Source organism: Paenibacillus tritici (assembly GCF_018207515.1).
GTDB lineage: Bacteria > Bacillota > Bacilli > Paenibacillales > Paenibacillaceae > Paenibacillus_AQ > Paenibacillus_AQ tritici.
In genome coordinates, this window is record NZ_CP073365.1 from 5,299,913 (window position 1) to 5,357,583 (window position 57,671).

Here is a 57,671-nt window from a genome sequence, read left to right on the forward strand (position 1 = left end):
CACACCGGTCGGGCCGGTCGGGCCGGTTATACCCGCCACTCCGGTTATACCCGTTGGACCCGTTATACCCGCCACTCCGGTTATACCAGTCACGCCAGTTACACCTGCCCAGCCACTGACACCAGCCCGGCCGCTCACTCCCGCCAGACCTGTTACACCTGCCCGGCCCGTCACACCTGACCGGCCCGTCACACCTGCCTGACCCTGGACACCTGCCAGGCCGCGTACACCCGTCAGTCCCTTCACACCCGTAGGACCTGTCACACCTGTCGGTCCGCTCAAGCCTGCCCGGCCTGTCGGACCTGTAAGCCCCCTACCACCTGCCCGGCCCGTTACACCTGTCATCCCAGTCACACCTGCCGGACCATTCACACCTGCCCGGCCGCGTACACCCGTTGAACCCGCCAGACCAGTGGGTCCCTGCGCTCCGGTAAGCCCACTAGCGCCGCCCGGACCGGTTACACCCCTTGGCCCCGTCATACCTGCCGGGCCGCTAATACCTGTTAGCCCCCTTGGACCCGTAGGTCCCGGCGCTCCGGTGAGTCCTGTAGCGCCCCCCGGACCTGTGATACCTGAGTTCCCTCTCACTCCTCTAGGTCCTGTAGCCCCTGTACCCGTCGGACCCGTCGGGCCTCTTTCGCCAATTTCTATCCATAGCGACCAGGTAATCCCCGAATCCTGACTGTTGCGGTAGTACAAATGCGGGTTGGATATATAGAGCTGCTGGACAAAGTTACCAACCCGTGACACATAAAGAGTCCATACGGATGGGTGCTCCACCAGCGGACTGTCCGGCGGTGAAGGGCCTGCGGGATTATCTGAACTATACACGCCCGGCTGATTGTAATGCGTCAGACGATTGCCCGATGGCTCATCATTGAACGGGAGAACCCCGATCTCTGCGCTCAGAATGACATCGCCGGTCTGACCATTTACACTTAGAACACCACTCGCCGCCCCGGTAGGTCCTGCTGGTCCTGTAGGTCCAACCAAGGAGGGAACGCCCGAGGCCGTTCTCAGCTTGGAATCAAGTATGATTTCCTGGTGGAAGATTGTATCAAGCATCGCCTGACTACTGCTGTTGACATCTAAGACTTGTTCAAGCGTCGCAGGTGTGGCTCCCGGAAGGGTCCCTAGGACAAACTGAATTTTCTCACCTTCAGCGTTGATGATATGAGCAAGCCCTAGCTCTTCCATCGCAATGGATGAAAACAACAAGTTCAATACATCATCCCGCGACAATGTGATGGTTGGTGAGATATTGGGAAGATTAGGATTCGACATGTTAATGCCCCCTTACATTTGAAATCGCAGACGGAAATATCCCTTTATTCATGCGATCCTGATTATATTTAAAAATGCACCTGTCCGGTTGACATTACTTCCTCCTACTACTAATTGGGCTGTTCCTGTATTTTTCAACGTAAGTTGAGAATTTGCAGCAAGCTGAACAACAAACTCGCCGAACATCTGAAAATATCCTGTAGTAATCTGTTGATGAAATTCACCAGTTGGAATAGGGGTTCCATTAACTGCAACCGTCATCTCCTTCTTGGCTCCGTGATCCTCATTTAGAACCGCCAGAAAGGTAATGCGGTAAATCCCCGCCAAGTCCACTGTAATCGTGTTACTCCCGTTAAAATGAACATTGGATGAAATTCCATTAGTAGTATTAAAAGGAACGTTCCCCCCGATAGCAACGAATGTATTAGTCGCTTTATTCAAGGTAACGTTACAATAAGCAGGAATAGGTCTTAATGCGGGGCCAGTCAAGCCGATGTGGCCAGTTGCACCGGTTGGACCGTTACGACCTCTGAAGCCAGTTGCACCGATTACACCGGTGGCTCCAGTGTGACCCGCGTCTCCCGTCGAGCCGGTGATCCCCGTCGGGCCGGTGGCTCCGGTTGGGCCAGTGGCTCCAGCCAGGCCGGTCGGGCCGATGATCACCCCCGTAGGGCCGGTTGCACCGGTAGGGCCGGTAGCACCTGTCGGACCAGTGGGACCGGTCAGGCCCGTGGCTCCCGCCCGGCCGGTTAACCCTGTCGCGCCAGTCGCACCCGTGGGGCCCGTCATACCCGCCCCGCCGGTGACTCCTGCCAGGCCGGTCACTCCTGCCCGGCCGGTGACTCCTGCCAGGCCGGTTACACCGGTTGGACCCATCACCCCTGTCGGACCTGTCACACCTCTCAGGCTCACGCCAGTCGGGCCTCTCAACCCTGTCGGTCCGGTGGCTCCGGTTGGACCCGTAGCACCAGTCACCCCGGTCTGACCAGTCACACCCGTGGCTCCTGTCCGACCTGTCGGGCCTGTCACTCCTGCCCGACCTGTCGGACCAGTGGTCCCTGGTGAACCGATTAGCCCGGTGGCTCCCGTCGGACCGGTCAGGCCCTTCGCTCCCGTCGCACCCTTAGCACCTGTTAGGCCGGTGACTCCCGTCGGACCAGTGCTGCCTGTCACTCCCGCCCCGCCGGTCGCCCCCGCCGCGCCCGTGGCTCCGGTCGGTCCTGTTAGCCCTGTCAGGCCGGTCGCGCCCGTAGAACCGGTCTGGCCGACCGGGCCAGTCGCACCCGTCGGGCCGGTCACTCCCATCGGGCCGGTCGGGCCCGTTGGACCAGTCGCTCCCGCCCGACCGGTTAGACCCGTTGCACCCGTTACACCCTTCACACCTATCGCACCCGTCGGACCCGTTGCACCCGTTGGACCCGTAGCACCGGTCACTCCGGTCGAACCTGTAAGACCCGTTGCACCCCTCACACCTGTCGAACCTGTAAGGCCGATCGCCCCCTTAGAACCGGTAACCCCAATTGGGCCAGTCCCACCCGCCCTACCCATTACACCTGCGCCGGTTGGACCAGTAGGTCCTCGCTCACCAATGGGTACCCACGGAGTCCAGTTTAAGCCAGCATTCTGGCTGCTGCGATAGTATATAGCCGGATTGGAAATATAGATCTGCTGAACATAATCACCTACTCGGGATACATAAATCGTCCACACTGACGGATGGTCCACTATCGGACCGTCCGGCGGACCCGTGATCCCGGCGGCGCTGCCTGAGCTGTAGACACCGGGTTCAATGTAATTCCCAAGAATACTGGTCGGCGCCTCAACGTTGTCGATCGGGAAGATGCCATCTTCTGCAGTCAGAATCACTTCCCCCTCCTCTCCGTTGATACTGAGAACACCGCCGGGTTCTCCTCTGGGCCCTGTCGGTCCGATGGGACCGCTTACCACAGGTATGTTAGAAGCGGTCTTGAGCCTGGAATCTAGTATCATCTCTTGGCGAAAGATGGTGTCCAGCATAGCTTGGGTGCTGCTATTGACCTCCAGGACCTGTGCGAGGGTAGCAGGGGGACCGCTGATCCCCGGAAGCGTACCCAGAGCGAACTGTATTTTCTCGCCTTCAGCGTTAATAATATGGGCTAGTCCAAGCTCCTCCATGGCAATGGAGGAGAATAGCAGATTGACAACATCATCCCTTGATAAGGTGATCGTGGGAGTGATGCCCGGAATATTGGGATTCGACAATATATTTCCCTCCTTATGCTAGAGTTAATCTATCTTATTAATATCAAGCTCAAAGTGCGTGTAGTAGATGCCCTGTCGGGTAAAACAATTCAGCTAATTGACTAATAAAAGTTTTAATTAATTGGATTGCTAACCACATGTAATTCCGCAGCAAGAAGGCCCGCGATCATTCGCGGGCCTTGCTTGTTTGGTTATCCCGGCAGCCTAGTCTGCCAGGATAACCTCTGGATCACCCTATCGCTACCGCACACGCTGGCGCAATGGATTGCCTTTCTTCATCTTATACTCGCGCTGAACCGTCTGGCCCCCGCCCTCAGAATCCTCCTTGCTTGGCGTCACCGCGAAGAAGGACAGCAGTCCGCCGACTGCGCCTACACCCGCCATGGTGCCAAACAGGGTCCAATGCCCGCGGTTCATCAGCAGGGACACCACCGGCGGCCCCAGCGCAACGCCGATGAACCGCATGCTGCTATATAAGGAGGTAATGGTTCCCCGGCTTTCTTCCTCGATCCCCTCGGTAATCAGCGCATCCATACATGGCAGGACCACTCCAATTCCAATCCCGCTTAAGCTCAGAAACCCTACCATGAAATAGATATTGTCGCTTAAAGCCGTAATCAACATGGCAGCCGTCACGATAACCATACCGCCGAAGCCGATCCATTTCATCAAAGGCTTGTTCTTGCCGATGACCTTACCGCTCCCATAGGACGCCAGACACAGCAGCGCCAGCGGAATGGCCAGCACGAAGCCTTTGTAGGCTCCATGCAGATTATACTTCGCTTCTAATGTCTCGGATAAGTAGAATAACACCCCGAAGGTTGCAAACATGCAGATTCCGCCAATCGCGAAGATAGCGTACAGCCAGCGGCCCCGCTCATGCAGCGTTTCTTTGATGCCGGACAGGAATTGCTTCAGACTCTTGGGCTCTGCCTTGTCCTCCGTCTTCGGCTTATGCACGAGAAAGATAACCAGTGCGCAGGAAATCAGGCACAGCACCGGAATGGCAATGAAGGGAGCATACCATAGTAAGGTCCCCAGATAAGCACCCAGAATCGGGCTTAATACTTTACCGAATGTGTTCGAGGTCTCAATGATCCCGAGACCCTTGCTCACCTCTTTCTCATCCTTGAACAGATCGCCGACGAACGGAATGACAATGGGGAAGGCGCCCGCCGCACCAATCCCCTGGATGAAACGTCCTCCAAGGATGATCCAATACGCGCTGATTCCGGTGGAGAACCAGGCGGCTGCCACACATACCGCTCCGCCCACAGCTGCCAGGATCAGGCTGGGCAGAATTACTTTTTTTCGCCCATAGCGGTCTGATAAATATCCGGCCACGGGAATCATCAGAATGGCGATCAGGCCATAGACCGTGATGAGCATACTGACTTGAAAGGCAGTGATCCCCAGCTCCTTGGAGATCTGCGGCAGGATCGGCAACAGCATTGAATTGCCCAGTGTCATAATTAGCGGGATGGAAGCAAGTGCGATTAATGCCCCTTTTGACCCTTTCATTGGACGAACCACCTTCTTGTATAGTTGCATCCTGCTTATTGTGGTTCTAACGCCCGGATTTATACAGATTGTCAAGAAATGTCGGCAGCATAAAGGACAAGCGGTTAAGGGTATGCTATTGCTTGTTCAAAATTCAGCATAAAAGGAGCCTGATTATGACTGGGATTCTAGGCGGTAACCCGAAGGAAGAACCGATGCATTATGGAGAGATCTATGCGGTATGGCAAGCCTCAATGGCTGCCAAGGGAGCAATATCGTGTTACCGGGCTTATATGTATCATGCCGGTGACAGTGATCTGAAGAAAATCATTGCTGCGATGATTGATCAGGCGGAGCTGGAGATCAGTGAGTGCGACACGCTGCTGTCCGAGCAGGGGCTCGCGTCTGCGCCAGTCATGCCGAACCGGCCTGAGGCAAAGCTGGAGGATATCCCTATCGGTGCACGGTTTACAGATCCTGAAATAGCGGCTATGCTTGCAGCGAATCTGGCTGCCGGACTTGTGGCTTGCAGCCAGGCGATGGGACAATCCATCCGTGAGGATATCGGAGCTTTGTTCGCCAAGTATCATCTGACCAAGGCGGCCCTCGGTGTGAAGAACCTGCATTTGCTGAAGAAAAAAGGCTGGCTGATCCCTCCTCCGCTGCTGGTGAAACGGCCGGAGCCTGTTAAAGCCTAAGTCTGCACCCCTGCACCTTTATTCGGTTTGCAGCAGACATCACGCAACACAAAGGACCGTCCATTATGAGGGCGGTCCTTTTGATTTATCCGCATTTATCCGTATGGATCAGCGAATCTCTCCCCTGGAAGCAATCAGCTTCTGATACCAGTAGAAGCTGAGCTTCCGCACACGGCGGAGCTCCTTCAGATCGAACTCTTCGCGGTCCACATAGATGAAGCCGTACCTTTTACTGGAGCCCTGATGCGTGCTGACCAGATCAATGGCTGACCACGGACAGAAGCCGAACACCTCTACCCCGTCTGTAAGCGCGAGCTGGATCTGCTCGATATGCTTGCGGAAGAAGTCAATCCGGTATTCATCATTTACCGTTCCATCAGCTTCAAGCTTGTCGAACGCACCCAACCCGTTCTCCGTAACAATCAGCGGCAGATGATAACGGGAATAGATCTGGCGGAGCGTGGTTCTGAAGCCTACAGGATCAATCTCCCAGCCGAACTCTGTGGTCTGCAGATTAGGGTTCACAGATCCCCGGTAGGCTCCCGGTTCTCCGACGATTTCGTGTTGATCGCCTGTGTGAGAGTAATCATTGCCGTCATTTTTGCTCTCGCCTACCGTCTGGGAGGTGTAATAATTGAAGGCAATGAAATCAGGATGACCTTGGCGGAGGATCTCCATATCCCCTTCCTCAATGACAGGCTGATAACCTTTCTCCACCAGATAACTCCAGGCGATATGATTATAACGTCCATAGACCGCCATATCTAAATACAGCCAGTTGCGGATGGCGGCATAATTATCTGCGGCCAGCATATCCTCCGGTTTGGAGCTGGCCGGGTAGATGACACCGATGTTAGGGGCGGGACCAATTTTGGCGTCCGGGAGCATCTGATGACATAACACCATCGCTTTCGCCTGGGCCAGGAGCATGTGGTGATTCTGCTGGTACAGCTCTTTTTGCGGGTCGGTCATGTTCTCATTCAAGGTTCCAATGGACCCCGGATGCAGAATAAGCATATTCTGTTCATTGATGGTCAGCCACCATCTCACGCGGTCCCCGTAATTCTCATACAGCGTATTGGCATATTGTTCAAAAGCATCAATAGTAGCCCGGTTCGACCAGCCTCCCCGCTCTTCCAGCGCATATGGCAGATCAAAGTGGTACATGGTTACGATGGGTTCAATGCCATACTTAAGCAGCTCGTCGATCAGCAGGCTGTAGAATTCAAGACCCTTCGGATTGACCGCTCCGTCCCCTTGCGGATAGATCCGGCTCCAGGCGATGGAGAAGCGGTAAGCCTTGAAGCCCATCTCCGCCATCAGAGCTACGTCCTCTTTATACATATGGTAGTGGTCACTGGCAACCTTGAAGTCTGTCACCCCTTCCACATGGTTGGCCAGATCAATTACGGAAGGACCTTTGCCGTCTTCATCCCAGGCTCCCTCCAGCTGATAGGCCGAAGTAGAGCCTCCCCACAAGAAATCCTCCGGAAAAGCGTGAAGTTGTTTGTGCAGCATATATTTTACCTCCTCAGTATTGTTTAATCCACCAGGGTCAAAATAACATCGTTCTTCTCGACCTGCTTCTGGCTGGTCTCAAAGATCTCGACCTCTTTGGGAGTCAGCGTTACAATGACCGGTGTAATCGTCTGATAACCGGCTGCCTTAATCTGCTCCAGGTCGAATCGGATGAGCAGATCTCCCTGGGACACCAGGTCTCCTTCCTTGACCATAGGCGTGAAGTGTCTGCCTTTCAGGCCGACGGTATTAATTCCGATATGAATCAACAGTTCAGTTCCTGCTGCCGAGGTAATGCCGATTGCATGACCTGTCGGGAAGATGGAAGTTACCGTCCCGTCCACAGGAGCAACCACTTCTCCGATGACTGGATCAATTGCAAGCCCTCTGCCCATCGCGCCGGAAGAGAAGGCCTCATCAGGAACACTGCTTAGCGGGAAGGCAGCACCGGACAGCGGACTGAAAATATGCTCTTTCCTAAGGTCTGCCACCAGCGCTGAAGGCTTATCCGGCAGTACGGGGTCAACTATGGGTTGGGGCACCGCTTCCGGAGCGGAACCTTCATTCTTTGTTTTGCTCTCATAACCGAACAGCAAGGTCATCAGCAGGCCTGTACCCAGGGAGACCACCATGGAGATAATGAAGATGGACATCGGCTGCTCCACAGGAATGGAGAAGATATTATGGAACACATAAGCCGTATACAGGACGCCGAAATGACCGTTGATGGCTCCCCCCAGCGCCCCGGCAATAATAACGATCGGGATCACCCGCTTATAGCGGAGGATCAGGCCGTATACGATAGGCTCGCTGACTCCGGCCAGCAGTCCGGTGATTCCCGAAGAAGCGGCGATACTCCGCAGGGATCGGTCTTTCTTGGCCTTCAGGAAGATCCCAAAAGCTACACCAATCTGGGCAAACACCGCAGCCGATGCCATCGCTTCAATCGGGTCACCGCCACTCGCTATATTCTGCAGGGTGATCGGAGTGAAGCCCCAGTGAAGTCCAAGAACGACCATGAACGTCATTCCCCCGCCCAGCACAATGCCTGACAGTATACCGCTGACGCCAATCAGCCAAGTCACGCCGGAAGCGATCCAGTCCCCGACACTGGTACCGAATGGACCGAAGGCCATGACAGACAGCGGAACCATAATCATAAGGGAGAGCATCGGAACCATGAAGATCTGCAGATCCTTGAGGATGATCTTCTTCAGCAGCTTGTCCAGCAGTGCATAGATGCTAATGGCAATGAAGATAGGGAATACACTGGAGGCATAGCTGACCATGACGACCGGAATACCTAAGAATGAGCGTGCGGCATCCCCTTCGAGCATCCCCGTAAAGTTCGGTTCCATCAGCGCCGCACCTATGGCTCCCGCGACATAAGGATTCGCTTTTAATTTGATGCCCAGCGTGATCCCCAGGAATATTGGCAGGAAATAGAATACAGCATTACCCGCAGCGGACAAGATTAAGTAAGCATCGCTTGAATCGGACATCCAGCCTAGCAGCGTAAGCACGGTCAGCAGCGCTTTGAGCATCCCTGATCCTGCCATGACGGGAATCAGCGGAGAGAAGCTCCCGGAGATGATCTCGAACACCTTGGATACGGCAGAGGTCTTCTGGCCGGAATTCTTATCGTCTGTGGAGGTGCTGGACAGGAAGCTGGTGTTCTTGACAATCTCGGCATATACATTCGCGACATTGCTGCCGACGACAACCTGGAATTGCCCCCCGCTCTCCACCACCGTAATTACACCTTCATGTTTCTCCAGCGCTTCCCTGTGCGCCTTCTTGTTATCCTTGAGGCTGAATCTCAGCCGGGTGGCACAATGGACAAGATCGTTGATATTCTCTTCCCCGCCAACAAGCCGGATGATGTCTTCGGACATTTTTTGGTTATCCATGCTGATTCTCCTTTGCTTTACAGCCAAAAAATGGGCATAAAAAAAACCTAAACGAAGATTGTGAGATCACACAAGGGTGATCCACATCTCGTTTAGGTATCGCCTGCTTTGGCAGTAACAATCCTTAGATTTAAGTTGTGACTCCAATATAGCGGAATAAGTAATCGTTTGCAAGCACTTTTACCTTTCCTTTTTCTTACATCTGATTCATATCCCGTGTAGTTACCCGCTGAATATGGATCGTAAGATAGACCTTCTCGTCAATCGACATGGCATTGCCATATTCCTGCTCCAGGTACTCATTGATCTTGCGGGTACATTCAAAAGCCTTGGGAAATTTCTCCTTAATCTGATCGTACAGGAAGTTGTCGCCGGAAGCTGAACGCTCCTGTTCCCCGCTGATCATCCGCTGGAGAAAATACTGGAGATGGGTAAGGAACCTGGAGTAGTTGAACGAATTCTCATTCAGCTTCACCTGATATTCATCCGTCAGAATGCTGAAGATCTCGCTCATCGCCTTGGTAACCTCTACCGTACGCTGCATCTCCTGTCCACCCTGACGGGCATTGACGAAATGCATCGCAATAAAGCTGGCTTCATCCTGATCCATATCGAGCCCGAAATGCTTGTGGATCAGACTTAGAGCATGTACTCCGATAGAGAACTCCTTGGGATAGAATTTCTTGATCTGCCAGAACAAGGCATTCTTCAGATTCATCGACTTCCTGTAGCGGGCAATGGCGAAATGAATATGATCAATTAACGTGATATAAATATTGTCATTGAAGATGTCGCCCATTTCTGCTTTGGCATAGCCGATAATTTCATCGGCCAGTGAGAAATACTCAGCAGAAGTCTCTCCAATCAAATCAATTAATTTACGCGGGACTTTATCTGGCTTAAGCATGAACGTTTTCTCTATTCTGTCCTCTTCCACCCGTTGACCAGCCTTCTTCTTGTAGCCTAACCCGTTCCCAATGACAACATATTCATGTCCGACCTGGTCCTCCGCGCGAATCACGTTGTTATTGAAAATTTGCCGGATAATCATGCCTTCACCTCTATCTGTAGACTCCCTGAAAATATATCCTAAGATAACACAGCAGTGTGAACAAAGACAAGTGGAGACGGCTGCAGGAAGAGGCCCGCGAATCTCCCGCGGGCCTGCTTCTGGTTGTCCTATTCCTGCCTTCAGATGAATAAGATATCTAAAAAGGAGGAGGACAACATTAACATATTCCTAAGCTATATGGTTCTGGGGTTATCCCTGTCGGCACCGATCGGCCCCATTAATGCGGCACAGCTGGACAAGGGTCTGCGCGGAGGCTTCATGCACGCCTGGGTGGTCGGCCTGGGGGCCATTGCCGCCGATGTTATCTACATGCTGCTGGTCTATCTGGGCATGATTCATCTCCTGGACGCTCCATTCGTCAAAGCCTTCCTGTGGCTGTTCGGCTTCTTCGTCCTGGTCTATACCGGGGTGGAGAGCATTAAGCATTCAGGCGAGCTGTCGGCCGCAGACATGAGGGGCAGTGAGGCCTCCCTGTCCAAATCCTTCACGGCCGGATTCCTCATGTCCCTGTTCAACCCCCTGTCCATCCTGTTCTGGCTGGGAATCTACGGCTCTATCTTAGCCAAGGCGGTCAATGATTATCCGATGCAGCAGTTATTGGTCTACAGCGGCGCCATCGTCCTCGGGATTCTGCTCTGGGATGTGACCATGGCCGCAGCCTCCAGCATTTTCCGCAGATTCCTGACAACCCGGGTACTGCGGGCCGTCTCCGTGTGCTCCGGCCTGTCGCTGGTCGGCTTCGGCTTCTATTTCGGCATCCAGGCTGCCCGGCTGCTGTTCTTCCATTAGATCTTGTTCTTCCGCAGCCGGATGCCCTTAATCCGGAAGCCGGGACCCCCGTGCAGAGAATGATATTGTCCCTCCTCAACATCCTGCTGGTCTTCCTTAGCCGAAGCAGCACTCTTGTTGCGGAAATGCTGTACAATCCAGTCCCCCAGCGCAATCAGCGATACAATCAGCAGACTGATATAGAAGCCCGGACGGCTGAGTGCATGAAATAATGTGCCTGATACAGCAGCCAGAATCAACACCAGCCCCGTCCAGCGCTTCACTGCTCCAAGAAGACTCGGCTTAAGCAGCTTGCCCGCAGAGAGCAGGATGAACGACCAGTTATAGAGGATCATCAGTCCGGCAGCGGTGGTGATATATTCATACACCTTCCCCGGCAGCAACAAGGACATGACAATGGCACCCGTCAGACCGGCGGCAATCAGGCACAAGGCGAAGAACGGATACTTCTCCTTCCATTTCTTCGAGAACACCTTAGGCGCATCCCCCTCCTGCGCAAGAGTAAGCATCATCGAGGTGATTGCATACAGTGAGGCGGTCATCGTAGAGAAACCGGCAATGATCAGTACTCCGTTGAACAGATGAGGCACGAAGGCCAGATGGTCGCTGCGGAGAGCAATTACGAACGGACTCTCCTTCGGATTAAAAGCGCTCAGCGGCACCATAATCACCGCAAGTCCAATCGACAGGATGTACACTGATGCCAGTCCCACCAGCATCACCTTCCCCGCCTTCGGCGCCTCCTCCGGGTTCTTAAGCCTGTAGGACATAATCCCCAGCACCTCTATACCGCCATAGGCATAAAAAGCGAAAATAAACGCAGACCACAGCCCGATGCCTCCCTCTGGAAAGAGCGCCTTATAGCCCAAGGGCACCTTAGGGGTAAAAGTACCGCCCCCAATCCAACCCGCCAGGAGCGCGGCAGCTATACCGAGGAACATAAGAATAGCCGCCACCTTGATGATGGCGAGCAGATTCTCTACCCGGTCGAAGCCTTTATTGCCGAAGAACACAATCAGCAGGCTCACCACCGCGAATCCGGCAGCGAACACCCACATCGGTATAGCCGGGAACCAAAAACGCGAGAAAATGGATAACGCGGTTAGCTGGCTGCCCATAATCAGCAGCTCCGAGAACCAATATAACCAGCCGCTGCCGAAGCCGGCCCAGCTGCCGAAGGCTTTTTGAGCATAGGAACGGAAGGAGCCCTGCTCAGGATGCTCCGCCGTCATCCGGGCCAGCGCATCGAATACAACGTAAGTTCCTATTGCCGCAAGCAGGTAGACGAGCAGCACCGCCGGACCCCCGATTGAGATCGCCAGACCCGAGCCGAGAAAATACCCGGTCCCGATCGTCCCCGCAATGCCGAGCAAGCTCAGCTGCCACCACTTTAACTTCTTGTCTTCTTCAGTTGTACCGGAAGCTTGATTCATGAATTCCGTCCTCACCGTCTTCAGAATTGGAGATTTCTCTCCAATTGTAGAGTTCCCGGTCCGTGCGGATTCATGAATTTTATTTTATTGATTATGGACTTGGAGCGGTGTTGAAGGTCCATTTCGTCTCATACGGAAAGTTGCTATAATCAATTTTTTTCACGATTAGACGTGCTCCGCTGCTTGTTGAATAGTTCTCGGGTGCCAATCGTTAATCCCCCTGAGCTCTCAATTCCGTACGGATGCAGCCCCCAATGCTGGGTAGGGGATCCATTATTGCATTCCGCGAGAACGAGGGGCGCTCCATCCGGAGGAGAGGAGCCGGCATCCAGACAATGCGTCTGGGTGTGCAGCGTCTCGTCTGAGGCAAATACAAAGACCTGATTGCTTGCGTTGGTGCAAGCATACTGGATCAGCTGCGCTCCTACCTCGCTGCTGCCGTTCATAACATCCGCGCACAGCCCGTTCGCCTGATTGATCAGCTGACCGCCCGGAGAGTTCCCAATGCCGTACTCCTGAACAACCTGATTCCCTTTTACCATAATCTTGCTGGTTCCCGGACAATCGGAGCTAACAGTCAAACCGAGATAGGGTGCTGTTTTAACTTTGCCGTTATAGATGGTGGTGGGTGCATAAATGGAAATTCTCGAATGAGGTTCATCGCCGCAACGGGTGTTCGTGTTGTTCCAGTCAAAATATTCTGTAAAAAGCTTAGTTCCAGTTCCTGATATTTCCAGACCCGGAGCAATCTGCACTTGACCGAGATCAAACGAAGTGCCAGCCGTAACATCTCTAACCACTACCCCATAATAACTGGGGGACCGTTCCTTCAGATGAAACTGATAGGTGTGGCCTGTAAAGACCGCAAATCTCGCTTTAGCGAAGACTTTGCGGTTTTTTCAATACATAACTCAAATATCAATCCTCGGAGCCCTCGTATTTCCGGGCACTTATTTCATTTCTATGGGCTACTTTACCCCCCGAATGATTAGCCCACACATATACTGAACCATCCATCATTAAGGAGGGCTTTATTTGTCCACGCCCAATATTCCTAATATCACTCCGTCAATCTCATTGACGCGGGATAACGTAATAAATCTGATTTTCTCTTCTATCGCTATGGAAGAACTTGGTTTGGCGCACATTATTAATGCTGAGGGAGAAAAAATTCAGTTCGCCTTAGGCACACTGCCGGGATTAAGTGGTCCACCGGCCACCCTGGCACAGATTCTACAGGTGAATAGTAGTACGCAAGGCATGATGGAAAGCATCTTACGGCAGGAAATGATGCTGGGCTCGAAGCTCAAGACGGCTGCTGGCGTCCCCAGCTTGGCGGGCTCGACAGGTCCTGTCGGGCCGACTGGCGCTCCAAGTCCCGTCATCAGCGTCAACGGCCAGACTGGAGCTATTGTGCTGGACCCTGCTGACGTAGGGGCCCTGCCCAACAATGAAGAGCCTTCCAATTCCAATTTGAAGTCGTTTACCGCGGCCGGCGTCTACAGCTCTAACAACCCCTTTGGAGCAGTGTCCCCGGATAGCCCGCCAGTAGCGCATCCGTCGGTCTGGACCCTGTATGTGTCTCAGGTTGGACGTTACATTCAGCAGATATATATCTCCAACCCTGCCCTTTATTACCGCAGCAGTTCCGATGCCGGGGTTACCTGGACGCTCTGGCAGGAAATTGGGGAACGGGGTGCGACAGGAGCAACAGGCCCGAGCGGCGCTGGCGCTACCGGAGCTCCACAGGGTGCTCTCGGATCTACTGGGCCGACCGGCGTCACAGGACCCACAGGTATCAGAGGCATCTCAGGCGCTACCGGCATTACCGGGGTCACTGGCGTCACTGGTGTTACGGGCGTTACCGGCTACACCGGCCTCACGGGGCATACCGGACCAACCGGCGTTACAGGCTCTACCGGGCATACCGGTGTGACCGGCGTCATGGGGCACACCGGCGTGACGGGACATACCGGGCCTACTAGCGTGACCGGCGTCACCGGACATACCGGGCCTACTGGCGCGACCGGCGTCGCTGGACATACCGGGTATACGGGCGTGACCGGCGTCACTGGACATACCGGGTATACCGGCGTGACTGGCGTCACGGGGCATACCGGGCATACCGGCATGACTGGCGTCACGGGGCATACCGGGCATACCGGCATGACTGGCGTCACAGGGCCTGCCGGGTCTATCGGTATTTCCGGCTTCACTGGCCTTACCGGACCTACCGGTGTTTCCGGCATCACCGGACATGCCGGGCCTACCGGCGTTTCCGGCTTCACTGGTCTAAATCGAGGCATTACCGGTGTTACCGGTGCTACTGGCCACACTGGACCTAATGGCGTTACCGGTGTAACAAGCCTTACCCGAGGAACTACCGGCGTTACTGGCATCTCCGGACATACCGGACCTAACGGCATTACCGGCGTCACCGGTCTTACCCGAGGAACTACCGGCGTGACCGGCGTCACCGGACATACCGGGCCTACTGGCGTGACCGGCGTCACCGGTTTTACCGGACCTACCGGCGTGGCCGGGGTTACGAGCCTTACCCGTGGACCTACCGGCGTCACCGGCGTCACCGGACATACAGGACCTACCGGCGTCACCGGTGTCACGAGCCTTACCCGTGGAGCTACTGGTGTTACTGGCGTCACCGGACATACAGGACCTACCGGCGTTACCGGCCATACCGGTCCTGTAGGATTATCCAGCAAGTTTTTAAATGCCACTATCTCAAATGATGTAGTTCCTGTTATTCCAGGTAATTCCTTTATCCCTTTCGATTCATACATTCCATTTGATCCAGATAACACTATATACCCGGTTCCTAATACAGGAATATTCGTTTTAACTGGCGGTCATATTTATCTGGTCATCTATTCCATAGGCTCCCGGCAAGATAAGTCCTTTCAGCTTGTGACAGGTATCGATCCGAACGATCCAGATACCTTGGTACCAGGAACTCTTACACTGGCCACAAACGGTTCAGATGCCAATCACACTTCGTCCGCAGTTATTGATCTTAGCGCTGTACAAAGTTTAACAACACTGGCCGTCCAAAATGCCCAAGCTACTGAAGCTATTATCGATAATGACCGATGTCAATTGACTATTGTGACTCTGAGATAACGTCCATCACATCATGAAGGAGCATTCTTTTGGATGCTTTTCTTTCAGTCCAGTAGGCCATCTTCCTTCCTTATGATAAATATCGACATATACTGAAGCATCACAATATGAAGGAGGGTTTTATTTGTCCACACCCAATATTCCTAATATCACTCCGTCAATCTCATTGACGAGAGACGACGTAATTAATCTGATTTTCTCTTCTATCGCTATGGAAGAACTTGGTTTGGCGCACATTATTAATGCCGAGGGAGAGAAAATCCAGTTTGCCTTAGGCACACTGCCGGGATTAAGCGGTCCACCGGCCACCCTGGCACAGATTCTACAGGTGAATAGTAGTACGCAAGGCATGATGGAGAGCATCTTACGGCAGGAAATGATGCTGGGCTCGAAGCTCAAGACGGCTGCTGGTGTCCCCAGCTTGGCGGGCCCGACAGGTCCTGTCGGGCCAACTGGCGCTCCAAGTCCCGTCACCAGCGTCAACGGTCTGACTGGAGCTATTGTGCTGGACCCTGCAGACGTAGGGGCCCTGCCCAACAATGAAGAGCCATCCAACTCTATTTTAGGTTCCTTTATCGAATCAGGTGTCTACAGCTCCAATAATCCCAACGGAACCCCGCCTCCGGACACCCCGCCTGTAACGCATCCTGCGGTCTGGACCCTGTATGTGTCTCAGGTAGGAACTTATATTCAACAGATTTATATCTCCAACCCTGCCCTTTACTACCGCAGCAGCCCGAATGCCGGGGGGACCTGGACGCCCTGGCAGGAAATTGGTGAACGCGGTGCAACAGGTTCGGTGGGCCCGACCGGACCAGGTGCTACCGGAGCTCCACAAGGTGCTACCGGACCCACTGGGCCTACCGGAATCACCGGAGCCACCGGCGTTATCGGGCCGACCGGCGCTACCGGACCCACCGGTGTTACCGGACCCACCGGTGCTACCGGACCCACCGGAATCACCGGAATCCGGGGCGTTACCGGACCCAGCGGCGTTACCGGGCCGACTGGTATCACTGGACCGACTGGTGCTACCGGGTCCACTGGCGTCAGAGGTCCAACCGGAATCACCGCCGGAGCCACTGGCGTCACCGGACCCACCGGTGCCACCGGGCCGACCAGTACTATAACCGGACCGACCGGTGTTACCGGACCCACCGGTGCCACCGGACCGACAGGTGTCACTGGACCCACGGGCATCACTGGACCGACTGGTGTTACTGGACCCACCGGTGTTACTGGTCCCACTAGCAGCGTCACCGGACCTACAGGTGCTACTGGGCCGACGGGCGTCACCGGACCCACCGGTGCCACCGGACCTACGGGTGCCACCGGACCAACTGGCGTTACCGGACCCACCGGTGTCACCGGTCCGACCAGCACTATAACCGGAGCCACTGGCGTTACCGGAGCCACTGGAGCCACCGGAGCCACCGGCATCACCGGGCCAACGGGTGTCACCGGTCCGACCGGCGTCACGGGAACCACCGGCATCACGGGTCCTACGAGTGTTGTCACCGGTCCGACCGGTGTTACTGGGCCGACCGGCGTCACCGGGCCCACAGGCATTACCGGACCTACGGGTGTCACCGGGCCTACTGGCGCCACGGGTCCAACCGGCGTTACCGCAGGACCCACGGGCGTCACCGGGCCAACCGGCGTCACCGGACCTACGGGTGTCACAGGTCCGACCGGCGTCACCGGACCTACGGGTGTTACGGGTCCAACTGGTGTTACCGCAGGACCCACGGGCGTCACCGGACCCACGGGCGTCACCGGAGCCACGGGCGTCACCGGAGCTACCGGGCCAACAGCATTATCCAGTGACTTTGCCAATGCGACAATCGCTGCTACGGATCCTAACATTCCTCCAGGCACCCCTGTCCTTTTTGATACTATTGCACCTTCAGGAGGAAGTAACAATATAAAGCTTGATAATCTAACGGGAATATTCACTTTAACGGGCGGCCATATTTATCTGATCATCTACTCGGTAGGGTCCGGTCAGAACAGGACATTCCAGCTCGCTACAGGTACTGCCGGTTCTGTTCCGGCAACAAGGATACCGGGAACACTTACAGATGCATCAAATGGATCTGATTCTAACCATACTTCTTCCGTGATTCTTGATCTTCTTGCACAACCAAATACTGCACTGGCAGTACTGAATGCTGGAGCTACAGCTACTGTTGTCATTTCTCCGAGATGTCAAGTAACTATTGTGACTCTACAATAACATTCTAATACGGGCATCCAGTTCAGATTGTCCGTATGCTTTCACTCAATTCTTCCGTTCCACTGAACTATCAAATCATGAAGGAGGGTTTTATTTGTCCACACCTAACATTCCAAATATCACTCCGTCGATTTCATTGACGCGGGACGACGTAGTTAACCTGCTATTCTCTTCCATTGCGATGGAAGAACTCGGCTTGGCCCACATTATTAATGCGGAAGGAGAGAAGATTCAATTTGCCCTGGGCACGCTGCCAGGGATGAGCGGTCCGCCTGCCACTCTGGCACAGGTGCTACAGGTCAACAGTAACGTGCAATCCATGCTGGATACCGTCTTCAAGCAGGAGATGATGCTGGATTCGAAGCTCAAGACAGCCGCCAACCTGCCTATTGTCATCGGACCCAGCGGACCCACGGGGGCTACCGGTCCTGCAGGCGGCGCTCTAAGTGTTAACGGCCTAACCGGAGCAGTCGTACTGGAGCCTGAGGACATCGACGCCCTGCCCTTAACCGAAGAGCCATCCGCTTCCCCCTTAAGCTCGTTCACTCAAGCTGGCGTGTACAGCTCGAATGATCCCAATGGAACGGCTCCCCCTGATAGTCCGCCGGTAATGCACCCGGCCGTCTGGACCTTGTATGTCTCCCAGGTTGGAGCTTATATTCAGCAGCTATATATCTCTAATCCTGCGCTCTATTACCGCAGCAGCCAGAATGGGGGAGCAACCTGGACGGCCTGGCAGGAGATTGGTGAACGCGGTGCAACCGGGCCTGCCGGACCGACCGGGGCAGGAGCAACCGGGGCAATTGGTATCACGGGGCCAACCGGGGTCACCGGACCCACGGGGGTTACAGGGCCAACCGGCGTCAAGGGTTCTACAGGCAACAGTGGGCCCATCGGCGACAACGGCCCCACAGGGATCAAGGGACCAACCGGTATTACAGGCGCGACTGGCCCGAAACTGAGGGGCATGAGCGGACCCGCCGGCCTGATTGGACCGACTGGGGTTACCGGGCCCACGGGAATTACAGGGCCCACGGGGATCACTGGACCCACTGGCATCACCGGACCTACCGGAATTACGGGGCCTACAGGGATTACAGGGCCTACAGGGATTACAGGGCCGACGGGGATTACAGGACCGACCGGCCTTACAGGGCCAACAGGAGTTACAGGGCCAACAGGAGTTACAGGACCGACTGGCCTTAGAGGGCCGACCGGGGTTACCGGACCCACCGGCGTCACTGGACCCACCGGCGTCACTGGACCCACCGGCGTCACCGGACCGACCGGCGTTACCGGACCCACCGGCGTTACCGGACCCACCGGGGTTACCGGACCCACCGGCGTTACCGGACCCACCGGGGTTACCGGACCCACTGGCGTTACCGGACCCACTGGCGTTACCGGACCCACTGGCGTTACCGGACCCACCGGAGTTACCGGACCCACCGGCGTCACTGGGCCCACCGGCGTTACCGGACCCACCGGGGTTACCGGACCCACTGGCGTTACCGGACCCACTGGCGTTACCGGACCCACTGGCGTTACCGGACCCACTGGCGTCAACGGACCCACTGGTGTCACCGGACCCACCGGGGTTACCGGACCGACCGGCGTTACCGGACCCACCGGCGTCACCGGACCCACTGGCGTCACCGGACCTACTGGCGTCACCGGACCCACCGGCGTCACCGGACCGACTGGCGTTACCGGACCCACCGGCGTCACCGGGCCTACCGGAGTGTCAGGTTCAGCGACTGACTATCTCTATGCAACAATAGGAACAGCAGGTACAACTGCAGGCGTTTCGGGACCTGTGAAGTTCGACACAACTATCGGAACAAGCGACGATGTAACGCTTTCAGCTGGAACCTTTAGATTAAAAGCCGGGCACGCTTATCTAGTCATATACACGGTAGGGGCTGCTGCTAATAACACTTTCCGCTTAGCCCGGGGTGATTATCCTAACGCTCCAAGCGTTTTTGTTCCAGGAACTCTCTCATCAGCTTCCAATAATACAAATGTCAATCATACTACTAGTGCTATTATTGATCTTCGCTTAGTAGCAGTTGATGCTACTTTGGAGGTTCAGAATTTTGGAGGTGCGGTTGTAACTGTTAACTCTGACAGATGCGGGCTGACGATTAATACCTTGATCTAACGAACTATTGAACCATCACATTATGAAGGAGGGTTTTATTTGTCCACACCTAATATCCCCAATATATCTCCAACTATCACGTTGACGCGGGATGATGTCGTTAACCTGTTATTCTCGTCGATCGCTATGGAAGAACTCGGCTTGGCCCACATTATTAATGCAGAGGGGGAGAAGATTCAGTATGCCCTTGGTACACTGCCTGGAATAAGCGGCCCGCCTGCCACTCTGGCACAGGTGCTGGAGGTGAACAGCAGCACGCAAGCCATGCTGGATACCATCTTCCGGCAAGAAATGATGCTGGATTCGAAATTACGGGATGCCTCTCTCATTCCAACGATAACCGGGCCCACAGGACCCACGGGACCCACGGGACCTGCAGGAGCAGTCACCAGCGTCAACGGCCAGCTCGGAGCGGTCATACTGGACCCTGCGGACGTAGGGGCTATGCCCTTTAGTGAAGAGCCCTCCGCCTCACCACTAGGTTCCTTCACCGAAGCCGGCGTCTACAGCTCCAATGATCCTAATGGAACCGCGCCGCCTGACGGTCCGCCCGTCTCGCATCCGGCCGTCTGGACTCTATATGTCTCCCAGGTTGGAGCTTATATCCAGCAATTGTATATCTCCAACCCTGTCCTCTATTACCGCAGCAGCCAGAACGGGGGAGCAGCCTGGTCGGCATGGCAAGAGATTGGTGAGCGCGGTGCAACAGGACCTGCCGGACCCACCGGTCCGGGCATCACCGGGCCTACCGGACCAATTGGCGAGCGTGGACCCGACGGTGCTAACGGGGCCACTGGTGCCACTGGACCGACTGGCGTCACCGGGCCTACTGGCGTCAACGGGCCTACCGGTGTCACGGGGCCGACTGGTGTCACCGGGCCTACCGGCATCACCGGGGCCACTGGTGCCACCGGACCCACCGGCGTCACCGGATCGACCGGCGCCACGGGGCCTACCGGCGCCACGGGGCCTACCGGCGCCACGGGGCCTACCGGCATCACTGGACCCACTGGTGTCACTGGACCGACAGGCGCCACGGGGCCTACCGGCATTACTGGACCGACAGGCATCACTGGACCCACTGGCGTTACCGGACCGACCGGCGTCACCGGACCGACCGGCGTCACCGGACCGACCGGCGTCACCGGACCCACGGGCATCACTGGACCCACTGGCGTCACCGGACCGACGGGTATCACCGGACCGACTGGCGTCACCGGACCGACGGGTATCACCGGACCGACCGGCGTCACCGGACCCACCGGCGTCACCGGACCCACCGGCGTCACCGGACCCACCGGCGTCACCGGACCCACTGGCGTCACCGGACCTACGGGCGTCACCGGACCCACCGGCGTCACCGGACCCACTGGCGTCACCGGACCCACTGGCGTCACCGGACCTACGGGCGTCACCGGACCCACCGGCGTCACCGGACCCACTGGCGTCACCGGACCCACCGGCGTCACCGGACCCACTGGCGTCACTGGATCTACAGGTGTCACCGGACCTACAGGCGTCACCGGGCCCACTGGCGTCACCGGACCGACCGGTGTCACCGGACCCACGGGCGTCACCGGACCGACCGGCGTCACCGGACCCACGGGCGTCACCGGACCCACTGGCGTTACCGGACCCACTGGTATTACCGGGCCCACGGGCGTTACCGGACCGACTGGAGCAACTGGTCCGACAGGCGCAGCAATTGACTATCTATACTTCACTATAGGAGGAGGTACAGGTGCTAATCCTACAGTTGGTGCAACAGGTATAGTTCCGTTTGACACTCCAAGTAGAGCAAGTAGTACTGTAGCAGTAGCACCTACAGGGGTTATTACTCTTACAGGCGGGCATGCTTATCTGGTTATATATTCTGTTGCGGCTACGGGAACTAATCGTTCGTTCCGCCTCATATCTCCAGTCGTTCCAGCTACCCTGGTCCCTGGAACACTTGCAGGAGTATCCGGTGGTTCAGATGTTAATCATACTGCAAATGCTGTGATTGATCGCCGCGGACTAGGAGATATTACCTTGGCAGTGCAAAATGTTCTTACTAGCGCTATATCTATGGTTCCAGCCAGATGCGAAGTGACGATCATTACTTTAGTTTAATATAACGGAATTGCCTTACAGATGAGCCCGGGAACATTAAAGATTTCAACCCCTATTTTGAATCATAGCCTCTCCATCGGTAATATGGATGGGGCTTTTTCTTTTTTTATGCCAAATATTTCATTTGCTTCAATTGCATTCACCGGGAGTATTATCAGATAAGCAGCCAATACTCCGGTTGAACCATCACTGACCGTATCAAGCAAAAGCGCGAACAAAGGTCACCCACTAAAACATCACAAAGACGACGTCTATTCGGTTCTCTGAATAAACGTCGTTCTTTTGATCTATTTTCTTTAAAGTGTGGTTACTCCACAAGTCTCAACATTCGTTTTAAATTCACAGCGAATATCATTATAGTTCCCTGAATTTAATGCCAATCAATCCTGAGGAGGATGCAACATTGTACCCGTGTCTGTGCTTGAGTCCACTATTGGTAGCACCCTTCCTTCAGCGGGTATTGTTTACACTTTTCAATATCATAACTTTCAATATATCGAAAAAAAGAGACACCCTTTGTGTAGAATGTCTCTTAAAGATCTTAATGGGCTTTTTCAGTGGCCTCCATTCTTCGCAGGTGACCTTTGTTCGCGCTTTTTGTGCTATGACTTTAAGCTTGTTACCATCACAGTATCAGGTTAATCTATGCATAGACCATATAATACCTGAATCTGTAGCACCCAAATCAATAGCAAGGTTTAAACCATCAGCCTGATAGAGGACAGCAATCTGATCATTAGCCGTAAGTTCAACTTCGCCTGCCAGAGTAACCGTGCCGCTAGCCAGGAGTGTTCTAAGGGTTAAGGTTCCTGTGATATCCACATCCAGCACCGGCAATAATCCGGTCACCAGATCTATAGGTGTCGGAGTAATTCTTCGCACCACTACATATGGATTCTCATTTGCCCCGAGCGCAGCCGCGATAGCCGCGTTAGTTGCGAAATTGACGGTAGCTTCAATAGAGTATCTTCCCGTTACCGGAACGGTGAACACCCCACTTGTCTCGTTGAACCCCAGGTAACCATAATAAGGTGCTATTATCGTCCAACCGACAAGTTGTTGATCCGCATTCACAGCGAACGTAGTTAGAAATGCCGAGAATCCTTGAATGGCCAAAATCGGACCTGTGGCTCCAGTTGCTCCGGTGGCTCCAGTTGCTCCGGTCGCTCCAGTTGCTCCGGTCGCTCCAGTTGCTCCGGTCGCTCCGGTGGCTCCGGTCGCTCCAGTTGCTCCGGTCGCTCCAGTTGCTCCGGTCACTCCAGTTGCTCCAGTTGCTCCGGTCGCTCCAGTCGCTCCAGTTGCCCCCGTCACTCCAGCGCCGGTTGGTCCGGTTACACCTGTAGCTCCTGTGACTCCCGTGGCCCCCGTCATGCCTGTAGCTCCGGTCGCCCCCGTTACCCCAGCACCAGTTGGTCCGGTTACACCTGTAGCTCCTGTGACTCCCATGGCTCCCGTCACGCCTGTAGCTCCGGTCGCCCCCGTTACGCCTGCACCAGTCGGTCCGGTCACACCTGTAGCTCCTGTAGCTCCTGTGGCACCCGTCACTCCAGTCACTCCAGTGGCCCCAGTCACCCCTGCCCCGGTTGGTCCGGTCACACCTGTAGCTCCTGTGACTCCCATAGCTCCCGTAGCTCCTGTGAGTCCCTTCTCTCCTACGCCAGGTCCAGTTGGTCCTCTTGCTCCGGTTGGTCCTGTAGGTCCCGTCACTCCTACGCCGGGTCCAGTTGGCCCTCTTGCTCCAGTTGGTCCTGTAGGTCCCGTCACTCCTACGCCGGTTGGTCCGGTCGGCCCGGGATCACCCGGCGCACCGGTAGGCCCCGTTGCACCTACTCCGGGTCCGGTCGGTCCAGTCGGTCCCCTTGCTCCAGTGGGCCCTGCCCCTCCACCGTTATTGTCTCCGAGCAGTTCTTCTGATACCAGCCGGTGTGCCGTTACGAGTTGGCCTGTACTGCTCTTACCCCACACCGACACTTGAACCGGACCGCTATCTTGAGACGCTTCCGGTATAACAAAGGTAAATTCAAAACCGTTAAAATCAGCGTAATAATTCCTCGTAATCACTTGATTCGCTGCAATATGATGTAATTCGCTTACATACATGGTTCTCGCTCCGGCACTCAAATAATATCCCTGAATCGATACTGTGGAAGCCGTGTCAGCACTGCGGTTATCAATTTTCACGGTAACCTGCTGAGTAGGCCTCACTCCGCTAACCGGGTTATTCTCGATCGGCCCTGTGGATAAAAAAACCATTTTTCCATCACTTCCTGAGTATATTTGGATTTCATTTCAGCATACGCCCGGAATAATTCGGCATGGCCGATGCACTCCAGTCCCCCCTTTTTCACTCCGCCGCCCTTCCTTAGTCATACATGCCGAGTCCGCACATATAACCGGAAATACTCCAGTCAGCAGCATGCTGAATTGATTATTATAGTAATATTCCGAGTTAACGGTTTGGTGTGGACTTCGGGCCGACAAGCTGTAATGGGGCTGATGAATAACAAAAGAGACCCTCCCGGGGGTTCACAAACCTACGGAAGGGTCCCTCTCGAATGATTATCCAGTAATATTTGCGGTTCTTGCAGTTTCTGCAGCATCCATAGGCAGAATTGTTGTACATGGACAACGGCCCACGCATAGACTTAGACAAAGACAATTTCAAATGGAGGTGCAATCTTGTCCAACCCTAACATTCCCAATATTACTCCAACCATCTCCCTGACCCGGGATCAGGCCATTAACCTGCTGCTTGCTTCCATAGCGATGGAGGAGCTGGGTCTGGCCCATATTATTAATGCAGACGGCGAGAAAATTCAATACGCCCTGGGTACGCTCCCTGGTTCTAATCATACCAAATCTTCGATTAAGGAAATTCTGGCGGTGAACGAAAGTGTAAGGGATATGCTGGAGACTGTATTTAAGGAGGAAATGATGCTGAATTCCAAGCTTCAAAATGTACTAAAACTGCTTCCTGACCGCCACTGCTAACCAAATGTCCTTAGTAGAATCTTTTAATATGAAGTAGATAGGTTCATATCCGGTTCGCCAAAAACGATCAGAGAATATTGTGGATTAATCCAACTTAAGGAGGTTGTTGTATTGTCCAATCCCAATATTCCCAATATCACTCCTACGATTGCCTTATCGAGGGATGATGTCGTCAATCTGTTATTCTCCTCCATTGCCATGGAAGAGCTTGGACTAGCTCATATCATTAACGCCGAAGGCGAGAAAATCCAGTTCGCCCTGGGTACGCTCCCGGGGATCAGCGGTCCCCCTGCCACACTGGCACAGGTGCTGGAGGTCAATAGCAGCACCCAATCCATGCTCGACACTATCTTCCGCCAGGAGATGATGCTCGACTCGAAGCTGAAGACCGCCGCCAATGTTCCCACGCTGGCCGGTCCTACCGGTCCTCCCGGACCTACTGGTGCCGCCGGAGCCGTCACTAGTGTCAATGGACAGACCGGCGCGGTTGTGCTGGATGCGGAAGACGGCGTCTTCCCCATCAACAATGATGAACCCTCGAACAGCACACTCGCTCAGTTCAACGACCCTGGTGTCTACAGTTCGGCAGACCCGAACGGGCTGGAGCCGCCGGATGGTCCAACCGGCGTCGACCATCCGGCCGTCTGGACCATTTATGTCTCCCGCGTGGGCAACTATGTTCAACAGCTCTACATCTCCAATCCTTCCCTCTACTACCGCAGCAGCCAGGATGCCGGGGCTACGTACACCCCCTGGATTCCTATAGGGGAACAAGGACCCACGGGACCCACGGGGGCGGGAGCTACGGGAGCGATCGGGCCGACGGGCGTAACAGGTGTCACGGGGGCAACCGGTGCTACCGGCGCCACGGGTGCTACTGGGGCTACTGGAGTTACGGGAGCTACCGGCGTAACAGGTGTCACGGGGGCCACGGGTGCTACTGGAGTTACGGGAGCTACCGGCGCAACCGGCGTTACCGGCGTTACCGGTGTGACTGGCGCTACCGGGGCCACGGGGGTTACGGGTGCTACCGGCGCTACTGGAGTCACGGGCGCTACCGGGACCACGGGGACTACTGGTGCTACTGGAGTTACAGGAGCTACTGGAGCCACGGGCGCTACCGGGGCCACGGGGACTACTGGTGCTACTGGGGTAACTGGAGTTACAGGAGCTACAGGAGCTACAGGAGCTACAGGAGCTACAGGAGCCACGGGGGCCACCGGCGCTACCGGAGCCACGGGGGCCACCGGCGCTACCGGCGTTACTGGGGCTACTGGAGTTACAGGAGCCACCGGCGCTACTGGCGCTACCGGCGCTACCGGGGCCACGGGTGTCACCGGCGCTACCGGCGCCACCGGCGCTACCGGAGCCACGGGTGCTACCGGCGCCACGGGGGCTACCGGAGCCACGGGCGCTACCGGAGCCACGGGCACTACCGGAGCCACGGGCGCTACCGGCGCTACTGGCGCTACCGGAGCCACGGGTGCTACCGGCGCCACGGGGGCTACCGGAGCCACGGGCGCTACCGGAGCCACGGGCGCTACCGGACACACAGGCGCCACAGGTCAACCCGGAACCTTGCATCCCCCAATGCTGTACGTAGGGACTAATGGGGGGAATGCAGCTAATAGACGTGTGTCGGTCATTAACGCCTTAACGAACGAAATCGTCTCAACCTTTTCAATTGCCGCTACGTATTTCGATAGTGCGGTAGTAGATTCACAACGTCATCTTCTGTACTATTCTAACGCAACAAACATTATTCAATATGACGAAATGATGAACCAGATTACTGCCACTTACGCTCTGGGAGCGGGGACTCCCCGCGGGATGGCCATCAATACCTTGACGAATAAGCTATACGTGGCTAATAACCTCTCCGCATCTACCAACATTTGGCAAATAGATGTTCCCACAGGTGTAGTTACAACCATATCGGGGGTTGCAAGCTTCCCTGTAAATATCGATATCAATCCACTGACCAATACTCTTTATATCTCTTCTAATTATATTTCAGTCCTTGATGGAAATAACAATACAGTGATTACGACTTTTGCCGCTGCTACCAGACCGCATGGCATTCTGATCGACCCTCTTCGCGACCGGTTATGGGTCTCACATTATACGAGCCCAGGCATTGTAAATGTTTTTGATTCAACTAACTATCAGATTGTAGGCACGGTTACCGTCGGTACTAATCTTACGAATATCTCAGCGAACTTGCTGACCAACCGCTTTTATGTAACAAGTTATAGCGCATCCTATGTTAGTGTCATCGACGGAAATACCAATACTGTCGTCGGTACGATTACAACAGGAAGCAATCAAGATTCACCTGCTGTGAACCCATTCATCACCCTATTGCGGAATACTGTTCAATCTAATCTGGTCTATGCCAGCATTGGATCGGCGGGTGCCGTGGTCGTGATTGATCAGAATACCAATAAGCTGCTTGCTACCATTCCGGTAGGAGACACCCCCTTCTGGAGTGTTATTGATCCGTTTATGTCTTAACGCAGGCCGAGAACGGACCAACGGTCTGTGTTTCAGGTAATCCAAGGAGAGGTGCGTCTAAGCAGTCGCGCACCTCTCCTCTATGTAAAATTGGATAAGGAGGGGAAGCTGTGGCTACAATCAGTTTGTGTCTAATTGTCAAGAATGAAGAGCAGAACCTGGATCAATGTCTCTCTTCCGTACAAGGCATTCCCGATGAGATCATTATTGTCGATACTGGCTCAACGGATCGCACCAAGGAGATTGCAGCAAAGTGGACGCAGCATATCTATGATTTCGAGTGGATTGATGATTTCTCTGCTGCCCGGAATGAATCCTTCAAGTATGCCACCAAGGACTATATTCTCTGGCTGGATGCCGACGATATTGTGACTCCCGAGAACAAAATTAAGCTGGAGCAGTTAAAGGAGGCGCTTACAGAAGAAGTAGACGCCGTTTCTATGAATTACGAAATTCCGCAGGACGACAGCCGGAGATTCATCAGTAACACCACAAGGCTGCGGCTTGTCAAACGGAACACAGGCTTCAGTTGGAAAGGAATCGTACACGAAGATATCACTACAGAGGCTCCGTATCATTTCATGAAATCCGATATTACCGTTACCCATACTAAGGTAGGCGATGCCCAGGGCGGCCGTGCTCTCTCCAGGAGAAATCTGGACATCTACGAACGACATCTGGCACAGGGGTACGTCTTCACCGTACCCGATATGCTGAATTATGCCCGGGAGTGCCACTCTCATAAGCTATATAAACAAGCGATTCATTATTATGAGCTATGCAAGGATCATCCTGAGATACCCTTGGAGAACAGAGTATTCATCCTTCACAAGCTGGCCACCTGCTATGTATACAACAACCAGCCGGAGAAAGAATTGGAGCTTACGCTTGAAGCTTTGAGCATGGATGTCCCTTACCCCGCCTTCAGTTGCCGGATGGGAGAGCATTTCCTGAAATCTGGCAATCTGGAGGCGGCCATATTCTGGTATCGATCAGCTTATTCATCCCCTCCGGGAGAACGGTATAGTTGGTCTCCCATTGACCATGTCTATCACACCTGGCTTCCGCATCAACAACTCTCTCTATGCTATGAGGCGTTGGGAGATACAGCCCAGGCGAAGCACCATCAGCAGTGGGCTGAATTCTATCGTAAGGAATAGGTAGCCACCCTGTTCATTGATTCTTAAAATTACTTATAAAAGATCAAGCACAAGGAAACCGATGGTTATTATCCATCGGCTTCCTTTTTTATTGGAGCAATTTTTAGCATAGATAGTTCCTATCCAGTTCACCTGTGAGGTTCACAGAGTATTGTGAATTAATCTAAATTAAGAAGCTAGTACGTAACGGGAAGTAAACCAAAGAGAAACTGCAACTCCATCAGACTTACTGGAGGTCTTCCTGCAGCCAAAATAGAGATTAATTGCGGTGAGCGAACAAGGGAGAATTATAATTTATAGTGGGAGGCTATGCTATTGTATAACCCCAATATCCCATACATCACCCCGACGATCGCACTATCAAGGGATGATGCCGTCCGTCAACCTACTGTTCTCCTCCATTGCCCTGGAGGAGCTTGGACTGGCCCATATCATTAACGCTGAAGGGTGGGTATCCATTCACTGCTTCTTATTATTTATAATTGATTCAAATTACAGGAAGCCGATTGTCTTATCAATCAGCTTCCTTTTGTATTTGATCCACTCTTTAACCGTAAATAGGAGTAAATAGGTTCGTATCCGGTTCAACCGTGAGATTCAAAGAATATTGTGGATTAATACAATTTAAGGAGGTTAACATCTTGTCTACTCCCAATATTCCGAACATCACTCCTACGGTTGCCGTATCGAGGGATGATGTCGTCAACCTATTATTCTCTTCCATTGCCATGGAGCAGCTTGGACTAGCCCATATCATTAACGCAGAAGGGGAAAAGATCCAGTTCTCCCTCGGCACACTGCCGGGAGTTATCATGGATTTGAACATACAATTTACTGACAGGAAGTGATAGTGTTATGGCTTTTTTATCTACAGGACCGATCGAGAATAATCCGGTTGGCGGAGTGAGGCCTACTCAGCAGGTTACCGTGAAAATTGATAACCGTAGCGCTAACACGGCTTCCACAGTATCGATTCAAGGGTATCATTTGAATTCCGGACTACGAGTCCTGTACGTAAGCGAATTACATCATATTGCAGCGAATCAAGTCATTACGAAGAATTATTACGCTGATTTTAATGGTTTTGAATTTACTTTTGTTACACCGGCTGAATCTGAAGACAGCGATCCGGTACAAGTCTCGGTGTGGGGCAAAAGCAGTACAGGCCAACTCGTAACGGCACACCGGTTAGTGTCTGAAGAACTGCTCGGAGAACATAACGGCGGAGGGGCAGGAGCAACAGGACCGACCGGGGCTACCGGCGCTGCTGGGCCTCGTGGTGTGACCGGACCGACTGGGCCAGGGGCTGGAACTACGGGACCCACTGGTGCGACGGGGCCTCGTGGAGCGACCGGTCCAACAGGGCCAGGGGCTGGAGCTACCGGACCCACTGGTGCGACGGGGCCTCGTGGAGCGACCGGTCCGACAGGGCCAGGGGCTGGAACTACGGGACCCACAGGTGCGACGGGGCCTCGCGGGGTGACAGGACCGACCGGGCCAGGGGCTGGAGCTACCGGACCCACTGGTGCGACGGGGCCTCGCGGGGTGACAGGTCCGACCGGGCCAGGCGCTGGGGCTACCGGACCCACTGGTGCGACGGGGCCTCGTGGTGTGACAGGTCCGACCGGGCCAGGCGCTGGGGCTACCGGACCCACTGGTGCGACGGGGCCTCGTGGTGTGACAGGGCCGACCGGTTCAGGGGCTGGAGCTACGGGGCCGACCGGAGCTACAGGACCCACCGGACCCACCGGGGCTACCGGCGCCACGGGGGCCACGGGCATTACCGGAGCCACAGGCGCTACCGGACCCACGGGCGCTACCGGAGCCACAGGCGCTACCGGACCCACGGGCGTTACCGGACCCACAGGTGCTACCGGAGCCACAGGCGTTACCGGAGCCACGGGCGCTACCGGACCCACGGGCGCTACCGGAGCCACAGGCGCTACCGGACCCACGGGCGTTACCGGACCCACAGGTGCTACCGGAGCCACAGGCGTTACCGGAGCCACGGGCGCTACCGGACCCACGGGCGCTACCGGACCCACGGGCGTTACCGGAGCCACGGGCGTTACCGGAGCCACGGGCGTTACCGGAGCCACGGGTGCTACCGGAGCTACGGGTGCTACTGGCGCTACCGGCGCTACCGGCGCATCAGGAACATTACATCCTCCAATGTTGTACGTAGGAACTAATAATCGCGTATCTGTCATTAACGCCTTATCGAACGAAATCGTTACAAGCTTCGCAATTACCAGTACGAACTTCGATAGTGCGACGGTAGATACACAGCGCCACCTGCTCTATTATTCCAACGCCGGTAACATTATTCAATATAACGAAATGATGAACCAGATTACCGCCACCTATACTGTAGGGGGAACGCCTCGCGGGATGGCCATCAATACCTTTACAAATAAGCTATATGTGGCTAATTCAATCGCTGCATCTACCAATATTTGGGTAATAGATGTTCCCACAGGTACGGTTACAACGGTTGCAGGTGTTACAACCTTTCCTGTAAATATCGATATCAATTCACTGACCAATACTCTGTATGTTTCTTCAAATTATGTTTCGGTCATTGACGGAAATAATAATGCCGTTATCACGACATTTACTGCCGCTACCAGACCGCATGGAATTCTGATCGATCCTATAGGGAATCAGCTATGGGTTTCCCATTATGCAAACCCAGGTATTGTGAATGTTTTTGATGCAACCAGCTTCGCGATTTTAGGAACGGTGACCGTCGGTGCTAATAACACAAATATTGGAGCAAATCTAATAACCAACCGTTTTTATGTAACGAATTACAACGCACCCTATGTTAGTGTCGTAGACGGTAATCCTCCCTATCCTATCGTTGGTACAATTACGGTCGGAGCCAATCAAGACTCTCCTGCTGTGAACCCATACATCACACTACTGCGGAATACCATTCAATCCAATCTGGTCTATGTCAGTGTTGGAGCTACGAGTAGCGTTGCTGTGATCGATCAGAATAGGAATACGCTGCTTGCCACCATTCCGGTAGGAGCCGCCCCCCTTTGGAGCGTTATTGATCCGTTTATGTCCTAATGTAGAGTGAAAATAGTTGAACAGGCCTTGTCTCAGGTAATACAAGGAGAGGTATGCCTAAGGAGTCGCGCACCTCTCCTTTATGTGAGACAAGACTAGGCGCGGGGCGTTGCATCATCAATGGGATGAATTCTACCGAAAATAAGTAAGTGTGGCATCCATTCATTGTTTCTAGATAAATGATTCAAGTTACTGGAAGCTGATCGCTTTATCTATCAGCTTCCTTTTCCATTGTGCCAACTCTTTCACCGTAAATAGGTTTGTATCCGGTTCAACCGTGAGGTTCAAAGAATATTGTGGATTAATCCAACTTAAGGAGGTTAACATCTTGTCCAATCCCAATATTCCAAACATCACTCCTACGATTGCGTTATCAAGGGATGACGTTGTCAATCTTCTATTCTCCTCCATTGCAATGGAGGAGCTGGGACTTGCCCATATCATTAATGCCGAAGGCGAGAAAATCCAATTTGCCCTCGGCACACTGCCGGGGATCAGCGGTCCCCCTGCCACACTGGCTCAGGTACTGGAGGTTAACAGCAGCACCCAGGCCATGCTAGACACCATCTTCCGCCAGGAGATGATGCTCGATTCCAAGCTTAAGACCGCCGCCAACGTTCCGACGCTCGCTGGACCTACCGGCCCTGCCGGACCTACCGGTGCCGCCGGTGCCGTCACCACGGTCAACGGACAGACCGGTGCAGTGGTATTAGACGCTGCAGATGTAGGTGCATTTCCCGAAAATGTGGAGCCTTCTGGTTCCAATCTCAACACCTTCGTAGAAGCCGGTGTTTATAGCTCCAATAATCCCACCGGCCCGGCCCCTCTGAACGGTCCGACGGGAGTAGCGCATCCACCGGTCTGGACCCTGTATGTCTCACAGGTAGGAACCTATGTGCAACAGATCTATATCTCGAACCCTGTCCTTTTGTACCGTAGCAGCCAGAATAGCGGAGCTACCTGGACTCCGTGGATCGAAATTGGACAACGTGGGGCAACCGGCTCTGTAGGGCCGACCGGGGCAGGGGTTACCGGACCTACAGGAATTCCTGGCGCTACCGGCAACACTGGAGTTACTGGCGCTACCGGGGCCACTGGCGCTACCGGGGCTACCGGAGCTACTGGTGCTACTGGTGCTACTGGGGCCACTGGAGCCACCGGCGCTACTGGCGCCACTGGAGCTACCGGTGCTACCGGCGCTACTGGTGCTACTGGTGCTACCGGGGCTACTGGTGCCACCGGCGCTACCGGAGCCACCGGCGCTACCGGAACCACCGGCGCTACCGGAGCCACCGGCGCTACCGGAGCCACTGGAGCCACCGGCGCTACTGGTGCCACCGGCGCTACCGGTGCTACCGGCGCTACCGGTGCTACCGGTGCTACTGGTGCTACTGGTGCTACCGGCGCTACTGGTGCCACCGGCGCTACCGGAGCCACCGGCGCTACCGGAGCCACCGGCGCTACCGGAGCCACTGGAGCCACTGGAGCCACCGGCGTTACTGGAGCCACCGGCGCTACTGGTGCCACCGGCGCTACCGGTGCTACCGGCGCTACTGGTGCTACCGGCGCTACCGGAGCCACCGGCGTAACGGGTGCAACAGGAGCTACTGGTGCTACTGGTGCCACTGGCGCTACCGGAGCCACTGGCGTTACTGGAGCCACCGGCGTTACGGGTGCAACAGGAGCTACTGGTGCTACTGGTGCTACTGGTGCTACTGGAGCCACGGGTGCCACCGGAGCCACCGGAGCCACCGGCGCTACTGGAGTCACCGGCGCTACTGGAGTCACCGGCGCTACTGGGGCCACTGGGGCTACCGGAGCCACCGGGTCTACCGGTACGATGCAATTCCCCAAAGTATATACTGCCACCAACACTGGGCAGGTCGTATACTCCATTAACGCACTTACCAATCAAGTGATCGCTACCTGGCCTCTTAACCAGCCAGGTACGGGTTTAAAAACAGGTTATGGTGCAGCAATTGATACACTTCGTCACAAGCTTTTCTACTCGGATGGATTCAGCGTCGTCAAAGTGGATGAACTGACAGATCAGATAGAAACGGTGTATGTGGTAGGCGCCCAACCACGCGGTATGTCGATTAACACGATTACCAATACGCTTTATGTTACAAATAATACCAATACCAGCAATAATATTTGGGCTATTGATGTAGATACAGGTGCAATCAGCACAATTACGGTTAGTGCAACTGCTGTACAACCAATCCAGGCTGAAGTTAATCCCTTCACTAATAGGGTGTACACATTACAATCTGCAGTACCTGGGATTACTGTTTACGATGCCAGCACCAGTGCCATTGTTCAAACCATTGCACTGACAGGCACCAACCCTCATGGCCTCGTGGTAGACCCTTTCAGAAATAGACTATGGATAACTTATTACGGCTCTAATTATATCAATTCGTATGATCTCACAACAAGTACGATTGAGACCAACATCGTAATTGCTGGTAGTATTAGTAATATATCCGCAAATCTGGTCACTAATCAGTTGTACGCCACTGGCGCGGCAGTCTATGTAATTGATGGAGATAGCAGAACTGTGGTCGCAACGATTAGTACAGGCGGCAACTCAAATGAACTACCTGCCGTTAACCCTTATACGACCCTTGTTGCAAAGTATCCAGCGAATTCCGTATATGCCGCAGTAGGTCAGAGAAATTATTTGGCAGTTATCGATCAAAAAACGAATACTATAGTTTCTACAATCTTAGTGTCGCAAACCCCGCTTTGGACTGCCATAGATCCTTTTGTGAATTAAATGTTGGAAAAGGAATTACTTGAGGAACACATACTCCTCACTAGGAGGCCAGGATGATATCCATTAGCTTGTGCATGATTGTCAAGAACGAGGCGCACACCCTTAACAACTGCCTGGCATCCGTCAAGGGAATCCCTGATGAGATCATCATCGTCGATACAGGCTCGACAGATCAGACCAGGGAAATCGCCAAGGAATGGACGGATCAGGTATATGACTTCTCTTGGACGGATGACTTCTCAGCGGCGCGCAACGCCTCCTTCCAATACGCCACGAAGCAATACATTCTCTGGTTGGATGCGGATGATATCCTGCTGCCTGAGCAGCGGTCGAAGCTTCTGCAATTAAAGGAGACGTTAGCTGATCACGTGGATGCCGTGAGCATGCCATATGAAATCCCGCAGCAGATAGACCGCGGAGTGGTGAGCTACACGGTTCGTATACGACTGGTGAAGCGCGATAAAGGCTTCGGCTGGCAAGGCGTGGTCCACGAGGATCTTGCAACCGACCAGCCTTACCAGTATCTGTCCTCTGACATTAAAGTGACACACACGAAATCAACCAGCGGGACAGCAGCAAGTCCATCACGCCGCAATCTGGATATCTATGAACGCCATCTGGCCAGGGGCTATAAGCTTACGGTCTCGGATCAATTTCACTATGCCAGAGAGTGCCAGCAGCACCATTTGTATGACCAGGCGATAGAATCCTATGAGTTATGTGTGGACCACCCGGATGTCTCGCTGGAGAATCAGATCTTTGCGATGCATAAGCTTGCGACTTGTTATGTCCAGGCGGGCCAACCGCATAAGGAGCTGGAGCTGACGTTAAAAGCGCTGGCCAAGGATGTCCCCTACCCTGCCTTCAGTTGCCGCATGGGGGAACACTTCCTTAAGCAAGGCCATATTGAGGCAGCGATTCATTGGTACAGCACGGCCTATCTTCATCCGATGAAGGAGCGTTACAATGCTTCTGTCGTGGATACAGCCTTTCAGACCTGGCTCCCTCATGAACAGTTGGCTATGTGCTATGAGATGCTTGGCGATGCCAAGCAAGCCGATACGCACAGACAATGGGCCGGATTTTACAAAATGGGGATCACGGAAAAACCTTATAAACTTAGTAAGAGCTCTTCCGGGAATACAGGGTAACTTTGAGGCAATTTATAATGAAAGGAAGCCGACCGTACTTTAGTCAGCTTCCTTATTTTAGTACTATTTTCTAAGTAAGTTACCATTAGTTATAGGGTCAATAGCAGCTCCAGGAGTAATCAAGCTCTGGAGCTGCCTCTTTCTATTATACATCTGCCCGATTATAGTACGCTCTGCCTCTAAATCCACACCAAACTGGTAAGGCTGAATATTTCTATATTAATCAATTAGTATGCTGCTGACTGGAACGAAATACAAATTACGGACAGGAAGTGATGAAGCAATGGCTTTTTTATCCACAGGACCCATCGAGAATAACCCGGTTAGCGGAGTGAGGCCTACTCAGCAGGTTACCGTGAAAATTGATAACCGCAGTGCTGACACGGCTTCCACAGTATCGATTCAGGGATATTATTTAAATGCCGGAACTAGAGTCTTGTATGTAAGTGAATTACATCATATTTCAGCGAATCAAGTGATTACGAGGAATTATTACGCTGATTTTAATGGTTTTGAATTTACCTTTGTTATACCGGAAGCGTCTCAAGACAGCGGTCCGGTGCAAGTGTCGGTGTGGGGCAAGAGCAGTAACGGTCAACTGGTAACGGCACACCGGTTAGTGTCTGAAGAACTGCTCGGAGAACATAACGGCGGAGGGGCTGGACCGACTGGTGCTACGGGACCTCGCGGTGTGACTGGACCGACCGGGCCGGGAGCTGGAGCTACCGGAGCCACTGGCGCGACGGGACCTCGCGGTGTGACCGGACCAACCGGGCCGGGAGCTGGAGCTACAGGGCCCACGGGTGCCACGGGACCTCGCGGGGTGACCGGACCGACCGGGGCGGGAGCTGGAGCTACAGGGCCCACGGGTGCCACGGGACCTCGCGGGGTGACCGGACCGACCGGGCCGGGAGCTGGAGCTACAGGGCCCACGGGTGCCACGGGACCTCGCGGGGTGACCGGACCGACCGGGCCGGGAGCTGGAGCTACAGGGCCCCGTGGAGTGACTGGTCCTACAGGTCCGGGAGCTGGAGCAACGGGTGTTACTGGAGCCACCGGCGTTACTGGAGCCACCGGCGTTACTGGAGCCGCCGGCCCTACTGGAGCCACTGGCCCTACTGGAGCCACCGGCCCTACTGGAGCCACCGGCGTTACTGGAGCCGCCGGCCCTACTGGAGCCACTGGCCCTACTGGAGCCACCGGCCCTACTGGAGCCACCGGCCCTACTGGAGCCACCGGCGTTACTGGAGCCGCCGGCCCTACTGGAGCCACTGGCCCTACTGGTCCCTCAATAATTAATAATAATGCCCAGTTTTCTCCGACTGGTCCAGTAGCAGCAACTCAAACTGCGACACCATTCACGGTAGATTTTATCAATGGAAATGGGATCCAGCTTGGTGGACCTAACAATACGGAAATTACGATTTTACCCAACAGTTTATATTTTATCGCTTATACAGTCAGAATTACTTATGCACCCGGCACTGCCGATATTAGCAGCTCAGAAGCTCTTCTTTACCTCAATAACAGCCCGGTACACTTATCTGCACTCAACAAATTCGCAGCTCCGACTGGCGCTCCAACAGGCCCCACCGCTATTTCTTTAAATAGCAGTGGATTATTGCAAACCGGAAATGCAGCTCCTCAAACCTTGCGATTAGATTGCAGTTTGGCTTCAACGACTACATTAACCACTCGTGTATTTAATGCAAGCTGGTCCAATTTAAGTATCATTCAAATTATGTAACCGATAAAAGTTGAAAATAGATATTGCATTAGCAAGCCCTAATAGAAGCAGCTCCTGTAAAGGACTGCTTCTATTGTCTTTTTACAAATCCGGCACATCCGCTGAATCCGTAAATAGCCTTACCGGATGGCTATCATTCCCCAGCAAGACCGGCAAGTCTGCTTTTCTTCATATAATTCTCTTCGTAGTACAGGGAACGGAGCATTTTGACTCGGCGTCTAATGGACTTTCTGTTGTTCATCAACCTTTTATAGCCGGTCTCCTGAGCCCACACCAAACCAGTAAACCTGAATAATACTATATTAATCATTTAGTATGCTGCTGACTGGAACGAAATCCAAATCTACCGACAGGAAGTGATAAAGTAATGGCCTTTTTATCAACAGGACCGATCGAGAATAATCCAGTTAGCGGAGTGAGGCCTACCCAGCAGGTTACCGTGAAAATTGATAACCGCAGCGTTGACACGGCTTCCACAATATCGATTCAGGGATATTATTTAAATGCCGGAACGAGAGTCTTGTATGTAAGCGAATTACATCATATTTCAGCGAATCAAGTCATTTCGAAGAATTATTACGCTGATTTTAATGGTTTTGAATTTACCTTTGTTACACCGGCTGCGTCTGAAGACAGGGATCCGGTACAAGTCTCGGTATGGGGTAAGAGTAGTACAGGTCAACTGGTAACGGCACACCGGTTAGTGTCTGAAGAACTGCTCGGAGAACATCATGGCGGGGGGACGGGGCCTACTGGAGCAAGGGGTCCGACCGGACCGACCGGACCCGGAGTAGGTGCAACGGGGCCTACCGGTGCGCCGGGTGATCCCGGACCAGCCGGAGCAAGGGGACCAACCGGACCGACCGGATCAGGGGGAGGAGCAACGGGACCCACTGGTGCGCCGGGTGATCCCGGGCCAACCGGACCAACCGGAATAGGAGTGACGGGACCTACAGGCCCAACCGGAGCAAGAGGCCCAACCGGGCCTGGCGTAGGAGAGAAGGGACTCACAGGAGCTACAGGAGCTACGGGAGTCACAGGAGCTACGGGAGTCACAGGAGCTACAGGTGTGACCGGACCGACCGGGGCAGGTGTGACTGGGGCCACGGGAGTGACGGGTGCCACAGGAGTCACAGGGGCTACAGGTGTGACCGGACCGACCGGGGCAGGTGTGACTGGGGCCACGGGAGTGACGGGTGCCACAGGAGTCACAGGGGCTACAGGCGTAACCGGACCGACTGGTGCTGGAGTGACGGGGGCGACTGGAGCAACTGGAGCTACCGGAGCCACTGGCGCTACCGGAGCTACTGGCGTAACCGGAGCCACGGGCGTTACTGGAGCCACTGGTGTCACCGGAGCCACTGGCGTTACTGGGGCCACTGGGGCCACCGGCGCTACTGGAGCTACTGGAGCTACTGGCGTCACCGGAGCCACCGGCGCTACTGGAGCCACTGGTGTCACCGGAGCCACCGGCGTTACTGGGGCCACTGGTGTCACCGGAGCCACGGGCGTTACTGGGGCCACTGGGGCCACCGGCGCTACTGGAGCTACTGGCGTCACCGGAGCCACGGGTGCTACTGGCGTCACTGGAGCCACCGGCGTTACTGGAGCCACTGGCGTTACCGGCGTTACTGGAGCCACCGGCGCTACCGGAGCCACGGGTGTTACCGGAGCCACGGGCGTTACTGGGGCCACCGGAGCTACTGGGGCCACCGGCGTTACTGGGGCCACGGGCGCTACAGGCCATACCGGACCGACCGGACCCACAGGCTCTCCAAGTACAGCGCGCCACCTTTTTATTGGAAATAACCTTTCCACTACGTTTGCTGCCAGCACACCAGTTGTATTTAATCAGACGCTTGTCGATAACGGCGCTCCTGATATTGTACTTACAACACAAACTTCGGTTACTCTGCTAAGAGGATACTATTGGATTTCTTGGAATATAAGCGGAGGTCTTGTCGCTGGAGGTAACGTTTTTTCCTTTGCCTTGCGCAAAGGCGTGGACCTAATTGAGGGTGGCAGAGCAGCAACTAGCGTTGCGCCTGATGCTCCGGGTACTTTTTCTATAGGAGCCGATCTAATTGTAGGCGTAACGGGCGCCAGCAACGATATTAATTTATTTAACGATGGTGACAGCGCAGCTTTAACTGCAGTAGCTGGCCGACTGGCAGCCCAAATGTCCATTATGAAAATATCGGATTAACCGCACCTGTATATGGAATAACTGGATTTCGATCCTGATGGAAAACCAGGAAGCAGCCTCTTTTACAGAGGCTGTTTTTTATTTCTGCTTGGAAGTCCGGTCCGTCTGACAAGTCCGGCACATCTGCAGAATCCGCAATTGCCATGGCTGTAGGAATGCCATTCCTCAGCCCATAACCGTAAAGTCTGCTTTTCCAGATAATTCTCACCACAAATATTACTAATGCCTAATATTCTGGAGACAACGGCCATACATATAGTATAAGGAAGGGCGCAATTATGGACTCAGCGGCTAACTTGCATGAGATCTATTCTTGAGGATACATCTGCGATGCCTTATTCCCGGTGTGCTAACTGACGATTAGAGGAGGATATAGATCGTGTCAATGCCCAATATTCCTGACATTACGCCCTTGATTACCCTGACCCGAAGCGAAGTCATTAATATGCTGCTGTCTTCGATTGCGCTGGAGGAGATCGGTCTTTCTCATATCATGAATGCTGAAGGCGAGAAGATCCAGCGAATGCTGAAATTCGATAGCATCTCTCTGGATGAGATCCTCCAGGTGAACCGCAGCGTGGAACGCATGCTTCGCACCATTCTTAAGAATCAAATGATGCTTCAGTTCAAGCTGGAGGATGTGATTGATCTTGCCGCCAAGAATGAGGGCCCGCCTGATGAGCAGGAAGAAGAATAAACGAAGTCATTGCCTGAATTCAGTCACCCGCTTGGAACAGGCCTTACAGCCCGTGATGGCTTAGCCAGACCCGTTACATAGCTGTGACGCTGAGGAACGCGCTGAGCGCTTCCCGTGGCTCCCAGGGGCAGCCAGATTAACTCTTGCCTCTGGCGGACAGTGAGCACATGCTCCAGTCGCTGAAGCATTCGATAGCGGGTATCTAAACGGCACCGCAGGCGGCTTGCCCTCATACTTTCGTGGATAGCGTCATTGCCGGAATCATTCCTCATACTTCTCAAGCAGCTCGGCAAGCTCCTTAATCTGCAGGGACAGCTTCTCCAGGGAGCTCGCCAAATCACGTTTGAAGCCCTCATTGCGCAGAGAGATTACGGATGCCGGATTACCGCTGGATTCACCGGAACCGCCCGGATTGGGATATAACCTGCCGGCTTCAGAATCGTTCTCATGATATAACGGAAACCCCTCTTCAATCAGAATCCGTACGATCGTTCCCAAGTGATAACGTTCTTTCCTTAGCGTCTCAATCCGTTTCAGCAAGTTCAGCGCCTCATATTTGTACATCACGCTATCCCCCTTCTTCACAATAGGCATAAAGAGGGAATAGTAGGTCAGCCAGCGCTTGACGGTGGTCGGCGGCAGCCTCAACATCTGAATCAGTTCCAATTGGCTGTATGCTCTACTCATCAACCTTCTCCTTTCGTTATCGCATTATCCGGGATGAATGTAGCCTGAAATATCTGCTATTCTAAAATCTATCCACGAAGTTCGTAATTCATGAGGAAAAAATAAAAAAAATCCGTTTTCTTCCATTTTCAAGGACGAACTATCCATCTTGGAACAATGTAAAAGAGACGCCTGCAGAAGCTGAAGGTTCAGCTGCCTGCAGGCGTCTCTTGTTCTTGAATGACTTCCGGCCGCTTCAGAAATCCATTTCCTTAAGCAATTCCCTCGCCTCCGGGTAATCCGGATTGAGAATCAGCGCCTCCTGTAGCGCAGTCTGCGCCAGCTTATGATTGCCGCTGGACAGATAACAGCGTGACAGGTAATAACAAGCCAGGAAGCTTCCAGCTCCCTTGGTGGTCAGATGCTCATTGCGGTCTTCCCCGAGGGCGATACACTTCTGAAAGACCTCCTCCGCCTCCCGGAATAATTCCATCTCGAACAACATTACTCCCTTGGTGTAATAGAGATCTACATAGTCTGGATAGAGCTGAATCGCCAGATCAATTCCCGCTACGGATTCCCGGGTTGGAGAGGTAACCAGCAGAATCGAATATTTCAATTTGTATAGCAGAGAAGGCGGCAGGTATCCCTGATCCATAAATTGAAGGATGGATGAATTCACATATTCGTAGGCCTCGGCGAAGGCTTCTCTGCGGTACAGGACGCTTGCCATATGGTAATCAATCCACGGATCAGGAGAGCCCTGGTTCTTCTCTTGCTGCAGAAGCAGCATGTTACGCTTGTCTTTGTCCCGCAGACTAACGGTTTCATCCAGATAACCATAATGATAGACGGTCACAGGAAGCTGAAAAATCATGGACTGTACTATAGCCCGGTCAAACAGATGAAGCTGCTCGTGTACACTGCCCTGGAAGCGGAATCCGCTCTCCCGACGGAACATTCGTACCTGGTTCATTCCATGCGCCCGCCGCGGGTCCGGCGGATTCTCACCATAATAGCTAAGCAGATGGATACCTCCCAGCAGGATGGTCTCTGCATCCGTCTCCAGTACTTGCCTGACGCTCATGGCGTCACCGCCCTGCACCTCTTCATCGGCGTCCAGCCAGAGCACCCAATCTCCGGTTGCCTGCTCCAGGCTGTAATTGCGGGCTGCCGAGAAATTTTCCTGCCACTTATAGTCATATACCGCCGCGCCAAAGTCTGCCGCAATCTCTTTGGTGCGATCCGTAGAGCCGGTATCCACGATGATGATTTCATCCACAGCCTCCTGAATACTGCGGAGGCAGTTCTCCAGCCACTGCTCCTCGTTGCGAACAATCATGCACAGAGACAGCTTCTTCTGAGTGTTCAACTTCACAGCCCCCCCGTTACATGGTGAACAGCTTATGGATCACATCCGCAGAATACGACAACATCTCTTCCGTGAGGCCGGGATGGAGGCCAATCCAGAAGGAACGGTTCCTGACTGTGTTCGTGTTCGTCAGCGGCCCTACAATCCTGTAGGAGCCGGTACTGTATTGGAACTGTTCCAGCGAAGGACCGGGAAACAGCAGGCGGGTACCCACGCGGTGTTCTTCGAGACTCTGGATCAGCTCATTACGCCCGATCGGAGAATGCTCTTTCACAGTGAGCGGAAATCCGAGCCAGTTCGGCTCGCTTCCCGGTGTCTCCTCCGGCAAGTGCAGAGCATACTGCAAAGGCTCCAGAGCATGGTATAGAAATTGAAAATGCTCTCTTCTCTTCCGCGAGAATTCAGGAAGCTTATGAAGCTGCGTCAGACCGATCGCCGCATGGAGATCCGCTGCGTGCAGATGGAAGCTCATGGGGATTAAGAGGCTGCTCCCGGCATATCCCCCAGGAGCCCGCCCCATCTCTGCCGGGGCATTCTTATAGGCATGCGGAGATGCGTTGCCGAGGTCGCACAGGGATTCCACGATCTGCTTAAGTAGCGAGCTTGAGGTGAGCACCGCCCCTCCTTCGCCCATGGTAATCTGCTGTCCCGGGAAGAAGCTCAGGGTCGCCAAATCACCAAAAGATCCGACCGGTTTCCCCCGGTACATAGACCCCAGAGCATCGCCGGCATCCTCAATCAGCCAGAGGCTGTGCCGGTCTGCAAATTGCTTCACATATTCGATATCAAAGGGATTGCCCAGTGTATGAGCCACCATGACAGCCTTGGTCTTCTCAGTGACCGCCTGATCCAGCAGTTCCGTCTCCATGCTGTAAGCCGGAAGCGTCACATCCACAAATACCGGAACCAGTTCATGCTGGAGAATAGGAATAACGGTGCCGGGAAATCTGCTGGCAATCGTAATAACCTCATCACCAGGCTGTAATCTCCTTGCTCCCAGATAAGGAGAGGTGAGGGCAGAAAGTGCCAACCTATTGGCACTCGTCCCGGAGTTCACCAGGAGAGAGAACCGTGTTCCTGTCGTTTTGGCCAATCGCCTCTCAAACCGTGCGGCCTGGTCTCCTTCAGACAGACAATAATCAAGCGACGCATTCACCAGACCCACAAGCTCCTGCTCGTCGAACACTTTTCCGCTTGCAGGAATCATATCAACTCCCGGTCTGAATGAATGCTCGGGCCGTTGCTCCCTGTAATATAGTGCAGACAATTCCATTATTTGATCTCTTCGGATTGAGTTCAAGCCATCCTCTCCTTTGCTGTTTCATTCATTCCCGGTTCTCACGGATATTGTGGCCTTGGGATAATATATGCGGCTAACGGTAACATAGAAATGATTTATCCTAAGGAAATGAGCAAAGGCTTGTCCATTATGTAATGCAATTGTGGATGCGGCGGACTGGTGGATGTCCACTGTGTTACGGGACAGCATGAAGAACCCGGCAATGCTGAGATGAATGCACAGCCAGGTCCCCTGAATCCGCTGCTGAAGGCAGGAATAATATTAACGCTGCCGTGCAGGATTGCCGACAACAGTAGCTCCGGGCAGAACATCCTTGGTGACAACCGCTCCAGCCCCTACAACGGCCTGACTGCCGATTTCTATAGGAAGCAGGGATGCATTATTACCTATACGGGCCCCTCGGCGGATTCGCGGTCCGCGGTGATGTCCTTTGCCGCTGGCCATGTACTTATCATTGGACATGGAGCAGCAGGGTCCGATGAAGACCTGATCTTCAATCACCGTATCCGCTGTAATATACGAGCCTGTCTGAATCGTCGTCTCCGATCCGATGGTGGTATTCGGCTCGACCATAACATTCCGCCCCAGAATCGTATCCTGCCCAATTACAATCTGTTCGCGGATGCTGGCATGATCTGCAATCAGAACACCGCTGCCGATCACGGAACCGGCATACACCGTAACCTGACTGCCGATCCTTACATCAGCTTCAATGAATAAAGCCGGAAGATCTTTGGCAGGTTTCCTGGCCATCTTCCGGTTCGCACCGGGTTTCTTGCCGAGAATCGTCAGATCCCCTATCACTGTTCGATCTCCAATCTGTGTACCCGCTTTGATCACACAGTGGTGACCGATAGTCACCTGGTTGCCGATGACAACCCCCTCTTCCACTACCACATACTCTCCAAGCTCCACATCCTGCCCGATTCTTGCCCTCTCATGAATGCTCAACGCTCATTCTCCTCACATCTGGTTTAGGTTGATAGCAGACGATGATAGATTTCCAGCACGCTCTGGCTGTTCTTGACCATATCATGGTGCTGCTCCACATAAGCTCTTCCCCGGATGCCAATCTCCGGCAGACAATCCCGTTCTTGCAGCAAATTCTCCAGGACACTCTGAATCGTATCCGGATTGGCACGGATCAGGGGCAGCTCTGCCGGGTATTGCTCTGTCATGTAATCACTGATCCAGCAGATGACCGGTTTGCCAAGCGCCATACTCTCCACGGCCAGAAGGCCATAGCTGCCGATATGCAGCTGATCAATAATCAGATCCGCCTGCTTATAAATTTCCTTGGCCTGCTCATGAGACATTCCCTGAACCAGTTTGAAATCAAAATTGTACTGCTCCTTCAGTGCTTCAATGGCCTTCAGTACAAAGTTAGTCCCCTTGATTCCCGGATGCGATGGCGCATGGACAATCAGCAGCCTCTCGTTCGGCTTCCATTCTTCTTCTACGGTGTAGTGGGTTAAATCAATCATCACCGGAACAACTGATACCTGGGGATAATACTCCTTCACGTATTGCAGAAGCTCTTTATCGGCAACAATGCAATGCTGAACATGGCCAGATACCCGGGAAAGCCGCCGCCTTACGATCTGTTCATTCTGCTTGACAAGCACGTAAGGATTGCTTTTCTTCGCAACCGAATACAATCTGACATCACTACCCCAGTGCTGCATAACTACTGATTTGCCTGCTTGCTGCAGAAGGGGATAGTCCGTCTGATCAAAAGTGATGCTCTGAGCAAAATGAAAATGAAAAAGATCATATTTCGGAATCAGAGCGAGTGTAAATCTTCGTAATCTATCATATATATCAGGACTTCCGAGTTCAGAAGCCAGCCGCCAGAAGTAATCTGAACCATAGCCCAGATAACTTGAGGAATAATCCAGGTAGTGTGCCATCACCCCGTGAGCTTGTAATCCGCGAGTTAAAGTATTCATTTGATTGGCAATTTCCATGGTCCCCTGAAATACACGCAATGAAGCTGTAGGAAACCTGCTATCAGCTTGTAAGTATAAGTCATTTAACACCTTGTTCTCCGGATAATACTCCAACCCTCTCCATAACCAAAGCCAGCTGTTATGACCATCGTCGTGCAGAGCTGACAGCTCTGCACGATACTTATAATAGACTGAAGTGAGGTCTCCCTCCCTATCCCATCTATTCAGTAAGGACTCCACAGCATCCCACTGCCCCGCCCTACTAGCGGCCTCAACTAACGCTTCAATTTCCCTAGTAATGGCTTCATCCCTCCTTCTGCATGCATCCTTGCTAGCAGCACATAAACTTCTCTTATACCGTGATCACCGGTGCCATTTTCCCGCCTTCATGATCTCTGTGGAGAATTCCGTCAGGGGAAGGGTCACTCTGCGACCTTCCAGAGCTGAACGGTAGATAGCGAAAATAGCTTCTAGAGATTTGCTGGCCTCTGGAGCATCGACAACCATTCCTTCTGGCCCATTCTGAATTCTGTCCAGATAAGCTTCATACATTCGCAGCTGCTCATCCCTGTCTGCTTCGAGCCGGCGGAGCTCCTCTTCCGCTATCTGAACACCCCTTACTTCAAATCGTTCAATGCGCTCCAGCTGGTTCCCGCTAATAATCAGCGTGCCTTTCTCTGCGAACAAACGAAGGGAATAGCCGAAATTGCCGGGCCTGGTAACCGTATTGGCTTCAACAAGCCCCTTGGTCCCATTGCGGAAGGATAAGACGGCAAGCGCTACATCCTCAATTTCTTTGCCAGGCTGGAGTTTTTGCAACTCGCCATACGCCCCCTCTACATCTCCCAGGAACCAGAGAAGCAGATCAATGAGATGAATACCCTGGTTCAGCAGCATACCGCCATCCTGGTCCCAGGTTCCTCTCCAGGCGGCCTGACGGAAATAGTCCGGGGTACGACTGATTTCAATTGAAGCCACGCCATAATACAGATCTCCAAGCAGCCCGCTGGTAATGTAGTTTTTGATTCTCAGCATCGGCAAGCGGTAACGCATCTGATGGCAGACCAGCAGATTCAGACCGCGCTGACTGGCCAGCTTAGACAGCAGCCGAGAATCCTCCAGTGTGAGCGCAAGGGGCTTCTCTATAATGACATGCTTACCAGCAATCAGCGCATCCCCAGCCATATCCGCATGATGTCCGCTGGAAGTCGCAATTACAATAACATTTACCTCGGGATGAATCAGTAAATCCGCATAGTCGGGATACATCGCGATCTCATTTGCAGTATGCCCCGCAGCTTCGGTCAATTGGCCGTGGATAATCTCCATACGCTCTATAGATATATCGCTGATAGCCACAACCCTGGCAGAGCCCAGCCGCGATAGGGTTGCGGCATGCTTCTCTGTAATCCGTCCGCAACCGATAATGCCAATGCCAAGCTTCATGTGATCATTCACTCCTTCCCTGAATAGTTCAGAGCAACCTCCAGGACCTCCTGCTGTTCCACAGCAGACAAGAACGGATGGAGCGGAAGGGCGAAGAGCCGCTCAGATTTGCTCTCTGCAACCGGAAGATCTCCCGGCTTATAGCCGAGCTGCCGGTAGACCTGCTGCAGATGCAGAGGCAGCGGATAATAAGACCCGCTGGCGATGTTGTTAGCCTGCAAGTATGCCATGAAGTCATCTCTCTGTTCATGCTCCACACAATATAGATGATAGACATGAGAATTGCCCTGATACCGGTTCACCGGTGTGCTCAGCCCGCTCTTCCCGTTCAAGCTGTCGTACACCTGCGCAAGAGCGCGGCGTACTCCATTCCAGCCGTCGATATGCTTCAGTCCCCTGCGGAGTACTGCCGCATGAATTTCATCCAGCCTGCTGTTGAAGCCAATCTCTTCATGATAGTATTTCTTCACACTGCCATGATGCCGGAGCTTCCGCAGCCGACCGGCCAATTCTCCGTCCCTTGTCACCAGCATTCCTCCGTCACCGATGGTGGACAGATTCTTGGTTGGAAAGAAGGAGTAGCAGCCGATTCTGCCAATCGTTCCGAGCTTGACTCCGTTATCCTCCGCTCCGAAGGCCTGACAGGCATCTTCAATCAGCTCCAGACCGTATTGTTCAGCCAATACCGAGAACGCCTGCATACCGCAGGATTGGCCAAAGATATGCACCGGCAGAATAGCTTTGGTCTGCGGGGTAATTCTTGCTTCAACGGATGCCGGGTCCAGATTATAAGTCTCTGGATCAATGTCCGCGAAGACCGGTGTTGCTCCAACTCTTGAGATCGCCTCTGCTGTAGCGAAGAAGGTGAACGGCGTCGTAATGACTTCATCTCCCTCACCAATATTAAGTGCCGTCAGGGCCATAACCAATGCATCTGTCCCGTTACCGACAGAGACGGCATAGGGGACCTGCAGATAGGCTGCTGCTTCTTCCTCGAAACGTCTTACCTCTTCGCCAAGAATAAACTGGCCGCGATCCAGTACATCTCCAACTGCACTTAGAATTTCGGATTTCATGGACTGGAATTGTCTGTCGATCTGAATCAGTGAGATCAAGCGATTCACGCTCCTTAAGCGGATGGATTCGGTGTTGAAACGGTGCAGCCTGGCATCCTTCCAGGTTCTTCACTCTCCAAATGGCGCATATGTTATTCATGCATAAATATGGATGTAGGAGGCTGGCAATTATGAACCTTGCGGATTTCCCGGATTTCAGCGGGAAGCATGTTTTTATTACCGGAGGAGCCGGGTTTATCGGCTCCTCACTGATCGGTGCAATTATTGAACATAATAAGGTGACAGTGTATGATAATTTCTCCCGGAATGCATTGAAGTTCAAACCCTACCGCAACCATCCTAATCTGAACATCGTACATGGTGATATTCTCGATCCGGAAGCGCTAAAGACTGCTATTCAGGGCGCGACCCATGTCGTCCATGCCGCAGGCATAGCAGGGATTGATACGGTGATCCGAAATCCCGTGCAGACGATGAAGGTCAATATGATCGGCTCCTCCAACCTGCTGGAAGCAGCGGCCACTCTGGATCACTGTGAGCGCGTAATCTGCTTCAGCACCAGCGAGGTCTTCGGGCAGGTTGCCTTTCGCGCCAACGAGTCCAATGCCACCGTGCTGGGAGCTGTAGGCGAAGCAAGATGGACCTATGCGGTAAGCAAGCTTGCCGAAGAGCATCTAACTTATGCCCACTATAAGGAGTTTGGCTTGCCCACCGTCATTATCCGGCCATTCAATATCTATGGTCCCGGACAAATCGGAGAAGGCGCCATTAAGACGATGATTGAGCTTGCTCTGCAGAACCAGACCATTCAGGTGCATGGCAGCGGGACTCAAATCCGGGCCTGGTGTTATGTCGATGACATGGTTGAAGGCATTATGCGCTGCCTCACGGTAGATGCAGCAGTCGGAGAATCCTTCAACCTGGGTAACGAATCTACCATTATCACTATTTATGGCCTTGCCAATACCATTGTGCGCGTGCTGGGCTCCAAGTCTCCTATTCAGTTCCAGGCGAAGGACACCGTCGATGTCGAACTGCGCATCCCTGAACTTAACAAAGCCAGACAGGTGCTTGGCTTCCAGGCCAAGATCGACCTGGAGGAAGGCATCAAGCTTACAGCCGCCCATATCCGTCAGGGGATGGATAATAATTCTATATGAAGGGGCTTAACACATGAACACTACACACTATGACCGGATATTCATCACCGGCTATTCCAGCTTTATCGGGAGTCATGTATTCAGCCTTCTCAGAGATTCGGGAATGGCCGGTCAGGTCATCTTGCTAGGGCGTAAACCGCAGGTCCGTACTTCCGCCTCCTGGCAATACTTAGATCTTACGGAGCCGCAGCCTGCGGGCCTTCCCTACAGCGGCCGTAATCTTCTTATCCATTACGCGGCACAACTGCCCGGCTCTACTTCTGTAGATTATAAGAAGCTGTTCAACAGCGAAGCAGATTTCCTGGAGCGTTGCCGGATTATGCAGATTACAGATGTTGTATATGCCTCTACTGGAGGAGTCTATGGATATTCCGGCAGCAGACGGGAGAGTGATATACCCCATCCGGAAGATCCCTATTCTGCATACAAGTTCGCAATCGAAGAGAATATCGCCTGTCTGTGGCCGCGCAGCCACCTGATTCTGCGTTATTTCTTCCCCTTCGGGGGCGGTCAGAGAATCCCCCGGCTTATTCCGGGGCTGATTCATAAACTTATGGGTGATGAGACGATACGGATAGCCGGAGAGCGCCATGGTCTGGTACTGAATCCCGTCTACATCGCGGATGCTGCTGAAGCATCTGTCTGGTTGATCCGCAATAATCTGCACGGCATCTACAATATCGCTGGCCGCCACAGCCTGACTCTGCTCGAGCTGGTTCAACAGTTATCGAGTGGGCTGAACCGGACACTCAAGCTTGAATATTCTGATGAGCAGGACAGGGAAATGACCGGCTCCGTCGATAAACTGCTATCTATGCACAGTGGCCTGTTATCCACCCCCTGGAACGAAGCCATCCGCCGTACAGTGATATATCATGTGGACCCCTCAGCATCTTTAAGCGAAGGAGCGGTCAGAGATGAAGCAATGGAAAAGTGAGGGCAGCGGTGAGATCAACCGTAGACTCCTGGGAAGCTGCGGAGACAACGTCATCTTCGAAGACGGTGTCCGCATCTTCCACCCTGAGAATGTACACCTTGGCGACAATGTATACATTGGCCACAACACTATTCTTAAAGGTTATTACAAGCACGAACTACGCATTGGTTCACATAGTTGGATAGGTCCCGGCTGCTTCCTGCATGGTGCAGGAGGTCTATATATTGGTGAATACAGCGGAATCGGTCCGGCTGTGCGGATTCATGGAGCCACCCATATCGAAGGAGAGGAACCGGAAGCGCCTATGGTTTTTGCACCACTCACCTTTACTTCCATCCAGATCGAAGAGAACTGCAATATTGGAATCGGGGCAACCATACTGGGCGGAGTGACCATTGGTGCCCATAGCCGGATTGGAGCCGGTGCAGTGGTCAGCCGCACTGTCCCAGCTTATAGTGTTGCTGTAGGTATACCCGCTAAGGTTATTCGGCACCGGAACCAAGGCACGGCTGATACTATGAAATAATATCCCTTTTGGCGGAAGCCATGCCGCTCCTCCAAGAAGGAGCGGCAACGCATGGAGAGATAACTGTCAAGCGATATTCAATGGGTGCGAGGAATCCTGGTCAGGAATGACTATGAAGGGTTCCTCCTATTCTGTTGGCGTTTCTTCCTTGGGCTTAACTTTTCCCTCGAACCATTGGCGATTGTGGAGGATCGCAGCATCAGTCGGACGGAACGTCGCGGCCAGCTCGTTGTGTTCATTCGCCTTTTCGAGATCTCCTAACTTGGAATAGCAAAGGCACATCTGCAGGTGGGGGTACCAGGTGGAGTATGCAGGATAACTGAAGCTCCATTGATTGTCATCCGGCTGAAGCTTGGTGGCCAGGTCATACCAGAATATGGCGTGCTTATATTCTTTATTTACCTGAAAGTTATAACCGATTCGGCTGCAGGCCTCTGGACGGGGTGTACGCGTGAACTGGAACGACTGCAGCAGCGAGGCGAGCTCATTGAAGCTGTCACCGAGCGCGCGGTAGCAGTCACCCTTATTAATGCAGGCATAGAATTTGTCTTCGACCCATCCATCCTTCATCTCAATATTCTTGTCATACGCCTTGATGGCTTCTTCCGGGTGGCCGTTCTCGCGCAGTTCATTCCCGTAATAGAAATAATCGCGGGGGGAGAATACATCTCCCCGTTCAATCCGTGTCTTGTATATGGACAGGTTACGTCCTACAGAATGCTTGATCTTCTTATGGGTGACCGAGATATTCTCGTTGATGATCTTGCCAAAGACATTCAGATATTGGTGAGCCTCTCCCTGCCACTGGAAATTGCGGTCCCGGCGTACCATACGGTTGCGGCGGTACCGCAGAGTAACATTTCCATAAGCGTCTGTCCCAGCGTCATAGAACATAGATACAGAATCTACCGAAGGATCGAGGGTCTCCTTGAGCTTGCGCAGCTTCTCGCGGTCTTCGTCCAGAATGACATCATCCGCATCCAGATACAGCAGGTATTCCTTCGTAGCATGTTTGAAGGACTCCGTACGGGCTTCAGCAAAGCTTCCTGTCCATGGAAAGAAAAATACGCGGTCCGTATAACGCTTAGCAATCTCCACTGTGCTGTCTGTTGAACCGGTATCGATAATATTAATCTCATCCACAATGTCATGGATAGAGTCCAGGCAACGGGCCAGCACCGCTTCTTCATTCTTAACGATCATACACAAGCTGATAGTAATCATATGATTTCCTCCTTGAATTTAAAGTTTGGCAACATGAGAATAAGCAAGCTCATAGCAGTTCCTGGTATCGAAAATCAGTGGCGCAGCGCGAAGGATCATCTCGTAATCGACACTCTGGTGAGCGGTGGAGATCACTACGCAGTCATATTCATTAAGAACCTCTTCGCTCAGAGGCACATGATGGTATTCATGACCGCCTGCTGTGAAGCTCGGAATAAATGGATCGTGATAGTCCACCTCGTACCCCTCGGCTACCATGAGCTGAAACAGGCTGATCGACGGTGATTCCCGCAGATCAGCAATATTGGCTTTGTAAGCCAGCCCGATTTGCAGAATCCTCACCCGGTCGTTCCTGTTACATTCGGCCAGCAATTGCTTGATTCGGCCCATTACATACACAGGCTGCGAGTCGTTGATGCTCTTAGCTAGGTCAATGAACGGCGTCTCCAGCCCTTCCAGATTGGCCTTCCATTTCAAATAGAGCGGATCTACCGGAATGCAGTGGCCTCCAATGCCGGGACCGGGATCATAGCTGGTGAAGCCATAAGGCTTGGTAGCTGCAGCCTCAATAACCTCCCAGACATCAATGCCCATCCCCTCGCAGAGCCTGCCAATCTCATTAATGAAGGAAATATTAATGAAGCGGTAGGTATTCTCCAGCAGCTTGGTCATCTCAGCCGCTTTGGTTGAACTAACCGGTACAATCGTCCGGAAGACCGTCTGATAGAGACCCACGATGCGCTCCAGACAGCCCGTAGTGGCTCCGCTAACCACCTTCGCGATATTCTCCAGTGAATACATCAGGTTGCCCGGATCAATGCGTTCGGGAGAATAGCCTACGAATACATCCTCGCCGACAGTGTATTGATGCTGCTCCAGCAGCGGCACGAATTCCTCCTCAGTAGTTCCTGGATAGGTGGAGCTCTCCACGACAATGAGCTGCTGCGGTCTCAGATGGGGCAGGATAGACTGCATGGCGCCCTTCAAATAGCTGAGATCCGGATCACTGCTCTCCGACAGCGGGGTAGGAACACAGATAATAATCGCTTCCGACTCGCTTACTCTGGAGAAATCACCGGTGTATTCAAAGCTCCCGGACGCATTCAGCCATCCGATTTGGTCATCGCTAATGTCAGAAATATACGATCTTCCCTCGCGCAGCTTTACTAATTTGTCATCGTCCACATCAATACCAATGACATGATAATCCTTCTGATGAAACAACAGAGCCAGTGGAAGACCGACATATCCCAAGCCGACGACCACAATTTTTCGTTTCATAGATGTACTCCTTTCACCAAATTATCCGGCTCGGGTCCGTATATCGGCTCGCCTCAGGACCGGAAGGGCCTTAACCATAGTCAGCATATGTAGTTGTTCCTGAAAGGTGCAATCATTCATGGACTTAGAGGACGAAATTTGCTTAAGGCATAAAAAAAGAACCTGACGATTCTCAGGTTCTTCTCAGCCCTTCAGTTTCAAATTGGAGGAGGTTTGGATATCTGCAATCTGAGCCGTGATCGTTGTCCTTTGAGGCTGGGATAGCTTGGCTTCCGGTTTAAGCGGCGGGGCAGGTTTGTTATTTTTCTTATTCATTTTTGCTTGATTTCCTGGGGCCTTCCTTTTCTTAGGCTTCGGACGCTCGGGCAACTTCAGGCGCTCGAGCAGCTCCGGCTTCCCAGGGGTCTGACGAATAGCAGAGAGGGGCTCAGCTACACTACGGAACAGTGATCTGCCGCCGGCTCTGATACTGCTTACTCTCCGGAAGACCACCGGTTTGCTGTCCTTTGCAGTCTCAGGCTTGGGGATCCCGGTTTCACCTTCGCTCCAATGAAAGAGGAGCCTGGTTTTGGCGATTAACTCATCCAGTTCTTTTTCGACCTGAACCGGAATCAGCCGGCTCGCCTGCTTGAATGCTTCCATCTGATCTAGCGCTTCGCCCACAGCCTTCTTCAACTCTTCAACGACCGGTCCGGAAGTCTCAGGCTTCACTGTTATCCACCTCGTCCAGCAGTCGGCTATTGATGGTGACGTACTGAAGCAGGATCATCTGTCTTCGCGTCAGAGCCTGAAGCACCCGGATGACGGCCCTCTCCAGACGGGACAACCGCCCGGGCGGCTGATACTGCCGCTCTTCCGCCTGCTCGGCAGCAACAGCCTGTAACATGGATGTCAGAGCTGCCAGCAGAATGACGATAGCCCTTTGCTCAACAGCCGCAGCCAGAAATACCGCTTCCGTAATTTTTGGTTTCGTCCGCAATTCCTACACTCCTTTAACAGGTGCACAGATGCTTAATATTATATTTTATGCAGCTTGCTCCCTTAATATATCGGACTTTTCGGATTTCGGACGCCGCGAAAGAATAGGTGGAATAGATACGGCTTGTTCCTTATATATTGATACTATAATAGTTCCGGATCTTGCAGCCGGTCACAGGAGGTGCCCAAGGATGTCCTTGCCTGATTCTCCCGAAATGAAGCCCGGCCAATCAATCACTAAGCGCGAAAGCCTAGCCCTCCTGCTCACTTCCGTGGCCATGAATGAAATCTCTTTGTCCCATATTATCAGTGCGGAAGCAGATGCCATTCAAGCCTTCGTTAAATCCCGTCCGGAGGAATTAAGCTATATGAGCGTTATCCGCATCAACAATACGGCTTCCAGACTGCTTGAAGAAGTCTCGAACGGACAATGGTTAAGCCTAAGCAAGCTGGACCGCATTCTTCGCCTGCTCACAGACGACAACGAGACCTATGGTGAATTCGTTGAACCGGATGAACTGGATGAACTGGGAGAGCTTGATGAATCGAAGGAACCGAAGGAACCGGATGAGGAATAACTGGCGAAATACACACCCTCCTGTGCTTCACTAGTCTAATACCCCTATACACTTCCCCCTATTGAATATCGTCATATAGTATAAGATCCGACCATAAAGGAGGGTCTTATTTGTCTACCCCCAATATCCCCAATATTACTCCATCCATTACCCTGACCAGGGATCAAGTTGTTAATCTCATCATGTCATCCATTGCTATGGAAGAGCTGGGTCTTGCACACCTTATCAATGCCGAAGGTGAAAAGATCCAGTATGCTCTTGGCTCGCTTCCGGGGATCAGCGGACCGCCTGCCACACTGGCACAAGTGCTGGAGGTGAATAACAGCGCAAAATCCATGCTGGATACCATCTTCCGCCAGGAAATGATGCTGGCCTCCAAGCTGAAGACCGCCACCGCCATGACTCCCGTAATTGGGTCTCCCGGGGTTACCGGACCGGCGGGAGCGGACGGAGGCGTCATCAGCGTTAATGGCCTTACGGGCGCGGTTCAATTGGACTTAGCCGAGATCGGGGCTCTGCCCTTTACCGAAGAACCCTCTGCCTCTGACTTGGGGTCATTCACCCTGTCTGGTGTGTATAGCTCCAATGACGATCAAGGAGCTGCTCCTCCGGACGGACCACAGCCTGTAGGCCATCCGGCGGTCTGGACGCTGTATGTCTCCCGTGTAGGAAATTACGTGCAGCAGCTCTATATCTCGAATCCTGCCCTGTTCTACCGCAGCAGTCAGGATGGAGGCGCCTTCTGGAACCCTTGGCAGCCCTTAGGACAACGTGGCGTTACCGGGCCAAGCGGACCTGCGGGACCTGGTGCTGCGGGGCCTTCAGGTGTCAGGGGACCGGCCGGGATCATCGGCAACCGGGGCCTTACCGGACCCGGCGGGCCGGAGGGATCTGCCGGCTTCCACGGACCGACAGGCCTCAGAGGACCTGAGGGCTTCACTGGGCCGACTGGGGGCATCGGTTCAACCGGCGCAGCGGGTCAGACCGGTGCCACCGGACTCCGCGGACCCGGTGGTTCAACCGGAGACACAGGGCCGTCCGGGCCCATTGGCCCAAGCGGGGTCATCGGACCAATGGGTGCCACCGGCGGGACAGGCATGGCTGGGCCCAGAGGCAACACCGGCGTCATAGGCACTGCCGGAACTGTCGGCGCTGCCGGAGCTGAAGGGGTTACCGGGCCGACAGGAAATACAGGCCCTACCGGTACCAGAGGGCCGACAGGCCCTACCGGACCTGCCGGAATCACAGGACCTACTGGTGCAACTGGACATACGGGGCTCACCGGACCGACAGGGGTAACAGGAATACAGGGAATCACAGGACCTACTGGCGTTACCGGACCCACCGGCGCAAACGGCTCCGCCGGTGCTATTGGCAAGACAGGTGTTGCCGGGCCGACAGGCAGTATTGCCGGACCTACCGGTGCTACCGGACCCACCGGCGTTACCGGACCCACCGGCGTCACCGGGCCCACTGGCGTTACAGGCATCACCGGCATCACTGGGCCCACCGGCGTTACCGGACCCACCGGCATTACCGGGCCCACCGGCGTTACCGGGCCCACTGGCGTTACTGCCGGGCCCACCGGCGTTACTGGGCCTACCGGCGTTACCGGACCCACCGGCGTTACCGGACCCACCGGCCTTACGGGGCCGACCGGTAGTACTGCCGGGCCCACTGGCGTTACCGGACCCACCGGCATTACCGGGCCGACTGGCATCACCGGACCCACCGGCGTCACCGGACCCACCGGCATCACCGGACCCACCGGCGTTACGGGACCGACAGGCGTTACAGGAGTCGAAGGCCCCTCAGGTGAGGCTATCGCCGCCTACAATGCAGTGTTCCAGCCCCTGGCTATGCCCTTAAGCAGCACAAATTTCCCATTCTCGTTCCTTGAAGCCTTCAATCACAGCAACGGAACCATAACAACAAATGGCAGTCCGGATACGATTAATTTACAGCCGGGCAGCCTCTATTACGTCTCCTTCTTTATCCGCATCAATCTTACTCCGGGCGACGTAGCGGTAACCTCTGTGGAATTATTCTTAACGCTGAATGCTGCAGCACTGCCAGTGGCCATTTTTGGAAGCAGACCGGTGAGTCTGACTGGCACTTCATTGTCCTTCACGCTGGGTTCAAGCGGATTCGTACTAACCGGTGCCGATCCCGAACAAGCACTGCAGCTAATTTCAAACATTGTTCTGGACGGGACCGCTGATGCTCAATCGGATTTCACGGGGTCCAACCTGAGCATTATCCGGCTGGGTTGAACATCCTGATAACAATCATGAAGGGGGTTTAACATTGTCTACACCCAATATTCCAAATATCACCCCGTCAATTACACTGTCTCGGGACGATGTTGTTAATCTGTTGTTCTCTTCCATTGCTATGGAGGAACTGGGTCTGGCACACATTATCAACGCAGAAGGAGAGAAAATACAGTTCGCCCTCGGTACACTGCCGGGATTAAGCGGCCCCCCTGCTACCCTGCAGCAGATTCTGGATGTGAACAGCAGCACACAAGGCATGATGGATACCCTCTTCCGGCAGGAGATGATGCTGGACTCCAAGCTGAGGACCGCTGCGGGCGTTCCGACTCTTCCGGGTCCCACTGGTCCAGCCGGGCCGACAGGTGGGGCCGGAGCCGTAACAAGTGTCAACGGGGAGACCGGAGCCGTTGTACTGGACGCTTCAGACATAGGTGCAATGCCTTATAATGCGGAGCCTTCTAATTCTATTCTGGGCTCATTCATA

General features: G+C 53.7%; 42 protein-coding genes and 1 pseudogene (2 of these 43 running past the window's edge). 23 read left to right on the forward strand and 20 right to left on the reverse strand.

Translation table 11 applies throughout. The features are described 5' to 3' along the window. From KDC22_RS33790 to bcbE, 3 genes are all read right to left on the reverse strand, one after another. Positions 1-1,284 carry the 5' portion of a collagen-like protein gene (locus KDC22_RS33790; RefSeq protein ID WP_211720442.1) on the reverse strand. 900 nt of this gene lie to the left of the window's left edge, so only the first 1,284 of its 2,184 coding nucleotides appear in the window; it begins with the start codon at positions 1,282-1,284; its stop codon lies off the left edge, out of view. Between the two features lie 48 nt (positions 1,285-1,332). After that, positions 1,333-3,525, reverse strand: coding sequence for an alpha-helical endospore appendage domain-containing protein (locus tag KDC22_RS22895; protein ID WP_281424929.1), 2,193 nt, complete (start codon positions 3,523-3,525; stop codon positions 1,333-1,335). Positions 3,526-3,765: 240 nt separating this feature from the next. Then, positions 3,766-5,046, reverse strand: a complete 1,281-nt coding sequence (bcbE, locus tag KDC22_RS22900) for a bacillibactin exporter BcbE (RefSeq protein WP_211720443.1) — start codon at positions 5,044-5,046, stop codon at positions 3,766-3,768. A gap of 155 nt (positions 5,047-5,201) precedes the next feature. Here bcbE and KDC22_RS22905 point away from each other — a divergent pair, with 155 nt between their 5' ends. After that, positions 5,202-5,723 (forward strand): DUF3231 family protein, encoded by a 522-nt coding sequence (locus KDC22_RS22905; protein WP_211720444.1) that lies wholly within the window; start codon positions 5,202-5,204, stop codon positions 5,721-5,723. 108 nt (positions 5,724-5,831) lie between these two features. Here the strand turns inward: KDC22_RS22905 and KDC22_RS22910 are convergent, their stop codons facing one another. The 3 genes from KDC22_RS22910 to licT form a co-directional block, all read right to left on the reverse strand. After that, complete coding sequence (locus KDC22_RS22910) at positions 5,832-7,241, reverse strand: glycoside hydrolase family 1 protein (RefSeq protein ID WP_211720445.1); 1,410 nt, start codon at positions 7,239-7,241, stop codon at positions 5,832-5,834. A gap of 23 nt (positions 7,242-7,264) precedes the next feature. After that, a complete protein-coding gene (locus tag KDC22_RS22915) occupies positions 7,265-9,151 on the reverse strand; it encodes a beta-glucoside-specific PTS transporter subunit IIABC (RefSeq protein ID WP_211720446.1) in 1,887 nt (628 codons plus the stop codon). Between the two features lie 196 nt (positions 9,152-9,347). Continuing rightward, complete coding sequence (gene licT / locus KDC22_RS22920; protein WP_211720447.1) at positions 9,348-10,202, reverse strand: BglG family transcription antiterminator LicT; 855 nt, start codon at positions 10,200-10,202, stop codon at positions 9,348-9,350. 198 nt (positions 10,203-10,400) lie between these two features. Here licT and KDC22_RS22925 point away from each other — a divergent pair, with 198 nt between their 5' ends. Further along, positions 10,401-11,012 (forward strand): LysE family transporter, encoded by a 612-nt coding sequence (locus KDC22_RS22925; RefSeq protein ID WP_246552878.1) that lies wholly within the window; start codon positions 10,401-10,403, stop codon positions 11,010-11,012. On the opposite strand, the gene KDC22_RS22930 is transcribed toward KDC22_RS22925, so the two are convergent. Then, a complete protein-coding gene (locus KDC22_RS22930) occupies positions 11,009-12,445 on the reverse strand; it encodes an amino acid permease (protein WP_211720449.1) in 1,437 nt (478 codons plus the stop codon). The two genes, KDC22_RS22925 and KDC22_RS22930, sit on opposite strands and share 4 nt — an antisense overlap. A 149-nt stretch (positions 12,446-12,594) precedes the next feature. Then, positions 12,595-13,245 (reverse strand): RICIN domain-containing protein, encoded by a 651-nt coding sequence (locus KDC22_RS22935; protein ID WP_211720450.1) that lies wholly within the window; start codon positions 13,243-13,245, stop codon positions 12,595-12,597. A gap of 235 nt (positions 13,246-13,480) precedes the next feature. Here KDC22_RS22935 and KDC22_RS22940 point away from each other — a divergent pair, with 235 nt between their 5' ends. From KDC22_RS22940 to KDC22_RS33510, 4 genes are all read left to right on the forward strand, one after another. Then, positions 13,481-15,583: an alpha-helical endospore appendage domain-containing protein gene (locus KDC22_RS22940; protein ID WP_281424930.1), complete on the forward strand. Its 2,103-nt coding sequence runs from the start codon at positions 13,481-13,483 to the stop codon at positions 15,581-15,583. A 124-nt stretch (positions 15,584-15,707) separates the two neighbouring features. Further along, positions 15,708-17,819, forward strand: a complete 2,112-nt coding sequence (locus KDC22_RS33500; RefSeq protein WP_246552880.1) for an alpha-helical endospore appendage domain-containing protein — start codon at positions 15,708-15,710, stop codon at positions 17,817-17,819. A 94-nt stretch (positions 17,820-17,913) separates the two neighbouring features. Beyond that, positions 17,914-19,980: a collagen-like protein gene (locus KDC22_RS33795; RefSeq protein ID WP_173140204.1), complete on the forward strand. Its 2,067-nt coding sequence runs from the start codon at positions 17,914-17,916 to the stop codon at positions 19,978-19,980. A 39-nt stretch (positions 19,981-20,019) separates the two neighbouring features. Beyond that, on the forward strand, positions 20,020-22,092 hold the full coding sequence (locus KDC22_RS33510; protein ID WP_246552882.1) for an alpha-helical endospore appendage domain-containing protein: 2,073 nt from the start codon (positions 20,020-20,022) through the stop codon (positions 22,090-22,092). Between the two features lie 633 nt (positions 22,093-22,725). On the opposite strand, the gene KDC22_RS22960 is transcribed toward KDC22_RS33510, so the two are convergent. Further along, complete coding sequence (locus KDC22_RS22960; protein WP_211720452.1) at positions 22,726-24,345, reverse strand: collagen-like protein; 1,620 nt, start codon at positions 24,343-24,345, stop codon at positions 22,726-22,728. A gap of 426 nt (positions 24,346-24,771) precedes the next feature. On the opposite strand from KDC22_RS22960, the gene KDC22_RS22965 reads away from it, so the two are divergent. The 11 genes and pseudogenes from KDC22_RS22965 (at position 24,772) to KDC22_RS23010 (ending at position 40,418) form a co-directional block, all read left to right on the forward strand. Beyond that, positions 24,772-25,083: an alpha-helical endospore appendage domain-containing protein gene (locus KDC22_RS22965; RefSeq protein WP_173140208.1), complete on the forward strand. Its 312-nt coding sequence runs from the start codon at positions 24,772-24,774 to the stop codon at positions 25,081-25,083. A 111-nt stretch (positions 25,084-25,194) separates the two neighbouring features. Continuing rightward, positions 25,195-27,597, forward strand: coding sequence for a YncE family protein (locus KDC22_RS33515; protein WP_246552885.1), 2,403 nt, complete (start codon positions 25,195-25,197; stop codon positions 27,595-27,597). 110 nt (positions 27,598-27,707) lie between these two features. Next, on the forward strand, positions 27,708-28,757 hold the full coding sequence (locus KDC22_RS22975; protein ID WP_211720453.1) for a tetratricopeptide repeat-containing glycosyltransferase family 2 protein: 1,050 nt from the start codon (positions 27,708-27,710) through the stop codon (positions 28,755-28,757). A gap of 370 nt (positions 28,758-29,127) precedes the next feature. Next, entirely contained in the window at positions 29,128-29,328 is a 201-nt protein-coding gene (locus tag KDC22_RS34105) for an alpha-helical endospore appendage domain-containing protein (protein WP_485020540.1), read from the forward strand. A gap of 70 nt (positions 29,329-29,398) precedes the next feature. Then, a pseudogene (locus KDC22_RS22980) lies at positions 29,399-29,566 on the forward strand (alpha-helical endospore appendage domain-containing protein); the annotation flags it as partial. A gap of 46 nt (positions 29,567-29,612) precedes the next feature. Next, positions 29,613-31,835, forward strand: a complete 2,223-nt coding sequence (locus KDC22_RS33890; protein ID WP_343221785.1) for a collagen-like triple helix repeat-containing protein — start codon at positions 29,613-29,615, stop codon at positions 31,833-31,835. Positions 31,836-32,163: 328 nt separating this feature from the next. After that, entirely contained in the window at positions 32,164-34,617 is a 2,454-nt protein-coding gene (locus tag KDC22_RS33800; RefSeq protein ID WP_281424931.1) for an alpha-helical endospore appendage domain-containing protein, read from the forward strand. Between the two features lie 53 nt (positions 34,618-34,670). Further along, positions 34,671-35,768 (forward strand): tetratricopeptide repeat-containing glycosyltransferase family 2 protein, encoded by a 1,098-nt coding sequence (locus KDC22_RS22995; protein WP_246552891.1) that lies wholly within the window; start codon positions 34,671-34,673, stop codon positions 35,766-35,768. A gap of 283 nt (positions 35,769-36,051) precedes the next feature. Then, complete coding sequence (locus KDC22_RS33805) at positions 36,052-37,515, forward strand: collagen-like domain-containing protein (protein ID WP_211720454.1); 1,464 nt, start codon at positions 36,052-36,054, stop codon at positions 37,513-37,515. A gap of 367 nt (positions 37,516-37,882) precedes the next feature. Continuing rightward, positions 37,883-39,721 carry a collagen-like protein gene (locus KDC22_RS23005; RefSeq protein ID WP_211720455.1) on the forward strand — a complete coding sequence of 613 codons (1,839 nt, stop codon included), beginning with the start codon at positions 37,883-37,885 and terminating at the stop codon, positions 39,719-39,721. A gap of 379 nt (positions 39,722-40,100) precedes the next feature. Then, on the forward strand, positions 40,101-40,418 hold the full coding sequence (locus KDC22_RS23010) for an alpha-helical endospore appendage domain-containing protein (RefSeq protein ID WP_173140217.1): 318 nt from the start codon (positions 40,101-40,103) through the stop codon (positions 40,416-40,418). A gap of 261 nt (positions 40,419-40,679) precedes the next feature. Here the strand turns inward: KDC22_RS23010 and KDC22_RS23015 are convergent, their stop codons facing one another. From KDC22_RS23015 to KDC22_RS23045, 7 genes are all read right to left on the reverse strand, one after another. After that, positions 40,680-41,105 (reverse strand): MerR family transcriptional regulator, encoded by a 426-nt coding sequence (locus KDC22_RS23015; protein ID WP_173140219.1) that lies wholly within the window; start codon positions 41,103-41,105, stop codon positions 40,680-40,682. Between the two features lie 235 nt (positions 41,106-41,340). After that, positions 41,341-42,456 (reverse strand): glycosyltransferase, encoded by a 1,116-nt coding sequence (locus KDC22_RS23020; RefSeq protein WP_211720456.1) that lies wholly within the window; start codon positions 42,454-42,456, stop codon positions 41,341-41,343. Between the two features lie 16 nt (positions 42,457-42,472). Next, entirely contained in the window at positions 42,473-43,756 is a 1,284-nt protein-coding gene (rfbH, locus tag KDC22_RS23025; RefSeq protein ID WP_343221786.1) for a lipopolysaccharide biosynthesis protein RfbH, read from the reverse strand. A 261-nt stretch (positions 43,757-44,017) separates the two neighbouring features. Beyond that, positions 44,018-44,707: an acyltransferase gene (locus KDC22_RS23030; protein WP_211720458.1), complete on the reverse strand. Its 690-nt coding sequence runs from the start codon at positions 44,705-44,707 to the stop codon at positions 44,018-44,020. 23 nt (positions 44,708-44,730) lie between these two features. Continuing rightward, on the reverse strand, positions 44,731-45,705 hold the full coding sequence (locus tag KDC22_RS23035) for a glycosyltransferase family protein (protein ID WP_211720459.1): 975 nt from the start codon (positions 45,703-45,705) through the stop codon (positions 44,731-44,733). Between the two features lie 363 nt (positions 45,706-46,068). Then, positions 46,069-47,163: a Gfo/Idh/MocA family protein gene (locus KDC22_RS23040; protein WP_211720460.1), complete on the reverse strand. Its 1,095-nt coding sequence runs from the start codon at positions 47,161-47,163 to the stop codon at positions 46,069-46,071. Next, positions 47,160-48,275 carry a DegT/DnrJ/EryC1/StrS family aminotransferase gene (locus KDC22_RS23045; RefSeq protein ID WP_343221787.1) on the reverse strand — a complete coding sequence of 372 codons (1,116 nt, stop codon included), beginning with the start codon at positions 48,273-48,275 and terminating at the stop codon, positions 47,160-47,162. The genes KDC22_RS23040 and KDC22_RS23045 overlap by 4 nt, the downstream gene beginning before the upstream one ends. Positions 48,276-48,397: 122 nt before the next feature. Here KDC22_RS23045 and KDC22_RS23050 point away from each other — a divergent pair, with 122 nt between their 5' ends. From KDC22_RS23050 to KDC22_RS23060, 3 genes are read left to right on the forward strand one after another with little or no spacing between them, the layout of a single operon-like run. Next, positions 48,398-49,387, forward strand: coding sequence for an NAD-dependent epimerase/dehydratase family protein (locus KDC22_RS23050; protein ID WP_173140233.1), 990 nt, complete (start codon positions 48,398-48,400; stop codon positions 49,385-49,387). 13 nt (positions 49,388-49,400) lie between these two features. Then, complete coding sequence (locus tag KDC22_RS23055) at positions 49,401-50,324, forward strand: NAD-dependent epimerase/dehydratase family protein (protein WP_211720461.1); 924 nt, start codon at positions 49,401-49,403, stop codon at positions 50,322-50,324. Beyond that, positions 50,305-50,850, forward strand: coding sequence for an acyltransferase (locus tag KDC22_RS23060; protein WP_173140237.1), 546 nt, complete (start codon positions 50,305-50,307; stop codon positions 50,848-50,850). The genes KDC22_RS23055 and KDC22_RS23060 overlap by 20 nt, the downstream gene beginning before the upstream one ends. Before the next feature lie 126 nt (positions 50,851-50,976). Here KDC22_RS23060 and KDC22_RS23065 read toward each other — a convergent pair whose 3' ends face one another. From KDC22_RS23065 to KDC22_RS23080, 4 genes are all read right to left on the reverse strand, one after another. Beyond that, on the reverse strand, positions 50,977-52,074 hold the full coding sequence (locus KDC22_RS23065) for a glycosyltransferase (protein ID WP_173140239.1): 1,098 nt from the start codon (positions 52,072-52,074) through the stop codon (positions 50,977-50,979). Positions 52,075-52,092: 18 nt separating this feature from the next. Then, a complete protein-coding gene (locus KDC22_RS23070) occupies positions 52,093-53,355 on the reverse strand; it encodes a nucleotide sugar dehydrogenase (protein ID WP_211720462.1) in 1,263 nt (420 codons plus the stop codon). A 183-nt stretch (positions 53,356-53,538) separates the two neighbouring features. After that, entirely contained in the window at positions 53,539-54,066 is a 528-nt protein-coding gene (locus KDC22_RS23075; protein WP_173140243.1) for a hypothetical protein, read from the reverse strand. Beyond that, a complete protein-coding gene (locus KDC22_RS23080) occupies positions 54,056-54,334 on the reverse strand; it encodes a hypothetical protein (protein WP_173140245.1) in 279 nt (92 codons plus the stop codon). The genes KDC22_RS23075 and KDC22_RS23080 overlap by 11 nt, the downstream gene beginning before the upstream one ends. A gap of 190 nt (positions 54,335-54,524) precedes the next feature. Here KDC22_RS23080 and KDC22_RS23085 point away from each other — a divergent pair, with 190 nt between their 5' ends. From KDC22_RS23085 to KDC22_RS23095, 3 genes are all read left to right on the forward strand, one after another. Then, positions 54,525-54,911: an alpha-helical endospore appendage domain-containing protein gene (locus tag KDC22_RS23085; RefSeq protein ID WP_173140247.1), complete on the forward strand. Its 387-nt coding sequence runs from the start codon at positions 54,525-54,527 to the stop codon at positions 54,909-54,911. A 110-nt stretch (positions 54,912-55,021) separates the two neighbouring features. Continuing rightward, the gene (locus KDC22_RS33810) at positions 55,022-57,184 is read left to right on the forward strand and encodes an alpha-helical endospore appendage domain-containing protein (protein ID WP_281424932.1); all 2,163 of its coding nucleotides are present in this window, start codon (positions 55,022-55,024) and stop codon (positions 57,182-57,184) included. Positions 57,185-57,218: 34 nt separating this feature from the next. Then, positions 57,219-57,671 carry the start of a collagen-like protein gene (locus KDC22_RS23095; protein WP_211720463.1) on the forward strand. It continues 1,698 nt past the right edge of the window, so 453 of the gene's 2,151 nt are visible here — the first part of the coding sequence; the start codon lies at positions 57,219-57,221; its stop codon lies off the right edge, out of view.

Coding starts and splice junctions, on each gene's coding strand:
- bcbE (WP_211720443.1), bottom strand. CDS start 5,046: ATGAAAGGGTCAAAAGGGGCATTAATCGCACTTGCTTCCATCCCGCTA.
- KDC22_RS22905 (WP_211720444.1), top strand. CDS start 5,202: ATGACTGGGATTCTAGGCGGTAACCCGAAGGAAGAACCGATGCATTAT.
- KDC22_RS22910 (WP_211720445.1), bottom strand. CDS start 7,241: ATGCTGCACAAACAACTTCACGCTTTTCCGGAGGATTTCTTGTGGGGA.
- KDC22_RS22915 (WP_211720446.1), bottom strand. CDS start 9,151: ATGGATAACCAAAAAATGTCCGAAGACATCATCCGGCTTGTTGGCGGG.
- licT (WP_211720447.1), bottom strand. CDS start 10,202: ATGATTATCCGGCAAATTTTCAATAACAACGTGATTCGCGCGGAGGAC.
- KDC22_RS22925 (WP_246552878.1), top strand. CDS start 10,401: ATGGTTCTGGGGTTATCCCTGTCGGCACCGATCGGCCCCATTAATGCG.
- KDC22_RS22930 (WP_211720449.1), bottom strand. CDS start 12,445: ATGAATCAAGCTTCCGGTACAACTGAAGAAGACAAGAAGTTAAAGTGG.
- KDC22_RS22960 (WP_211720452.1), bottom strand. CDS start 24,345: ATGGTTTTTTTATCCACAGGGCCGATCGAGAATAACCCGGTTAGCGGA.
- KDC22_RS34105 (WP_485020540.1), top strand. CDS start 29,128: ATGCCGTCCGTCAACCTACTGTTCTCCTCCATTGCCCTGGAGGAGCTT.
- KDC22_RS33890 (WP_343221785.1), top strand. CDS start 29,613: ATGGCTTTTTTATCTACAGGACCGATCGAGAATAATCCGGTTGGCGGA.
- KDC22_RS22995 (WP_246552891.1), top strand. CDS start 34,671: ATGATATCCATTAGCTTGTGCATGATTGTCAAGAACGAGGCGCACACC.
- KDC22_RS33805 (WP_211720454.1), top strand. CDS start 36,052: ATGGCTTTTTTATCCACAGGACCCATCGAGAATAACCCGGTTAGCGGA.
- KDC22_RS23005 (WP_211720455.1), top strand. CDS start 37,883: ATGGCCTTTTTATCAACAGGACCGATCGAGAATAATCCAGTTAGCGGA.
- KDC22_RS23015 (WP_173140219.1), bottom strand. CDS start 41,105: ATGAGTAGAGCATACAGCCAATTGGAACTGATTCAGATGTTGAGGCTG.
- KDC22_RS23035 (WP_211720459.1), bottom strand. CDS start 45,705: ATGAATACTTTAACTCGCGGATTACAAGCTCACGGGGTGATGGCACAC.
- KDC22_RS23050 (WP_173140233.1), top strand. CDS start 48,398: ATGAACCTTGCGGATTTCCCGGATTTCAGCGGGAAGCATGTTTTTATT.
- KDC22_RS23055 (WP_211720461.1), top strand. CDS start 49,401: ATGAACACTACACACTATGACCGGATATTCATCACCGGCTATTCCAGC.
- KDC22_RS23060 (WP_173140237.1), top strand. CDS start 50,305: ATGAAGCAATGGAAAAGTGAGGGCAGCGGTGAGATCAACCGTAGACTC.
- KDC22_RS23065 (WP_173140239.1), bottom strand. CDS start 52,074: ATGATTACTATCAGCTTGTGTATGATCGTTAAGAATGAAGAAGCGGTG.
- KDC22_RS23070 (WP_211720462.1), bottom strand. CDS start 53,355: ATGAAACGAAAAATTGTGGTCGTCGGCTTGGGATATGTCGGTCTTCCA.
- KDC22_RS23085 (WP_173140247.1), top strand. CDS start 54,525: ATGTCCTTGCCTGATTCTCCCGAAATGAAGCCCGGCCAATCAATCACT.